The sequence below is a fragment of the Bacteriovorax sp. BAL6_X genome, from assembly GCF_000443995.1.
Lineage (GTDB): Bacteria > Bdellovibrionota > Bacteriovoracia > Bacteriovoracales > Bacteriovoracaceae > Halobacteriovorax_A.
In genome coordinates this window covers 806212-863882 of sequence record NZ_AUMC01000010.1, presented here as the reverse complement: position 1 = coordinate 863882, position 57671 = coordinate 806212, and the positions used below count along the sequence as shown (strand labels likewise).

The following is a 57671-nucleotide window of genomic DNA, read 5'->3' as shown; positions in this document are numbered from 1 at the left end:
ATTTCTACCTCTCACCTACTATATGGGTGGCCGCAGAAGAACAAGGACTAAAGACTGCAACACTATTTTGGCCAGGCTCTGAAGCTGATATTTCAGGAGTTAGGCCTTCTTATTGGTATGACTATATTCACTCAATGCCACACAAAGATCGAGTCGACCAAGTTCTAAAATGGTTAAAACTACCTCCAAAGCAAAGGCCATATTTTATGACTCTCTACTTTCCAGACATAGACTCCGCTGGCCATCATCACGGTACAAAGTCTAAGGAAGTCAAAGAGGCCATCACTAAAGTTGATGAAACATTAGAAAAATTTATTACTCAAGCAACAGAGCTTACGCCAAATTTAAATATTATCATTGTCTCTGACCATGGAATGAAGAATGTCGATGAGAAGAAGAAAGAAATCATCTTAAAGAATGATGACCTGATGCAGATAAAAGAAGATTATAGAATTTATGGTGCAGGCCCTATTACTCAATTCTACCTAAAGGCCAAGGGAAGAGATGTCGAAAAAGATATCGTAGCGCTAAATGCTAAGGCCGAAAATTTTAAATGTTACAATAAGGACAATACTCCAAAAAGACTAAACTTTAGAGGAAATGTACGAGTTGGCTCAATTGCTTGTATAGCTAAATCGGGCTGGTGGATTGCTGCTACAGACTTAAACTCTCCTAAAGCAAGTCACGGTTGGGATCAGTTTAGTGATATGGATATGCATGGAATTTTCTATGCTCAGGGACCTGATTTTAAGAAGAATTATATAGCTGAGTCAAAAGAGAATATTCACATCTTCCCTCTTGTTCTGAGACTTTTAGGGCTCGATAATCATTATCAAATCGATGGAAAGATCGAAGCAATTCAAGACATCATCAATCAATAGAAATAAAAAAGGCAGGTATAAAACCTGCCTTTCATTTATCGGTAATTTGAATTAATTACATTGTCTTTGGCTTATACCAACATAGTGGTCTAATACCAGTTTCGTAATCATCAACTCTGTTACAAGTACCAGCTAGAGCATCCGTTTTAGATACATCATCATTTAGGTCTTTGTCACATAGTGCACCTTGGAAGTAAGTATCTAAACGACACTGACCAGCTGGGTGCTTGTCATCAGTTTTTCTAACAACTGACATATCTGGAGTTGTAAAAGATACTGAACGACCTGAATTAAGAAGTGTCGCTAGACCTTTTGCAGCTTGAGCCATTCTCTTACATAGAGCATTTTCGTTTGAATCAGACCATACAGCATTACACTTTGACTCAACTTGTGGATCGATATCCATTTTTGATACGATACGTGCGTTGTCATCATCTTGAAAGATTCTTCTGAAACACTTAAGTGATGCCCAGTAATCAGATTGACCTTCGTTTGATGCCCATGATGGAATCCAAAATCTTTTGATTTTTGGAGCACCAGCTAGGTGGTGACCTAGTTCGTGACATACAACAAGAGCAAATCCATCTGGAGATACTAGCTCGTGACGAGCAAGACCACCAAACATGTGAACATTCCAAACACCTCCACCTTGGTTAGCGTAAGCATTTACTGTTCCATCTTCCCATTTACGGTGAAACTTAAGTCTTGCACCTTCAGTTTCAACAACTGGAGCGTAAACTTCGTTTGCACGATCGATAATGATATTGAATAACTCTTCAGTCATTCCATTGCCCGTTAGTGCATCAACACCACGATATAGATCATTTTCTGGCATGATTCCTGTTTTTCCGTGAATATCACATGAATAAGATTGAATTGAAAAGATTGCAGCTACTAATGCAATCATTAGAGTAGATTTTCTCATCTCTTTCCTCCCTGAAAGTACATAATTAAATATAAACAAGTCATTATAGAAATTAAAAAAACACTCTGTGAAGAAAAAAATTAACTTGCCAGAATTAATTAGAAAGTATTTTAGTCAACTATTTAAATTTCTTAACGATTTGTGCTGAATAGATTGTCTCTTTACCCGAAGCGATCTGTCCGATAACCATGGCAATAAAGAGATAAGGTAGTAACTCATGGCCAAAGATCTCGGCGCCCATGGCAATACACGCAAGAGGTGTATTAGAAGCACTACCAAAGACAACACAAAATCCAAGGGCCGCTAGAAAATTAGGATTAATTGAAACAATAGACGACATCCATGAGCCCATTGTTGTTCCTATATAAACAAGCGGTGTGAATTCACCTCCTTTGATTCCTGAGACGAGAGAAATTACTGTAAGTATAAATTTTAAAATGAAATCTTTAATCGATACTATTTCTGTTAGGGCCTGTTGAATAACTTCAATCCCTAGCCCAGTGTAACGCTGTTTATAGAAATCATTAAGTACATAGTAAAAAAATAGCAAAATAAGACAGCCCAGAAACGTTATAAGTAGTGGCCGACCAAGGGATTTAATTCTATCTTTCGACTTCTCAACAGAAAGAACAAATAGTCTTGCAACTAGGCCAAAGCCGGCACCTGCAATAAGTGCATAAAAGACGAGCTTCCATGAAAACTCTAATTGAGTAATTCGTATATATACCGAGTGAGGTGTATAGAGTAAATGAGTCGTGTAAAAACCAATATAAGAAGCAATTAAGCATTCAAGAAAAGTAGATATCTTGATCCTAGCATTTAAGTAGATTGCTTCAATCCCAAAGATAGCACCAGCAAAAGGAGCACCGATTGCAGTACCAAACCCGGCCCCACATCCGGCCATTAAAAGAACCGCTCTCTTTCTTTTTGAATATTTAAATAATTTTGCTAAATAGTTCCCAATTGCTCCCCCCATCTGCACGGCACTTCCTTCTCGTCCAACACTTGCACCAAATAGATGAGAAACTAATGTGGAAAAAAGAATTAGAGGTATCATAACTAGCGGAATATCTCTTTTAGGGTGATGAACTTCATCAATAATAAGATTATTTCCCTTCTCACTAATTGGAGACCATTTCTTATAGCAGAAGTTAACTGCAACCATAGCAATTGGTAAAAAATAAATGAGATAACTATATTTGAATCTAATGGTTGTTACTAGTTTTAACAGATGTAAAAAAACAGAGGAAGAAATCCCTGTAAGGACACCTAATACGATAAAAGAAAAATAATATTTTAGATTGCGACTATCATTAGTAATATCTGCTGCCATATTTCCATTCTAAGTTAGAAATATAGCAGCGTCTATCATTATGAATTTTACCAAGAGCCTGTATTTTCCATATCCTTCCAAGGAGTGGCAGGAGAAAGAGGCTCACCTTTTTGAAGTAGCTCAATAGAGATATCATCAGGTGATTTTAAGAAGGCCATATAACCATCTCTTGGTGGACGGTTGATAGTCACACCTTGATCCATAAGCTTCTGACAAGTCTCATAGATGTCATCGACACGAAATGCTAAATGGCCCCAGTTACGACTACTAACAGGCAACTTCTCAGTGTTGCCATTATCATCAGGCCAATTATAAGTAAGCTCAACCAGTGGAGCTTGTTCTACTTTTGCTTTCTCTTCATCTTCGGGTGCACTTAAATACACAAGAGAGAACTTCCCTGCTTCACTTTCAATACGATGAACTTCTTTGAGTCCAAGTTTATTGCAATAGAAATCCATACTTTCATCTAGGTTACTTACACGAACCATTGTGTGGAGAAACTTCATTTCAACCTCCATAATTAGTTGTCAAATTTAGTACTACTTTAACAAGATTTATCCATATAAAGTACTAAAATTTCGTTAGCTTTTGGTCAATTTTTAATATCATTTATAATTTCTGCATAATTTTAAAGAGGGCCAAATATGAATCATTTAAGGTTACTTATCGTTACTTTATCACTTAAACTATCTGCTTTTGTCTTCGCTGGAGAGATTGATCGAAATACGACTGCTTCAATGATTGACCAAATGGTTGCAAGAGGAATTATAGGAAAGCACGAAGCAGAACAGGCCAAGTCAAAACTTACGGCCATGCCAGATCAAGAGTGGGGCCAATTAAGTGAATTAGGCAGAAAGCTGGCCTCTCAACAAATCGCAAATGGCAATGTAGACCTAAGCGTTGATAGTGCTGCTCACAATATCGATTTCAATTCAAAACAGTTTAAAGATATTCAATCGAAAGTGAAGAGTATTATGCAAGCTCCCTGATATTTAACAAGATTCCATTATTTTTTTCATATATGCTTAATGACAATTGACCGATTAAAACAAAATTCATATAAGCTCCTTAAAATCACTTTGAGGAGCCCTTATGAATTCACTAATTAAACTATTACTAGTTTCTGTTATTACACTTTCAAGCACATATGCTTCATGTCGCCTTGAAGTAGAACTTCAATCAATGGACATCCTAGCTCAAGAGCTAGCAGTAACTTATGATGAAGTTTATAACGAGTACCAAACAAATATTTCATTTGTAGGAATTAATGAAGATGGGCAAGACCTTTACTCTGCCTATTTCAATACTTATTCAGGAGCATTTAAACTGGATACAGTGATTGATGAAAGATGTGATGTAGTAAGTTTCGAACTTTCGCTTATGTAATAAAAAAGGCTACTTTAAGTAGCCTTTTTTTTTAACGTTCTCTTGTTTCTGTCTGAAGTACCTCTTGGTAATCCTGGATGTCATCAAAACTTCTCTTGTAATTCTTTCTCTGATGACTTTTTTTTCCATTTGCATAATTGCTTAATTCATTCACTTTACTCTTTGGCGCATTATAGTCTTCCGAACTATTAATTCTTCGATCGTTAGCTGCAAAAGAAAGTGGAGAAGTTAAGAAAATAGCAAGAATAAATAAACGTTTCATCCTATACTCCTAATTTTCTTAAACCATGTAAACGAATTATTCGTTTTACTATTCTATTGTAATCCACTTCTATAGCGGGCGAAAGGGCCCGGCAATTACTTATTCAAAAATTAACATACTTAACAAAAACATAACAATTTGCTAAAGGTATCTTGATTTTACGCAACTTTCTTTTCAACTCCCCCACCCATGGCCTTACTAATTTCTCTTACGATATCTTCTTCTGAAAATGGCTTATATAAAAAACCATCAACCATAGATGAAGCTTGTCTATCTTCACCCTCGAGATTTATATTTACACAGCCTGTAGTAATAAGAATTCGAGGCTGTTTAATTAGTTTATTACTTCTAATACTCTTAATTAGCTTAGGTCCATTCATCACAGGCATCTTCATATCAGTAATAATTAAATCATAACTGTCAGGACTTGCAACATACATCTCATAAGCAATCTTGCCATTCTCAGCTAAGGAAACAGTAATCCCGATATCTTGTAAAATCTCTTCGAGAAGGTCTCTAATTCCTTCTTCATCATCAACAACAATCGCACGAAACTTCATCTTAAAATCACTTAAGCTTAGCATCTTACTCTCCTGTCTAGAAGATAACTCTTCACCATAATGAATTGGTAGCGATACTTTAAATACTGTTCCTATCCCTACTACACTCTTCATTGCCATCTTTCCGTTAAACTCATCTTTAATGAAACCATGGGCAATAGAAAGCCCCATCCCCGTCCCCTTACCGATATCCTTGGTGGTATAAAATAAGTCAAACACTCTTGAACGATCCTCTTCACTAATACCGTGTCCGTTATCCTCAACCTTGAAGGTTATACGTTCATTGCTTTCCTTGACAATAATATTGATCTTTCCATCAACCTTACCTTCTACTGCATCTCGAGCATTAGAAATAAGGTTAATTAATACCTGTTGAAACTTTCCTCTTTCGCCTTTGATTAATGCCTTTTCACTAACATTCATATAAAGACTTAAATGAATATTATCCTTGTCATAAAAGTCCTTTAGCATAGACACAGTATCTTTAAAAATATTTACGACACTAAAGTCCCTAGGCTCTTCGTCTTGGGCCTGTCTTGAAAATTTTCTTAGTCCAGATACAATTTTCTCTATTCGTTGGGCCGCAGCCTCAGACTTCTCCACTTTCTCTAATAACTCTTTACTATTTGCCTCTCCAATTCTTTTCTTAAGTGACTTTAAATGGCCTAGAATAATTGTTAATGGATTATTTATTTCATGACCAATACCTGCGGCCAATATTCCTATAGATGCCAATCTTTCATTTTGACTAACAAGTTTCTTTTGCCGCCCTAATTCTTCATACTGCTTTTTTATCGCCCTTTCTTGTCTTTTAACTTTCTTAGAAATGAGATATTCTCTTCTTCTTCCAGCTTCGATGATATAAACCGTTAACACGACAATGAATAAAAAAAGTGCAAGGTTAACAATATAATCAAAAGAGACCGTAAGAGTTGACTGAATTCTTGGTCCAGAAACTGTCAGATAATAATTAGTACTTCCATCCGTAGCAAATGGTTCCTCGTGTCGGTAAAAGTTATAACTCTTTTCACCGGCCCCGTAACCAATATCAAGATTCACTCGATAATTTGAATTATCATCACTTTTTAATTTTTTAGGTAATAAAGAGGAGAACGAGAATATCATATAGGCCCTCCCCTTTGTTCCATCAACAGAGCTTACAAATTCTTGTAAGATAATATCTGATGTTGCAGTATCAAAGATGACCTTATTATTTTTTCCAAACTTTCCACAAGTCTTTCCTTTAGACTGTAGCGTTTCATAAAGTGTTCCATTTTCTCCACTATAACAAATGGCAGAAATATTTAAATTTTTCAAAGTTGGTTTTGTAAAATTATTAAACTCCCACTGATTGACATTTAAAGATGAAGCAAAGAAGTGTGAGATCGCAACTAAGGCCTCTCCGCGAACACCTCGATTCGCATGGATTGTTGAAATAATTTCTTGAGCACTACTTTTAAATTCTTCTTCGTACTTTTCTCTTAAAAATTGCTCTCTTTGATAATAGAGAAGAGAGAGGAACGATATTCCTAGGATTAGAATTGTTAATGAGATTTTTGACAGGCCAAGTTTCACAGCAAACAAATCGTCCTTGTTTGCTGTGAACTTAACTTAAGATTCTGACGTACTAATCAGTACTACAATTTACCAATATTTACTTGTAACAAGAAATATCTGTAACGGCACTAACTTGAGGGTAAGAACCATCAATAGCTTCAACTCTTCCTTGAATTGGATATTTAAAAACATTTCTTAAAGTTAAATTGATTTCTGTTCGGCCAATATGTGCATTATCTAACTCCCCACACTTTTCAGTAGCGGCTTCAAAGATCTTTTCTTTTAATTCAGCTTCCATATTTGAAAATGAGCCTACGTATAAACTTATCGAATTTTGTGGAATTATAACTTCTTGCGCATATACCGAACTAGAGAAACTTAATACCGCTGTAACACCTAAAATTACTTTTTTCATAATACTCTCCTTAACCAGGCCAAAACTATTTTGGTTTAAGAGACTTTAGTTAATTCAATTTAATAAAAAAAATGAATAAACTCGATCACTAGGATAAGATTATTTTATGGCGCAAAGCAAACCCATTAGTGCTTCGTAAGTAAATATCCACATTAGACTCAGCTAATTTTAATCATTAGACATTTTAATAACGTTCAACTATAACAATTTTACACACACAAAAAAAAGACTTGGAGAATTGAATGTTTAAACTTCTAATTGTATCCCTGCTATGCCTTTGCGCATACTCTTCGACTAAGCTCGAGAAGGCCGTGGCAATCCTAGCAAGCTCAAATACTTCTATTGGCGTTCGCTATGACCTTCAAAGACTAACAACTAAGGGACACACAAGAAACTCTTATAAAACAGCAAGAAAGCACCTATTTGGAACTCTTCACCTTGAAAGGGACAACAGCAATGGAGCTTATATTCGCGATGTCTATTGTGATGAAGTTTACACAAATTCAACTCCTCGCATTGGAAAAATTGGTAAAGGAAGAATTCCTAACCATGAAGTTGTGAACTGCGAACACACTTGGCCACAATCAAAATTTGATCGTGGTGGCCTATCAAAATACCAAGTTGGTGATCTTCACCACCTATACCCTTCTCAAAACAGAGCAAATAGCACTCGTGGGAATTATAACTTTGGAAAAGTAGATGCTAAAAATTCAAGACTAGACTACTGTCCTGCTTCTAAATTTGATGGAAATACATACGAGCCACCAACTTACCACAAAGGAAATGTTGCAAGAGCGATGTTCTACTTTGCCGTTCGTTATGATCGAAAAATCAATTCACAAATGGAAGAAACTCTTCGTAAGTGGCATGAACTTGACCCAGTTGATGAAGATGAACGCTTAAGAAACGATAGAATTGAAAATATCCAGGGAAATAGAAACCCATTTATTGATGCTCCAGATCTAGTTTCAAGAATTACAGACTTCTAAAGTAATTTAAATATAAAAGAGAGTTAAGGGGCACTGTTTAGGTGCCCTTTTTTATTTAAAGATAGAATTTGAGGCTCAACTTTAGGTAGGCCAGAGTCAATATCAAAGAATGAATTAGGCCTTGTTAATCTTAATATAGACCCGATAGAAATGAGTTTTAAAAGAATTAAACCTGCCATCTTTGAGAATTTCTGAAAGCCATTTTTTGGCCAACTTTTGCGACCAACTGATGAGTACTTCATCATATTATAAGATTGGATATTACCTAACTTAGACTTTCCTCCATCACTGACAAAAGCACAAACGAGGCCATTAAACGGAATCTTTGCATCAAGAGTATTTACCATTGGAAAGTTACAACAACCTGCATACCAACGATAGAGACCTTTTGGGCTTAATCTTAGGCATGATATATGCTCATGACCTTTCGTAATCTTTATATAATGTGGTGCTGTTTGAAAAAGCTCTGTGCCATCATACTTATCTAATAAATCTCTACGACCAAGATATTGTGTATAAGTCTGACAATCATCACAGCAACAAACAACATGATTACTCAAATTCTTATTAACTACTAGCTCACCTTCAACTGAGCCACATTCACACTTTAATAAAACAATTTCTTTACTCACCTTACCGCCCCTTCTTACTTAATAAATACTTTTACAGGAAGCAGAGCAATCTTCAAAATTTTGAATATCAACTCGTTGACTTAAGCGAAGGCCATTAATATTGGCCAAAAGATCACGCCACTGTGCATGTCCTCCACCAAATAAATCATAAATCTCTTTTGCGACACCAATAATAGCAGAAGAACTGAGACCACACTCAATACCGACGATACAAGACACTGTACAATGCTTATACTTATCAACTTCTAAGTTTTGAGACTCTAGGACCCTTTTATAGTAAGTTGCTGACTCAACTGCACAAAGAAGCTCATCATAACTCTTATTATAATTATTAGAAGCGTACGAATAACTCGTAACGAAAATGGCCCAAAGAGCCAACGCACAACGCATATATCATCCCTTTATAATTATACGACCACAGTGGCCACTCAAGTAAAGTACATGATTAAAAGAATAAACAAAAATTAAAGATATAAATAGTTTTATTTTTAGATATAATATAAACAAAAACTACCTAATACCAAAAAGGAGCATTGATTATGTGGGGAACTAATAATAATGATTGGTGGCCAAAGCGCCTCAAGCTTAACATCTTAAGACAACACTCAGAACTGACTAATCCTATGGATAAAGACTTTAACTATGCAAAGGAGTTTAGCTCCCTAGATCTAAATGAAGTAAAAAAAGATCTATTTGATATAATGACAGATTCACAACCGTGGTGGCCCGCAGACTATGGACATTACGGACCTTTATTCATTCGAATGACCTGGCATGCTGCTGGTACATATAGAACATCAGATGGACGAGGCGGAGCAAACACAGGCAACCAACGATTTGCACCTCTTAATAGCTGGCCAGATAATGGAAACCTCGATAAGGCACGTAGGCTCTTATGGCCAGTAAAACAAAAATATGGAAACAAGATTTCATGGGCCGACCTTCTTGTTCTTGCAGGAAACTGCGCTCTAGAATCAATGGGTTTTAAAACATACGGATTCGCAGGTGGACGACAGGATATCTATCAGCCAGAAGAAGATGTTTACTGGGGAGCAGAAGCCGAGTGGCTTGGAGATAAAAGATACACTGGAGACCGAGAGCTTGAAAAACCTTTGGCCGCAGTTCAAATGGGACTAATCTACGTAAACCCAGAGGGGCCAAATGCCAAGCCAGATCCGGTTGCTTCAGGTATTGATGTACGAGAAACATTTGCACGAATGGCCATGAATGATGAAGAGACAGTGGCCCTAGTGGCCGGAGGTCACACTTTTGGAAAGTGTCACGGAGCAGCTCCAGACTCAAACCTTGGACCAGAACCAGAAGCGGCTCCAATCGAACAAATGGGACTTGGATGGAAAAGTAGCTATGCCACTGGAAAGGCCGGCGATACAATTACAAGTGGAATCGAAGGAGCATGGAAGCCAAATCCTACAAAGTGGGATAATGGATACCTAACAATGCTATTTAAATATGAATGGGAAAAAGTGAAGTCTCCTGCTGGAGCATGGCAATGGCTTGCAAAAGATGTAGCCGATGAAGATATGATTGAGGATGCGCACGATAAAACAAAAAAACATCGCCCAATGATGACAACCGCTGACCTTTCACTACGCTTTGACCCAGCATATGAAAAAATTGCGAGACGTTACAAAGATAATCCTGAAGAGTTTAGAGAGAGCTTCGCAAAAGCATGGTACAAGCTTACTCATAGAGATATGGGCCCGAAAGCACGCTATCTTGGAAAAGAAGTACCTAATCAAGAACATCTTTGGCAGGATCCTATCCCAGCACTAAACCATGAACTAATAAATGAAATCGACATAGCAGAACTAAAGAATCAAATTCTTAACTCAACACTAAGTATTTCTCAGATGGTAAGAACAGCTTGGGCAGCAGCTTCTAGCTTTAGAGGATCAGATATGCGTGGAGGAGTAAATGGTGCACGTATTCGCTTAGCTCCACAAAAGAACTGGGCGGTAAATATGCCATCAGAGCTAAGTGAAGTTTTAGTAGAACTTGAGAGAATACAAAAAGGTTTTGATAAAACAGTCTCACTTTCTGATATTATTGTACTTGCAGGCTGTGCAGGAGTAGAAAAGGCCGCTAATGATGCAGGCGTAAAGATTGAAGTTCCATTTAAGCCTGGCCGAATGGATACAACACAAGAGCTTACAGATATTGAATCTTTTTCAGCTCTTGAGCCAGAAGCTGATGGGTTTAGAAACTATTTAAGAACAAAGTTCACAGTTGCAGCGGAAGAGCTTCTAATTGACAAGGCACAACTACTAACGCTAACAGCTCCAGAAATGACTGTTCTAGTTGGAGGACTTCGTGTACTCGGAGCAAACTATAACAATTCAAATCATGGAGTATTCACTAATAGAGTTGGTGTTTTATCTAATGACTTTTTTACGAACCTTCTCGATATGAAGTACGAATGGAAGGCCAAAGATAATGATAAAGATATTTTTGAAGCAACAGAAAAGTCTTCAAATAAGCCGATTTGGACAGCGACACGTGTTGATTTAATTTTTGGTTCTAACTCTGAGTTAAGAGCAATATCAGAAGTTTACGGACAAAGCGATTCAAAAGAGAAATTTGTAAATGACTTTGTAAAAGCTTGGGATAAGGTTATGAATCTCGATAGGTTTGAATAAAAGTAATTATACTTAAATATAAAGGTCTATCTAAATGATAGACCTTTTATTTTAGAACACATTCTAACTTGGCAATGACTACTTTATTAATGTAGGCGTGCACCATTTGGTACATCTTTATCAAGATTAAACAAAACAATATCGTTATTTGAGTCCGAGAAACCCATAACTAGAACTTCAGACATGAACTTTCCTATTTGTCTTGGAGGAAAGTTAACAACTGCCAAGACTTTCTTACCGATAAGCTCTTCTTTATTATAATGAACTGTGATTTGAGCACTAGATTTCTTCACACCTACGCCTTCTCCAAAGTCGACCTTAAGTTTATAGCTAGGTTTTTTCGCCTCTGGAAAGTCTTGAACTTCGACCACTTCACCGATTCTCATATCGACTTCTAAAAATTTGCTAAAATCTATATCTTCAAGAGATGGAGCACTCGGCTCAAAATCTAAATGCATAAATATCCTTTATCGTTTCTAAAATTATAAAAGAAAAATGTTTGATCAACAATTAGTTAATGACCACACAAAATAAAACAATATACAGTCTTTAGTTAAGCTTAATGACCGCACTATTAAAGTAGAGCTACTATTTTAAATATTTTAGTAAATCTTTAGGATCGGCCCTTTTCGTATAATCAGCATCTGCAAAAGCATAGATAATCTTTCCATCTTTATTAACGATATAAGTTCCAGGTAAAGGAAGCTCATATTTTTCACTATTTTGATTTTTTTGAATATCGATACCAAATTTCGCATAAACTTCTTTTAGTCTTTCCTCCAGCTTAAATGCGAGTCCAAATTTTTTTGCAATTTGATTATCAACATCCGAGAAAATAGGAAATTCTAATTTATGATTTCTTTTTGTTTTTGCAATTTCTTTCTTAGTATCAGGAGCAAGGACGATGAGCTTTGCACCTTTCTTTTGAATTTCACGATAGTATTTTTGATACTCTTTTAATTGGATCATACAGTAAGGGCACCAACTTCCACGGTAGAAACTTATAATAATACTTCCATCCTTGTAATATTCGCTAATATCCTTACCACCAATATTAAAACTAGGGACTTTAGTTCCCTTCTTTATACTCTCCTCTACAATGCCTGAGTCTTTAAGATGCTGAAGAGCTTCATCCATAACCTTTGTTACTTCAGCAGTTCTTTTCTTATTCGCATTCTCTCTTCTTTCATCAAGTCGATCTTGAAGAGCGCTGTTCGCAAAAGATGAGAACGACAGCGCGAATAAGCTTAATATTGTAATTTTTTTCACTAAGATTCCTTTATAAAGTTAAAATTTATAATAGGGTATCCCTAGGAGAGAAATTAATTGTCAGGAGTTTGTTAAAGTTGTGTAACTATAAGCTTCTTTCTAGAATTAGCTGTTTTATTTGATTTTCCTTGATTCTCGTATCTATTAATCTAAAACCAAACTTTTCATTGAGTTCAATCATTTCTGGATAACGAGCATCTGTATGGGTTCGAACCTTAAAAAAACCTTGCTCCTTGGCCCACGCATGTTGTCTTTCCATCAGTTTTGTCGCCAATTTCTGGCCACGATAAAATGGGACAACACCTCCGACCCAGCTGTAGAAGTAGTCTCCACAATCATAGCCAACTTTAAAAGCAATAGGCAGGCTTCCATCAAAATAAAATTGGGCAAGGAATTTAGAGCAGTCTTTTGTTTTTGAGTACATTCTATCAATACAATACGGCGTACTAAAGATCTGCGAATTCGTCTGTGAAACGATCTCAAAGACCTCATCTGAGATTTGTGAATATTCTTTATACTCGTAATGATCCATAAGGACGCAGAATATATCATAAAATTTTAAAACGTACATCCTTTGTGTTTTAAGTTTCAATACTTTACAATCAAAACTCTCTAGGCCCTTATAAGTAAATATTATCTACCCCTCTTTGCACAGCACGTCATTCTCGCTATATAAATGAAAAATAAGTTTCACAGGGAGTAACAAATGAAAGGTCTTAAATCTTTTCTACTATTTATATTACTATCAACAGCTGTTTCAGCTCAAACTGATTTCTTATCTAAATCAGAGGCAAAAGAGATCAATAAGTATATGGACGATATCTGTATGGACACATACTGTGGTGGTGAAATCAATTGGTATACACAGGGTATGAATTGTAGCGGCGATAAATGCACAATCTCGTATAAAGCATATACTTGGAATAATGCAGCTGATTCGTTTGATGCAGACCTTCTTAAAGCGCTAAGTGGTAAGCCTAAACAATTTCGTAGTCTAAACTCGTCACTTAAGTTCGAAAATTATCAATTAGAAAGTAAGCAAAGAGCTTCTGTGAATATTACATGTACACTTTTTGGCCTTAATAATGAAGCACTTGCAGAGTACGATAATGATAAACAAGAATATCTATATACAACAATTCTTGAGTCATGTATTGACCCTGTTGAATCACTCATTCTAGATTACTAAAAAATGCAAAGGTCCTTGTCAGACACAGGGGCCAAATTTCAAATCTATGTTTCGCCACTCCTAATCTTACGTGCGACATTCTCAATACACATGTCAATAACTTAGGCACTTAACAGCATATAAACTACCGAAATTACTCAAAAAAACTGGCATAGATCATGCTGATATAATATCGATGTGTAAATCTATCTTTCTTCTATTCATCCTAAACCTCTCGGTCTGGTCAGCAGATCTTCATCTGTTTAATGCAGATGAAAGCTTTAATGACAACTTTGCACAGAGTATTTTATCGGGAGATCTTAAAGCTAATGAAGTAATCCATTTAAAAGATAAGAATGTTATCTTCAAAGAAATACTTGGAAGTGGAAATACAACAATCATTTTAAAAGTCTATGACGAAGAATTACAAAGAGAGCTTGCTCTAAGACTACCTCATGGCAATCAAGAAAAACGCTACACGATCTTTGATGGCAAAAAATTCATTGATTACTCCTACCAAGGCTTTGAAGAATTAGATGAATCAAAGCTTTCAATTCCAAAGATTCACGATTATGAAAAGAGTGCCTACCTTCTCGTCGATCTCATTGAGAATGACTATGATCTAAAAGAGTATCTTTCAAAAAGTAGTTCAATGACTAATATTGAAAAAACTGAAGTTGAGGATGCCTTAATTGACTTTGCAAAGAAGAGTGCTATTTATCAGTCAATCGGAGACTTTCATAGTGAACAAATCGTATACTCAAAAGCATTAAAGAAGTGGTACCTACTTGATTGGTCATCGGGACACACTCTTGCAAGACTGCCCTCTTCACCGACATTATTTTCTGATCATTTCTTTACCAATAGTGAACGCTCTACTACTGAATATGAAAGAGATCTCATGAATCGCTTAAATGAAGCAGTAAGCGAACAGAGAGCAAAACAAGTTGAGCTTGATAATATTGAACTTGAAAAGATAAAGCAAAAGCTAAGTGAAATAGCAGACTATAAGAAGATCATCGAAGTCTACAGTGAACTTAGAACGAATCATATGATGTCATTTTACACACAGTTGCAAAAAGATTTCATTACAAATCACTTAACAAAATTTCCTGCAGGAGAAATAAAGAAGCAAGAACTAGAGCTCTTAATGAACCACCTAGGAAAGTTCTCACCATTTTACTTTTCTCAATTTGCTGAAAAAGTTATGGCCAATATTTATGACCTTGAGTCCTTTATGTTTATTTATAATAAGATGAATGAAATAGGCCTTGATGAAGAGCTTGAAGATGATATCTCTGATATTATTGCAAATCATATAAAAAGAATCATCTCTAATACGATAGATTCACCACAGACATCAAAAGATATTGAAAAGCTATTACAAAGCTACGGACTCATCGGCTACCTTTCAAAGCAAGTTCTTGAAAATGCTAGCGAGTACTTAAGGCCTGCGCAAAGCTGCCAAGAAGTCCTATCAAATATTCTAAACTCTTAATAATTTATCGAATATTTGAAATTAGCCACTGTGTGAAGTCATCCACTTCACCGTGATGATCTTGAAATTCATCCTTCAACTTAGTAAGAGTTTCTTCCACGGCCTTAGCGTCATATTGAACACCTTTTAAAGTTTCCGCAAAAGATTCGATTAAAGGCGGATGAAGGCAGTCACTAAAGATTGTCACCTCTTCCATTATCCCTTTATTAGAATTGATATGAACTTCAACTCCTCCCCAAGTAAAGCGCTCTTCAAATTGATGATTAAATTTCGGCGTCTTTCCGTAGAGCCAATTCCAGTCTTTTAATTCATCATAGTATTCATTAACTTTAGGAACAGACTTTAGGAAGTCGTAATTTAAAACCTCGACTTGCGCTTGTGCATCATAGAAACGACAGAATTCTTCAATAATCGCACCTGAGAGAGTCTCATGAGTGATTTTAGAATTAATTTCAGCAAGATTGATTACACGAGCGCGTGCTGACTTAATCCCCTTTGATTCTAATTTCTTCTTATTAGGGTTTAAGTAGTTTGCAAGCTTACTAAGATCTGCATTTATAAGTAGCGTTCCGTGATGAAAACTTCGGTCTCTTTTCACTTTAAAGGCCGAACCAGAAATCTTTCTTGATCCTTCTTCATTCTCTATTTTTACTTCAATATCATTTCTTCCATTAGCAAAGGCATCAACACCAAACGCTTTTAAAGCATTTGTGATGATCTTATTATTTGCGTCTTTGTCATATGAATCTTTTGAAGACATAAAAGTAAAATTGGTATTTCCCAAGTCATGGAAAACGGCTCCACCGCCACTTTGACGCCTGGCAAGTTTCACTCCGTCTTCTTCCATCTTGCTTGTGATACATTCTGTCCATGGGTTTTGGTGCTTTCCAATGACAACAGTTTCATCATTTTGCCAAAGAAAGAGAACATGTGAATCTGTGTCCATATCATTAAAAATCCAATTCTCTGTGGCGAGGTTAAAATATGGATCGTACTGCTCAGCTACAAAAATTTTTACTTTCTTACTCATAATATTCCTACTTATAAAATCGATCTTTCAAATCGCAATCCATTACAATCATCGTAATAGTCTTCAACAACTTCGACTTGATGAAAACCCAACTTTTTATAGAGGGCGATAGCACTACGATTATCCTCTCTAACAGTCAGTCCAATTGTCATCATACCTTGCGCACTAACACAGTGTTCAAGTAGTTTTAAACCTAGTCCTCTACCTTGATAATCTTTCTTAACTGCAATATCAACGAGCTCAACATAATCATCTTCTTCAATAGTACAATAAAAGCCTAAGACATCTTCATCAACTAAAGTTATAAGTTGATAGCCTGGATAATCCTCAGGGAATTCTACTAATGCTTGAAAAGTTTCCATCTCTGTTGATTCGTCTGCCCCGTAGTTTTCCAACTCGATTTGAAATAGCTGCTCAACTTCTGACAACTTAGGTTTTCTTAATTCCATAATATTCTCTTTCTTTAGTCTTCCTAATAAGATAGGACATATCTACTTGCTGGGCCTTTCCATCTTTCCAAGTCTCTCTATGAAATACATATTTATCACCCATCGTATAAAGCCTAAACCTAAATTCAACATCTTTGTGATTACCTTTTAAATAATAAACATTGCCTTCAACGCTACCTTTTGCAGAAAAATCACCTTGGCTCATTGTGATTTGGCCATCGCTAATCTCTAGATTCATATCCCTAGTTAGATCTTTACCTTCTTTATATCCATGTGCAGTGATAGTAATAACATGCTTACTTTTACCAATCATAGTCTCCGGATAAGACTCCCTCTTAATAGGCTTTCCATCTGACACTTCAAAACTCACATTATCCCATTTACCTATTAAGAAGTTTATAAGTGAATTGTAAGTATCTTTTGATTCCATATTGAATACTCCTAACAAGACATAAAAAAATTGATAAAGACAACCGCCCCTATTAAATATACTATCAAACTAAAATAAGAACCCCAAAAGAATTTTATAGAGGTCAGTGTGCCAAAAGCAGAAAAAATTTCAATTTTAGATAAAATAAATTCCACTATTTTTTTTCCAAACAGAAAACCAGATACTCCACCTGAAGAAATGAACGAAACTTTTTGTACACTATCTGAATACAGAAATGGTGGTATCTATGCCGGCCAATATGCCGGTAACTCGGAATGGGAAAGACACCCTCACGGCGATGAAATCGTTATGGTCGTTGATGGAATGGCAAACTTAATTCTACTTATAGATGGGCACGAAAAAAGAATTGAACTTAACAGTTTAGAGTTTGCAGTTGTTCCCGAAAATATCTGGCACCGTTTTGAAGTCCCTGAAGGTGTAAAGATTATGGTGGTAACTCCACAACCAACTGATCATCAAATAGAGAAACCAATTTCTTAAACTATTTCTGGCTCCTCATTACTCTTCAATAAAATCTACTACTTGCGTTATATAGTTAAAAGAAGACAATAAAAAACACTCAGTTAAGTAATATAATGAAAATAAAGAAAACACTTAGATTAGTGTGACGATTAGCGTATATTGGTTACTATGACAAATAATATACCATTTAAAGACTTTAATTTAAGCCCCGCACTTCTTGATTCCATTGAAAAATGTGGTTTCACAACAGCAAGCGCCATCCAAGAACTAACAATAGATCCAATTCTAGAAGGTAAAGATATCCTTGCCCTAGCAGAAACAGGATCTGGAAAGACTGCGTCATTTGCCATCCCAATCATCGAGCATATCATCCATGATGATCTTGTTAAAGTTGATGAGGTTCACTACGTTGTCCTATCTCCCACAAGAGAGTTGGCCCAACAAACAGAAAAGGTCTTCAATGATCTTGGTAAAGACTCAGGAATAAAAACAGTTTGCGTTATCGGTGGTGAAAGCCTCGAAAGGCAAAAAGAACAAATAAGTAAAGGCGCACATATCATTGTTGCAACTCCTGGGCGCTTAGTAGATCTACTTAAGCAAAAGGCCGTCCTTATTGATCGTACTTATGGAATCGTGTTTGATGAAGCAGACCGATTATTTGATATGGGCTTCCAAAAAGATGTCGAATACACTCTTGGCCAAATGCCAGATGACAGACAATTAATCATGGTTTCAGCTACGACTAATATGGCAGTTTTAAATACGGCCTATAAGTTCAATTCAACCCCAATCGAACTTAAGTTGAACGAAGATAATATGGTTGTTGATCATATCGATCATAAACTAGCGATGATTAATGCAAACGAAAAAATGGGCCTTCTCGTAAGTACCATCCGAAATCATGAAGATGCATACGCTCTAGTCTTCTGTAATACAAAATTTCAAACGCACTTAGTTGCTGAATGGCTGATCGCAATGAACTTCAAAGCGAAAGCAATCTCAGGTGGCCTCTCTCAGAGTAAGAGAACCAAATTAATTAAAGATTTTAGATCTAAAGAGACGACAATCCTTGTCTGTACGGATGTTGCGGCACGAGGTCTCGATATTAAAGATGTTAATCTTGTTATCAACTATGATCTTCCACAAGATGCTGCTAACTATGTTCACCGAATAGGTCGAACAGGGCGAGCAGGCTCAGAAGGTGAAGCAATAAGTTTTTGTTCATTTGATGACTGTGAATACTTAGACCCAATCCAAGAATTTATTGGTGATAAAATTCCAAAATTAGAAATTGCTCCAGAAGATATTTCAAAGCAACTATCAAAGAAGCCATTCATTGATCGCAAAACTTTTAAAGTAGTCGATCGAGCGACAGGTAAGCCTCTAACTCAAGAGGAAAAAGATAAGCGTAAGAAACCTCAGAGGAAACCTAAGAAGAAAGCTCAAAAAAGAGTAGATACAAATACTGTAACTGAAAAATCGATAAGCAAACCAGTTGCAAAAATTGAAAAGAAACCAAGTACACCAACCTTTACGATTCAAACAGATTCTCAAGAAAGTGCTAAAAAAGCCGCTCTTGCATTCTTTAAAATAAAGCATGATTCTCAACTAAACCTTGATGAATCGACTCTGGGACGTAAGAAGTACTTCCTATTTGGCAAGAGGCTTACTAAGTTCACTTATAGTCTTCGACCAACTTATAAAAAGATCGTGATGCCATTTATTATCGCTCTTATTAAAAAGACAGGCTTGAAGCTATTTGCCAAGTTCTCGTTCAATGGAAAGAATATTAAAGTCTTCTTTTCGGGAGCAGATGAGAAAATGTTAACTAAAGACAATAATGAACTTCTTCAAGCGCTTGAGCACCTAACAAGGCTGCACCTATACAACAGTGTTAAAGTTCCTAGAGAAGTTAGACTAAATTTCAAGTGTAAGGGCCTTAAGAACCAAGAAGACTCTCTTATTAAAATGGTAGAACGTGAGACTGCAAAAGTTCTAGACTCTCGCGAGCCGGTGACACTAAAAGCACTAAATGCTTCTGATCGTAGGCTTGTTCATCAACATCTTGATAAGCACAAAGAAGTTAAAACAGTCTCAATCGGTGAAGGCCGAATGAAGAAAATCCAAATTACATTAGCATAAATACTGATTAAAGATGTATTCTTTGAAGTGCCGATTTGGCACTTCAAAGACTGCATACATTAAGTTTTTTTCTGTATTGTTATATCGCAAATAAACAAATGAAACAGATTTTATATTTCTACTTTGAAACAATATTAATAATCTGATCCATAAACCAATTGTATCTCTTACCAAAGACTTTATTCTTCTTATGAATAAGAAAATAAGGGTCGTAGATAGGCTTCTTGCTTGTAAAGATTGAAACCTTTGAACGTAAAGATATGGACTCAACATACTTTCTAGGCATAACAGTAAAACCAAGACCCATCGATACAGGAATGAGTATTTGATTTATTTGATTAATATAAGTAACTGATTGAATCTCTTTAATATTACCTGTAACATCCAAGTTTTCATTTAAAAATCTCTCCAAATAAAACTTACCATCAGGATGATCAATGAAGCCCAGTTTCGCTAAAGAATCATATAAAGAACTATGTGTAAGACGTAATCCTTTTGGATAAACTATGCACAACTCTTCTGCACCGATTTTTCTTTCTTCAAGTAAATGTGAATTGAATGCAGATGTCGATATTCCAATATCAACTTCATTATTCATCACTTTACTTTTTACCAAATAATTTGGGACGGCCTCAACACTAATTTTTAAATTTGGATATTTGATTTGTCGTTCTAAGAATAATGGATAGATCAACATGGCCAATGATCCTGAACATGCAATTTTAATACTTCCAGAATATTCGTCTTCAGAGTCTAGCCTATCAAACATTCCCGCTTCAAGTTCGATCTTCTCCAAAGCATAGTCGTATAAAATCTGGCCTTCACGAGTAAGCTCAAGGCCCTTACCTACTTTATTTAATAGCTTATATCCAATGGACTCTTCAAGCTTTTGTAGATGCTGACTGACCCCTGGCTGAGTCATGTTCAACTTATGTGCAGTCTTAGTAAAATGACCTTGTTCAACTAGGGTCGTAAATGTCTGTAACCACTGACTATTAACCATGCAACACTATAACATATAATTATCAAAACAATAACAAATAATAATTTTATATTATCACTACTTGAAAATATAATGGAAGAAAAATGGAGGTCATTATGACAAATAAAACTTACCCTAGAACATTTTCTCATATTGGAATATCGGTCCCAGACTTAGAGAAGGCAGTCGAATTCTACACAGAAGTCCTAGGTTGGTATTTAATTATGAAGCCAACAGTAATAAAAGAAGAAAAGTCTCCAATTGGAGAGATGTGTACCGATGTATTTGGTTCAGGATGGGAAAGCTTTAAAATTGCACACCTATCAACAGGTGACCGAATTGGTGTTGAAATCTTTGAATTTAAAAATCAAGAAAACCCAGAAGATAATTTTGAATACTGGAAAACAGGCGTCTTTCACTTTTGTGTACAAGATCCGAATCTTGAAGAGCTTGCAGAAAAAATCGTCGTAGCTGGCGGAAAGAAAAGAATGGAAAAACCACGTTACTATTATCCAGGAGAAAAGCCATACCGTATGATTTATATGGAAGACCCTTTTGGTAACATTCTAGAAATCTATAGTCATAGTTACGAATTAACTTACTCAGATGGTGCATACTAAACCTATCAACAGTAGGAATTATGAATAGAAACAATGATTGTCACAATGGTACGTTGTTACTAAAAGTAATTTAAGTCAGTAATACAAAATATTTACAAAGAAAATCTTGCATCATTCAGATGCAAGATTTCTAGAAACTGACTTAATGACTTTAGGCGGTGACCATTTTCCATCTAAAGCAGAAACCTCAGGGTTATACAAGCGTAGTGTAACACCCATAACACCTTTCTTTGCAGATGGAAGCCAATTTCCAACCTTATCTTCACTTGGTCTCTCCGCTTGAATGTAAATATTTAAAGAACCATCTTCATTAAATTTCAAATCATCACGAGAGCCAATCACGTATCGGTCAAGTTCATTATCAACAGCAAAGCCCTCTTCATCGTACATTGTAATTGACCAAAACGCCTTGGCCGGTGGTAACTCTCCTTTTTCAAATTTTATTATATAATCGTTGCTAGCTTGCAAAATATCACCGTTAGAGTCCATAAAATTGAGTGGATAGATTGCATCTTGAGCAGGTAATGCCCCTAGGCCAATAAAACAAACTAGAGCACGTTTTAAATAAAAGTTACCGTAAGTCCCCATGCTTGTTGTATTCATCTGCCAGCCATTTACAATATTTGCAAGTTTAGGCTTTGCCTCCTTCATAAAAGCTTGTGCAACTTCGCGTGAGCTAGATAAAGCAGACTGTATGTTTGACGGGAGATTATCAATATTTAATTTTTCATTAATATTTAATCCGATTCTTTTCATTCTCAAAATGATATCAGTATCAGTTAAATGAGGAGCATGTAGTTTCAAAAGGTCCATGCCATACTTAAAGTATGTAATTGAATCCATTTCATTTACAATTTTAAGTGGTGATCGTTCAATATCAACATCTGGAAATTTTAGTTTTTGAGATAGTTGCTCAATTGTTAAATGATCCTCACTCAACACACTCGTTATCTTCATACCATTTTGAAAACTACGGACAGCTTTATAATCCTTTGCTCCATTAGTTTGTGTTCTACCTATAACCCAAGTCATAAAAGTTGGAGACTTAACTAGCGTATACCCCTCAGGTACCTCACCGTTAAAATTAGGGCCCACAACAAATACATCTTGTTTTTCATGTCCCGTTGTACGGCTTCCTAACACCGCGTATGAATCTGTAAACATATCGTAAAATGGCATCAAGAAAAACCGACCTTCTGAACTGGGTATCGAAATCTTAACTGGCCCAGCTGTTAAATCAAGCCAGGCGATAGAATAAAGTGTATCAAAATTAGGTCTTACTACATCTCTAAAACTAGAATCAGGGTATTCTCTCATATGATGAAAGTTATTAATAGGGCCTGCTCCAGGTCGAGACCCTTTTGGAGATAATGTCTGCTGCCTTCTAGTTAAATCCATTGTGATCAATGGATAGAGATATATATAGGCCTCGGTCGCAATTCTCTGTGCCTCTTCATCACTGATTTCATAATTTCGATTAATGTCTGTTTCTTTAATTTTATCAATACGACTATTCAAAGTTGATATAGTAGACACTTTATTTTTATTTGTATCTTGAAAATATACTATAACAAGGCCAAGAATAATTACACCTAAAACACCATAGATTAATTTATGAACTTTAGTCTCTTGTGGTTGACTCATACTTATCTCCTTTTCACTTAGAACATAAAAAATATTATTAACTTCTTGAATTTAGAACAACTTAAAATGAGTCAATTTAAGACTAATAAGTATTAATTTGTAACAAGTGTATAATGGTGCCTAAACCATTAAGGGGGGAGGGCCATAAAAAGTAGATGATTTTTATGGTGCCCCTTAATAGACGAATTTCGAAAAATAGGATTTTGCCTCTTCAACTAATTCTAAAATATTTTTTGTTTTTGCATCAGAGTATTCATTTCGAGGTACATCAAGAGACTTCTTAACGGTTTCATATCTAAGCGCAGCATCAAAGTTCTGCTGTAAATAATCTTTAAATAAGACATGATTAAAAAGCTCACTACTGCCAGACTTAAAAATATGTAAGTGAGAATATCCAATTGTTTTATCCTCATTGTAAAGAACTGAGTATCTTCGCCCCTCAATCCCATACTCGCCTTTATACTCATATCCAATAGCGACAAGTGCATTCTTCTTTTTATCTAATTCATCCAGATTTTTAACCTCTCCAACAATATCTAAAATTGGCTTCGCTACAATTCCAGTTATGGCCGTACTTCCACAATGGTACAGTTTAAGAGAATCAAGATTTAAAGCATTTAAAATTCTTTTAGACTCAACATCAAAGACTTTTGACCAGTTTGGATTGTGTTCTACTAAACGTACTCTATTATCTCTAAGTAGACCTAATCCATTTTCTTCAAATATAGAAAATGAACTCATAGTAACCTCTAATTTGACTCGACCGCCAAGGGTATTAAAATTAAGTAAATATTCGAACTAATATAAGTATCTGAAAGAAATAAAAAAAGCCAGTACCAAGACCGGCTTTTTAAGCGATTCTAAAAGATGGTGCCCCCGACGCGGATTAACCAATCATCCAGAAAATTCCCTTGTATAAAGTTCACCGCATCCTGCTCGTTGGACACCTCCGCCCATCGTGGGCTACGGCCTGCCCGAACTCGCACTAACATTGACTGTCTTTTTACTTATTACTTAAGAAGTAAAAACGTGCGCTTTGGGCACGTTTTTTCGGTCAGGTTGCTCAAACGAGCAAAGTCCTGAAAATCCTTTTTGGATTTGTAGTGTGCGATGTTTGGGTGGAAAAAAGGCAAAAAAAAAGCTACTTCAAAGAAGTAGCTTTTTTATGGTGCCCCGACGCGGATTCGAACCACGGACACAAGGATTTTCAGTCCTTTGCTCTACCAACTGAGCTATCAGGGCATAAATGATTTGGTTCCATTAAATTAATGGTTTATCTCTCCTTCGTCAATAGAAAATTAAAAAGTTTTTTAATTTTAATTTGAGATATCTTTAATTATGATATCCGCTATGAATGAAAAGTTTTTAAGTATCGATAAAATTATTTTAACTCAAGGGCAAACAACAGTTAACGCCCTCCTCTTTAGACCACCAAGCACAAAGCTTAAAGATACGGGATACGCCATTTTTACTCATGGTTACACGTCTCACAAGATAAGTATCTTCTCTTGGGCACAGAAACTTTGTGATGATGGAGTCCCTACTTTAATTTTTGACCAACCAGGTCATTTTACCGGGTCATTTCATGATGTGGCATCTTTCGAAGACTTTAAAAATGATGCACCTAATTTGTTTATTCAGGCTCTAACTAAATTAAAAGAAGCTTACCCTAACCAAAGTAACAAAGTTTTAGTTGGTGGCCACTCTCTAGGGGCCCTCACTTCACTTCTTGCGGTTCAAAACGGAATCTTTGATGGTTATGAAACATTCCACTGCGGTGTTGGCTTCGGTGTTCCACCAGAAGGTGTCACACATGTCTTTGATACTCCATTTTATCAAGCAACAGTAAGAGCACGCGCAGAACTTGTCTCAACTCACCTAGCTCCTGATACAATGTTTCCATGGATCAAAGAGCAAAAGCACAATATGAGTTTAAGCGGTCACAACATTCACCTTATCTCAGGTGAAGATGATGTAGTTGTTGGAAAAGAAGGCATGGAAAACTTCGCAAAACTTTTAGAAGATCTTGTCAATATCGTAACGATAGAGAAACCAAAGAAGCTTGGCCACCACCTACCAGATATGGCCGGAAGTTTTATTAAAAAGTATGCGAAGAAGATAGGTCTAATCTAGATAATACTTAAGATTTTTAAGCATCCCCACACGTCCAGTACGCTCTAGTGGGGTGCCTTTAAATTGGCGACGATACTCACGGTTACTCATGGCCTCTAATTCTTCAATGATTACACTTACAGGCCTTGTTAAAAAGAAGTCGATAAATTGCTTACCACTTTCTTTAAACGCTTCAGAATCTGTTTCAAGCTTTCTCTCTAAGCGCATATTCCAAGGACAAACATCCTGGCAAATATCACAGCCAAAGATCTCACCATGTGCCTTATCAAAACCAACAGGTGCTTCAATCTCTTTAAAGTGTTCGATAGTGAAAGTTGAGATGCACTTATCAGCAATAATTGTACGCTTTTCTAAATCAATGGCATCTGTTGGGCATGCATCCGCACAACGTGTGCACTTACCACAGTGATCTGTTTCAAATTTATCATTTGGGGCCTCAACTTCTTTATTAAGTAAGAGAGAGCCAATGATAAAGTAGCTACCAATGTGGCGATTAATAAGCATTGAGTTCTTGCCATACCAGCCTAGTCCTGACTGATAAGCAAAGTCACGCTCTAGAATTGGTTGTGTATCAAGAGAGAATTTAAACTCTAACTCAGGGTCGAGTTTTTGTAACTCCTCTCCTATTACCTGTAATTTATCTCTCACTTCATAGTGATAGTCGCGTCCTTGAAAACCGACGACGTAGTTAGCGATTTTTAGACCATTACTCTCTCCACTATCATAGAACTTCTTAGCACTACGAGCGATATGAGAGTAATCAAAAGCGATAACAAGTGTGGATTTAATATCGGGGTAGTAGTTTTTTAGATCTTCTCTTTTGATAGCCCGATCATCGGCAAGGTAGCTTAGAGCACCATGAAGGCCATCTTTAATCCAAGTTTTGAAGCGTTCTAAGGACTTCGGTTTAGATTCAGCGACGACACCCCATACTTCAAGCCCTTGGGTACTTAAAATATTTTGAATGTCGTCTTTTTTGATCATGATTTATCAATAATCTCAATCGCACCTGTTGGACATACTCTTATACATTCATAGTCTAGCGTACAGTGCTTAATTTGATCCTGATTTAGTTTTGTAAGTTTTGTCTTCTTATCTGCAACCCAAATTTCATGAGGACAAATAGAAACACAATTTTGACAAGTCGAACATATATTATGGTCTAGAAGAATTCTTTTTTTTTTATCTTCCCCTACTTCAAAAGTCTCTTCACCGGCTTCTTCGTGGTGACGAGCTTCCTTAATAATCTCAACCTTCACAGAGTTAGAATAACCTTTAGAAAAGATCTTTCCATCCCCTAACGTCACAACAATTTTATCACCGTTGTATAGGCCCATCTTTTCTTTAGCATGAGAAACAATATACTTTACGTAAGATCCAGTATCCTGCACTTCCTCATCAACAAGATATGGGTAGACTCCCCAGTAAAGACAAATACGCCTTGCTGTTCTAAGATTATGAGTTACTCCAGCAACTGGAGTTTGTGGCCTAAACATCGAAACCTTACGACAAGAGTTTCCCCCTTCCGTTACAGCAAGAATTCGTTTCGCTTCAACTTTTTCAGCAATCATTGAAGCAGCAACCATGACAGACGAGTTAACAGATGAAAGGTCTATATTTCTAAGCAGTGGCCTTTCTTTTGGTGTCTTCTCTGCTTCATAAATAATGTCATTCATCATTTGAACGGCCTCAACTGGATAGGCCCCGGAAGCAGATTCACCAGATAACATAACAGCATCAGTTCCATCCCAAATAGCATTGGCAACATCACTTGCTTCTGCTCTTGTAGGAGTTGGCGCATCAGTCATACTCTCAAGCATTTGCGTTGCAGTAATAACAGGAATCATACGATCATTACACTTTTGAATGAGCTCTTTTTGAATTGAAGGAACGAGGTGATTTCCTACTTCAACTCCCATATCACCACGTGCAACCATAATAACGTCTGTAACATCTAAAATTTCTTCGATATTATCAAGGGCCTGTGGCTTTTCAATTTTAGAAATAATTGGAACCCTAACTTTCAATTTATGAAGTAGGGCCTTAACCGATATAATATCCTCTTTCTTACGTACAAAAGAAAGAGCGATATAATCAATATTATGTTTAAGCGCAAACATTAAGTCTGCTTCATCTTTATCTGTAAATGCAGGTGCTGAAACTTCACAGTCCGGAAGGTTAATTCCTTTATTCGACTTTAACTCTCCCCCAACAAGAACTTCAATTTTATAGACATCACGATCCCTTGTTATTGCCTTTGCAATTAACTTTCCATCGTCAAATAGAATTCTTGCACCGTCATGACAGTCATCAACAAGTTTTTCGTAAATCGTTGGGATATAACAATCTTTATATTCTGGATAATCTGCTTGCTTCGAACTTGGACCGATAACCCATGTCTGACCATTTTCTAATTGTAGGCCATTAGGTAATTTATCAGTACGAATCTTTGGCCCTTGTAAGTCAATCAGAATGGCAACTTCTCTGCCGATATTTTTAGATGCTTGGCGAATATTAGAGATGAGTTGGGCATGTGACTCATGAGTTCCGTGACTCATATTAACACGTGTTACGTTAACACCGGCCATGATGAGTTTTTCAATCATTTCAACTGTATTAGAAGATGGCCCTAAAGTCGCAACAATTTTAGCGCGACGGACTTTGCCCATTCCCATTATCTCTCCCTGAATTCTTTTATGCTATGTCTGTACTTTATGCTTTTCGAGAATCTTGTTGATCAGAGAACATACCACTTCTAATCTCGCTAGACCTCTCTTCTAAAGCCTCAGCATTTGCCGCTCGAATTTCTTCCATGCGATTCTCATACTGATTAATTAGATTCGATCTTTCAAGTTTTGAGTTTTCATAAAGAGTATTGTATTGATTCTCAAGTTCAGTAACTTTTGAAACATACTTTCTTTGAGACTCGTCTCTTTCTCGAGTAATCATATCTTCATAGTACTCTACCATTCTTTTTACTTGAATGTCTGCTCTTTGTTTAACTTGAGAAAGTCTCTTATCAAATTCACCTCGTAAGTTAGATAGATTACTGTGATTTTCACGATCTTTCAATGCAATTGCATTTCTCGTCACTTCCTTAAGTTGATTAGACTCTAGTCCATGAGTCATACGTATTCTTTCTATCTCTTTAGCATTTGCTTTTTTAAGTCGATTTAACTTTGATTCATAAGAAGAAATTAACTTTTCGTTTGTCTCTTCTAATTGTTCAATTTTTTGGGACAATGACTTAGCAAGTTTATCTTTACTCTCTATAAAATGCTCTTTAGCTTCTTGCATTTCTTGCGAATGCTTCATATGTGTATCTTGAATAAATTTCTTTGACTCATCTGCAAAATCAGCTTGCATTTGAGAAACAGCTTCAGTGTTGCGATCACTCATTTTCTGAACGGTTTCCCCAAATTGAGCTCTTTGTCTTTCTAGAATTTTTTTAGATTGTTCTTTATCATTATACGCTTCAAGCTCTTTGTCTCTTATTTGGCGTTTAAAGCTTCCTTGTAATTCTTCAACATCTTTATTTAGCTCAATATTGATATCACTTAGAGTATCACTCTTAAACTTTGACATATCTTTTTCAAGCTCGGCAATATACTCAGATGACTTTTGTTTTTGTGAACTAAGAGCTTCTTTAGTTGACTGAGCACGACGTCTTTCTTGGATATCAGCATTAAAACGGTCCGTATCAATTTGATCACGTATATTTTTAATTCGAGTCTCATATCCTCTTTGAGTTTGCTCCAGTTTGTCATTGAAAACGTCTTCACGGCTTCCACCAGATAACTTCTGATTCATCTCACGTCTTGCACGATATAACTCTTTTGCATGACGGTTCTCAAGGTCCTTTGCATTTTGAGAGAAATCTCTTTGTTCAACTTGTCGCTTTCTAGAGTTTCTATCATTTATTTCTTCAATTGAATTCTTAAAGCTTTTTTGATTATCAGAAAGTTGCTTATCTTTTTGAGCAGTCATATCTGAAATTCGTTGCTCTTGATAATCCTTAAGAGACTCCTCTCTTCCTTTATGCGTTCGTCTTAATCCATCAACATCATCATTAAATTTCTCATATAAACGAGCACGTTTTTCACCACTTTCTTTTAGTTGATCTCTCATTTCATTTTCATAACTTGAAATAAGTTCACGGCGATTCTTCTTCGTTTCCAACTCATGCGAATGGGCCTTATCTCGCGAATCGCGGTAAACCTTATCAATAGTTTCATTGAAGTGGTCGTTCATCTTTCCCATTGTCGAGTCAAATCTTCTTTGTTGCGAAGAAAGACGGTGATCCATATTAGAGCGATCGGCCATCCCTTTTGTCTCATAAGCTTCACGAATATTTTTAAAACGTGTATCAAACTGATCCTTAATATCCTTACGATCACGTTCAAACTCACGCTTATTCCCATCTATTTTACTTAGATATTCTTTTTGCTGCTCTTCTATTCTTCTCTTTGTATCAGCACTAGCTGTTTCTCGAAATTGATCTTGTCTCTCTTCAATTTTACCAAGAGAGTTATCATAGGCTTGACGCTGCTTATTTAAACGATATTCTTGAGTATCTTTTAATTCACCTACCTCACGATTATGGTTCTTTCGCTGCTCATCAATAGTGTTCTGAAAATTTTCGCGGTGTTGTGAAAGTCTCTTTGAATAATCTCTAACGTCCATATTTTTCTTCCGATTTAGATGCAATAAGATATTATATACCCCCTCTATTCTATCAATTATGCCCAATATAAAAAGGCCGGGAATAAATGCCCCGGCCTTAGTATTTTCAGTCTTTCAGACTATTTTAGTAGTGTATTTCTAAACTATTTTCCTAATTCAGAATCGATAAGCTCTTTGAATACTTCAAATGGTTGTGCACCATTAATTAGCATACCGTTCACATAGAATGTTGGAGTTGATTTAACACCTACATCAACACCTTCTTTAACAGTAGCATCAACCTCTGGTTTCATACGTCCAGAATCAAGACATTCATCAAATTTCTTCTGATCTAGGCCAACAGCTTTCGCTTTTGCCTTAAGTGCAGATACTGATAATCCCGCTTGGTCAGCAAACATTGAATCGTGAAGCTTCCAAAACTTTTCACTCGCTTGCTCATTTGCACAAAGTGCAGCTTCCGCAGCTTTTGCTGCGTCTTTATGGAAGTTTAGTGGGAAATTTTTGAAAACGATCTTAACTTTATTTCCATAAGTTTTCTTGATCTCATTCATAATCTCAACACCCTTAGCGCAGTATGGACACTGAAAGTCAGAGTATTCAGCAATAACAACGGCCGCATCTTTTCCACCAAACATTGGCTCTTTACCTGTTACAGGAATTTCAAAACGAGGTCTCTTTGGTTTTTCAAGATAAACTTCAACCGGGCTATTCTTAGTTTTTTGTGTTAAGTAAGCTTCAATCGCATCACGTTTTTTTGTGTTCTTTAAGAAATCAACAATTCTCGCCTTCAGCTGAGGGTTTAGGTCAGGAATATTTCTTTCCTTAGCAAAATCATTAATTTCCTTATCTGAAACCTTTACATCTTTAGCAACAACAACATCAATAAATTGCTCCATAGACATTGAACTTCTTGCAGGATCTTCGTTTTTAAAATTCTCTAAAAGATAGGCCTTAACCTTTCCTAGTTTCATTTCATAAACTTTTAATTGGGCCTCATATAATTCTGCTTCAGAACCTTTAAAAAGTTCATCGTGACTAACTTCTTTTCCATTGAACTTAATCACAGCAGTGGCATTTGGAGCCTTTTTAAATAAGAAATTTGGTTTTGAATTTACATCGCTCGTACACGCCATCATTCCAATTGCAGAAATAGCAACTAGGCCAAGAGCTAGCTTGGATTTTTTAAACATAATGATCTCCTTACATCAATTTAAACTAATTATATGTAAAAAAAAGAAATAATGCATTAGTGTTCACGTCATTTTTTTGTCAATTCGACAATTGCTTCACAAATAGATCATACTGCGGCGAAATATTTTTAAGCTCTTCATGGACTCCCTTAGCAATTACTCTGCCACCTTCCATAACAATTATCTGCTGAGCATCAAGTATTGTTTCTACTCGATGGGCCACAATAATTGTTACTGCCTGCTTTTGAACAAAGAGAATCATTTTACGAAGAGCTTCTTCAAGATCGCTATCTAAGGAAGAAGATATTTCATCAAAAAGAACAATTGGCTTCTTTAGATAACATGAGCGAATCGCCGATATAAGCTGCTTTTGACCAAGTGAGATTTCGTTTTGATCAAGTACAGTATCTGGCTTAATCCCCCATTTTGAAAGATAAGAGATCTGTTCACAAACATCACTCCAGAAAGCATCAAAGTTTCCAAAGCCCGCTTGCCCCATTGTAATATTAAACTCAACAGTCTCAGAAAATATATGTGAGTCCTGCGATACAATTCCAATTAATTCGCGGTATTCGTTAAAGTCATCAATATAATCAAAGTTATATTCTTTCTTAACTCCACTGTGATTTTCAACAAATACCTTTCCTTCATCAGGAATAATATTTGCCGCCATAATATTTAAAAGAGTCGACTTTCCACTTCCCGACAATCCCACAATACCAATGAGATCACCTTGGCGACAGTCAAAAGAAATATCTTCTAATGTAAATGGTGTCGAATTCTCTCCTTTTGCAGGATAAGTAAACTTTTGAATTTCAATATGCATTTTTTCAACATCATATTGACGTCTCTTTGCATTAATATCTGAAGACTTCTCTTTATCAAGGTCAACAAGGAATTCGTTTATACGTCCAACACCAGTCGCAGCTCTTTGAATATTAGCAACTTTAGATGAAACATCTTTAATCGGATTGATTGAACGTTGAATTAAATCGATAAGAGCAAAGATTAATGCAACTTGAGTAATCCCACTATTTGGAATGATAAAGATGGCACAGGCCAAGAATACCGGAAAGAGAGACTCAGCAAATGAATAGTAAGAAGCATCCCAAACATTTGAAGAAAGGATCTTCTTAAGAAATTCATCAAAAACAAATAAAGACTTTTTCGACGTATATTGATCTGCCGGGTTATAGTAATTCTCTCTCACGCCACCAATCAGGTCTGCAACAACGCGGTAAAGTTTAGCTCGTGAATTTCTCACACTTAAGAAAACAGCACGCATATACTTAGAGCACCAAATTAGTACAAAGCAGGCCCCAAATTGAATTGCAGCAAGATATATTCCAGCAACGGCATTAAGACTCACAAAACTAATTAGCGAAGCAACGACAAAGAAGATATCAATAATGATTCCAAATGTACCTGAAGTCACAAGCTCTCTCAAACTTTCCGTATCACTCATAATACGGGCAAGAACTTCCCCTTGAGGGTAGCGATCATTACGGTTCTCTTTTGATGTTTGAAGTTCAACACTAGAAAGCCACTTGCCATAACAATGAGTTCTAACAAATTGAACTAGGCCCACAACATATCGATTGATGATTAAATTATAGACAGCACGATTCAAAGCTGTTGCCAAAAAGATAAACGTCATGACTACAAGAGTCTGACGATAAACTTCTTCAATTTCATAATTTGCAGTAAGCTTTGTAATTAATTGTGGAAGTGCAGCACCAAGCGCACTTGAGATAATAAGGCATACCACCATGCTTATTAAGTACTTCCCGCTACCTTTATATAATAGGAATTTAGATGAGTTGTTTTCTAAAGTGCTCATAAATTCCTCCTTCTTGTTTTTGTGTAAAGTCGATAACTTTTGACTCTTCTCTTAGCCCTTCACTTTCGCAAATTAAACTTAAGTGATCACATTGCACTGCTGTTGTATATCTATGAGTGGACATAATGAGAGTTCGGCCTTCGAAAATCTTCATTGCATTTAATTGACTTAAGATTTCTCTTTCTAGAACAACATCAACTGAAGAAAAAGGATCATCCCAAATAATAAACTCACTTTCAAAAAGCAGCGATTTGATTAAAGATACACGTTTAATTTGACCACCAGATAGTCTCTTCCCGTTTTCTCCAACAACAAGATTAAACAAACTCTTGCGATCGGATGCTAGATAATCAAGGCCAAAGATTTTTAGTAGCTCATATGCTTTAGAAAGTTGCTCTTCATTGAAGTCTCTTCCTAGGGCCAAGTTTTCTAAAATAGTTCCATTATAAAGATATGGATCTTGAGCAACGTAGCTTGTACTACGATCTTGCATCTTTAAGACTTCTGAAATTTTGACGAGTAGTTCAGACTTTCCACAACCAGTTTTTCCAACGATTGCATTTTTTTCATCTTTCCAGATCTTTAGATTAATATCGTTATCCCAAAATGGTAGTTGTAATTCAAACGACTCACTCTTCTCTTTAAAAGAAAATTCTCTTTTAAGCATTGTCTCAAGCTCGCTTTCTTTATCTAAGACAGCAACTAGCTCTCTTACTCGTGCCCACGCTCCTGCCGAACGAGTAAAGACAACTCCAATCCAGGCTAGAAACATAATTGGTTCTAAGAATAAATAAACAAAACCTGAAAATAAAATTAGCGAAGATGCCCCTAATTGTTCAGTAAAAATAATATAGGCTCCCCAAATCAGAGATAGGCCAACACCTGTAGGCATTAGAGGAATTGAAATTCCAACACGCTTACCGGCTTCATAAAAGTTATCAAGTTCTTCCAAGGACTTCTTTGCAAAGAGATCAATGAAGGCCTTCTCCGCGTGAAAATTTTTAATAGTCTTCTTTCCAGCGTAAGTTTCAATAATAATATTTTGAACTTCACCTTGAAGATCTTGAGTTTGACGATAGAATTTTCGATTTGTTGAAACAATCGCGCTAAAAATAATAAATGCTACAAACATTGGAAGAAGTGCAATAAAGAGCTCTTTATTAAAGTTTAGGAGTTTAGGAACAAGAATTGAAAGTGCGATAATAATATTTGCAATTTGTAAAAGAGCAAAGCCAATCAGTGCTCTTACATGCTCTAAGTCACCACCAATGATTTGGAAGATTTGTCCCTTTGGATAATCTTTATAACGAGAAGGACTCACCTTCTCTAGTTTCTTCATTAAATCAAAACGTAGAATCTTTTGTAGTACTCTTGCAGGATAAAAGAATAAAAGTCTCGATGAAGTTCTAAATACAATAATTCCCAAGGCCAATAAGAATAAGTGCCCAACAGGAATAGAAATTCCTTTAGAGATTTTCTCGGCCAAATCCTTTGCTATAAAAGGTAATTCACTTTGGATATTGTGAGTAAGGTAGAGGCAAATAAAGGCCCCAATATAGAAATACCAGTAATGGACAAACTGCGTCACCACCAGTGATGTTAACTTTTTATTAAGATAGTCTTTCATTCCAGCAAGTCTACTTGAATTACACCCATCAGTCACCCTTCTGTTTCCTGTAGGGACAATTGAAATGTGAAAATACATTCTTAATTTAAGTTAAATTTACCTTCTCAAACTTGGTTATAGGAATAAAGCTAGCTAAAATCCTACAAAATTAATTGGTTTCAGAAAAACTATGCTTAAGGAAAGAAAGTGATCTATCTCGTAAGTTTACTAACAATTTTAATTATCTGTTCAATTATGGTCATCACACATCAAGCGATCAAAATTAAACAGCTTGAAGTTGAAGGCCGAGACCTCTCGCGAAAACTAGAAGAAAAGCAACATTTACTCTCCGTTTTATTCCATGACTTATCCAATTCCACGACCCTTCTTTCATTACTCAGCGACTCGTCCTTATTGGCCATGAAAGACAAAGATGGTATATTACAAAATCTTGGCCGCGTTAGTGGAGTCATTGAGAACATGGCCGAGCTTATTCAACATATTCGTAAAATCCAATCAATTGAATCCGGTAAATCAAATATAAAATTAGAACCAGTCCCATTGAAAGAGTCCATTGAAAATTCGATACAGCTCATTAGAAAAAGGATTGAAAAAAAGAGTCAGCATATTCGTGTTGAGTTTGAAGAGCAAGATGCTCAGGTCATGGCGGAGCCATCGTCACTTTGTCATAGTGTCTTTAGCAATCTTCTTACCAATGCTTCTAAATTCTCACCAGAAGGCTCAGAGATTTTTGTAAGAGTTACTGAACGAAACTCTGTTATCCGAGTTGATATTACCGACCAGGGAATTGGCATTCCTGAAACAATGATAAAAAGTCTCTTCTCTTTTACTAATGAAACCCATCGCGAAGGGACTCACGGAGAAGAAGGCTCAGGGTTTGGTCTACCGGTTGTAAAAAAATATATGAAATTCTATGGAGGAAATATCAAAGCATTTAATAATATTGATGGCATAGGCTCAACTTTCACAATGACATTCGTTAACGCAGCATTAAATAATCAAAATACCATTGAGAAATCAAAAACCGATCCTAAACAAAAGAGAAAACCTTTGCGCGAGGTAAATCAATAAGCAATGTATAAGGAAAAACAAAGATGGTAGTTACAACCTGCGATCAAAAGATGCCCAAAGGCATGTTTTGGCGCTGAGTTGATATCGGTATCAGCAAACTAAATCAATAAGCAATATATAAGGAAAAACAAAGATGGTAGGACTATGCAGATTCGAACTGCAGACCTCTACCATGTCAAGGTAGCGCTCTAACCAACTGAGCTATAGTCCTACAAGTGTCTTAAAGTAGGAAAATAATATTCTAATTCACTAAACTCGTCAAAAGATAAAATTGACGCACAAACCTAAGCAACATCGTTGCAATTTTGCTAGTATAACTAAAAATCATGGAGGAATAATGAAAAATATTATTATGATATTAATTCTATCTAGTTGTGCTGTTTCTAAAACAAAACTGACTCCAGCTGGAGAAAAGTTAAAAGTAACATATCAAAAGCCACGTCATAAAAACTGTAAGCCTTTTACAAATGTTGTTGGTGAAAATGAGAACGGAATTAAGGACCTTGCCGTTAACCATGCTATTAACCAAGTTGCAGATGAAGGTGGAGACACAATCTGGATAAAAGAATCTGTAAACGAAGGAAATATCTGGAAGGTCTTTGGACTTGGTTACCACTGTAAATAAAAATAAGGATTTTTAATGATAATTTTAGATAGTGCAAAGAAAGCAATCGAAAATTTCACAATGCCTGACCACGTAGGATTTGGAAAAGTACTACTTCCAATCATGGCAACATGTGAATACAAACGTGGAGAATGGGGAGAACTTGAAATTAAGCCTTATGGCAAATTGGAGCTGGATCCAACATGCAAGGTTCTACACTACGGACAAGAAATATTTGAAGGAATGAAGGCCTATAACTTTAAAGGTAATGGACCAAATCTTTTTAGGCCTCTTGAAAATTACAGACGTTTCAATCACTCAGCAAAACGAATGGCAATGCCAGAAGTTCCAAAAGATATTTTTACAGCTGCTGTAAATACAATCACTAAAATGGGTGAAAATTATATCCCTAAGCGTGGTGGTGAATCTCTGTATATTAGGCCATTTATGATTGCCACAGAAAATAATTTAGGTATTAAGCCTAGTGAGGAATTTCTTTTCATGGTTATTGCCTCACCTGTTGAATCATACTTCTCAGGTGGAAGCTATAAGCTTCTAATTGAAAGAAATATGATTCGTGCATGTGCAGGAGGTATGGGAACGGCAAAAACTGGTGGTAATTATGCTGGTGCTCTTAACGCTGGAGTTAGAACTCTAAAACTAGGATTACATCAAACTCTTTGGCTCTCTGCAAGTGATCGTAAGTCGATTGAGGAATTAAGCGGAATGAACTTCTTTGCAGTTATTGACGGAGAAATTCACACTCCTGAACTAACAGAAACAATTCTTGATGGAATCACTCGTCGTTCACTTATCGATATTGCTCGCCACAAAGGGTATAAAGTCGTTGAAAGAAAGATTAGCATTGATGAACTAATTGAAGATATCAAGTCAAAGAAATGTACAGAATGCTTCTCTTGTGGAACTGCTGCTATTATCACGCCGATTTGTTCTTTACATGAAGAGTCTGGTGAATTCTATAATATTCAAGAAGAGTTTGGGCCGGTTTCAAAGGAGCTACGTGAGACCCTACTCGGTATTCAAGAAAAAACAATTGAAGACCCGTTTAACTGGGTTGTAGATCTATAAGTATTTTTAAAATAAAAAAGGCCCTCAATTGAGGGCCTTTGTATTTTTACTTCGCTAGATTTGGAAGAATTTGAAACATAACCATTGCAAGGATTGTTGGGAAAAGTGCTCCAAGCAGAAGCTTTCCAGGATTAATCCCCTCTTTTCCAAATGTTCCTTTAAGGATACCAAATCCCGCAGGGTTTGGAGCGTTAGCAATAACAGTTAAACCACCACCAGCAACAGCACCAGCAACAAGGTTGTACTTAGCTGAATCAGTTAGATCAACCAGAGTCCCTAAATAAGTAAGAGCTGCGTTATCTGTAATAGCAGTAAGTGAAGTTGCACCTACGAAAAGAACAAAGTCACCAAGCTTAGATAAAATTGGTTGTAGCCACCAACCTTGTTGTCCACCTAGAGTTACTAGACCAGCAAGGAAGAAACCAACAAGAAGTGATTCTTTTAGCTTGATTTCGTCTTGGTACTCTTTTGTAACAGTCGTGAAACCTAAGAAGAATAGGAAAAGTGCAAGGAAGAAAACCATGTGGTGAGCAGAGAAAACAACAAGCCCCATAAAGATAATGTGAACTAGAGTCATCCACCAAGTTGGTGCCATCCAATTTTCATGCTTTTGTTTAATTTCAAGCTTTCCTTGAAGTTCATTTTTAAACATGAATGCAATAATTAAAGTTCCAATGATAATTGAAATTGTTGCCTTATAACCAAAGTTTGTAATCATGTGAACAAATCCCCAGTGCCACTTTGAAGCAACCATAAGTACAGGAGGTGCAGCAAAGTGAGAAAGTGTTCCACCGATTGATACGTTTACAAAAAGTAGACCAATCGTTGCATACTTAAACTTAAGACTCATTTTCTCATCAGAGAAGAAGTAATCTAAAAGAATTAGAGCAGTAACCGTCATAGCAGCTGGCTCAGTAATAAAAGACCCTAGTATCGGACCAACAATAAGGGCCGAAATATAGAACGCCATTTTTCCTGGAAACGGAAGAAGCTTTGCAATCATACCAATGATTTTTTCAGCAAGCATAATGATTGGCCTCGTCCCTGCCATACACATAATAACGAAAACGAATGCTGCTTCAGTGTAGTTTACATCTTGCTCAAGATATTTCAGTGCCCCACCAATAACTTGGTGTGCATTATCATAAACTGCAAAACCTTGAGTGGCGCTATAGTAAACAATAAAGGCCGCGGCCCACATACCGAATACTGCTTCGACTTCACCTAAGAAGTGAAGAAGATTTTCCATCATCGATCCTTCCGGATACTTGTGAGCTAAGTGTTGAATTTTTGAAACTAAAAATGTGTGCAAAATAGCACATGCGAATAGAATCGTCCCTACAAGCTGTAGATTTGTTGGATTCATGATACTTCCTTTGTAAATTGTGATCCTCTTTATTTTATTCTTGTCGGCAAAGGTGCGCAAGTACTGAAATTTCCACACACTTAAAATAATTTACTATTTTTGTAAACTTTTTCTAAACCAGCTCCGATAAGAATTTGTGCTAATAAAAAAATTCTCTATCACCATTCTTGCATTTTCAGTTGTAGTCAATGCAATGGCCATTGAGCCAAGTTTCTTCAAAGAAGAAATTGACGTTAATGGAAGGCAGATAAAGGCCAAAGACTTAGTAAAAGATATTGTCAGAATTACAAAATCTAAATCTCCTAAATATATTCCGATTAGTCGTGAAAAAGAACTTACTGACGATATTCCAAGGCATAACACCGCTAGCGCAGAAATTTGTATTCAATGTCGAGATATGGCCGAGCTAGCTTCCAATATTTCAGATATCGTCACTAAGGCCAACGAGAATAATCCAAAGCCTAGTATTAAAGTCAAACAAAAGGCCTTAAAACTTAAGGCCGTTGCCACCTATATTGAAGCGGTTGATAAATTAGGAGAAGTGACTTGTCTAAAAAGTGACTTTGATAGCGGTAAAGAGCGTTATAACACAAGAGATTTTGATGACTTCGAATTAGTTTTTACCTCTGAAATCGCAATTAGTGAATTCTCATCACTGAGTCTTGCTTCTAGTACTCAAACAAAGACTAGAATTACTTGGTTTCGCTCCACTGATGAAGTTGGTGAAGATATCTTTATAAAAGTAGTTTTTATAAAAGACAAAGAGCCATATTTTCAGATCTACTACCCACATGACACTTATGTTGATCCAACAAAGCCAACAGATATAGAAAGAAGTATTCCAGAAGGTGTAACCCTAGAGACAAGTAATGAATCTGAAATGGCCCTTATAAAAGATCAAGAATACGATACTTTTATTGGGAAAGTAAAAATCAATAAGGCCCTCCTATTAGAACAAAGCTACTATATCCCTACTTCTCTAACTTTATTGGAAATGGAAACAGAAAGTAGCCTCGGAGAAAGCACAACACTTACTAGTAAAGTTGAAATTAATGATAAGAAACAAAGAATTAATGTCGACCTAAACAGTCAACTAACTGAAGACACAACTCTAGATGGCCACCTCGACATCAGGCCAAATAATCAAAATCTAAATCTTAAGTTATCCAATCGTTATAGCGAGGAAATCACAATTGATAGCAATGCAGATATCTCTACGGACAAGCAGCAACTTGACTTAAACTTAGCACACCAAGGGAAATCCACGGCCAGGGCCGTAGCAAGAGCAGACGGTTACTTTCTTGCTGGAGTTACTGTTGCGACTCCAGAGTTTCAAAACTTTGATATTGAAACAGATATGAGTTACGACACAAATCAGACAACGACAATTGCAAACGATTTTAGATTCCAAGGAACAACTATTATTAAAACTGGTACAGTGATTAACTCCCAAGGAGAAGTTGATTTCAGAGCACAAAGGTCATTTGAAGTATTTGATGATGCTAATATCACAATGGAAGTTCAGCATTCGACGAAAGACAGAGGCGTCAATGTTGACCGTACCTCTGCCTACATTTCTTTTGATATGAAATTCTAGTCAAGAATTAACCGTCATTTCCAATAGAAGCAACTGGACAAGCATCCATCTGCTCTTGACATAACTCTTCTTCTTCAGGAGTTGAAGGTTGCTTAGCGATATACGCATTCCCATCTTCATCTTCAGCGAAAAATTCAGGAGCACCTGTATAACACACGTTACATGCAATGCATCCTTCTCCGTTATCGTCGTCTGGATCTGTACAATACCACTTTCCAGCAACATTATCTTTGTGCTTCATTTCTTTATTTGCCATGTTAACTCCTTGATTTTATTAACACACAACACAATATTTCATTGATTATATTTTGCCTAAGTCTACTAGATTTGAGAATATAGCACAAGATACTCAATCATAAATTTCACAGGAGATTTTTAAAATGACGACGAGCCTTGAAAAAGCTAATGCTTGGGCCAATAACCCATATTTTGATGAAGAGTCACGCGCAGAGATCCAAAGATTAATTGACGCAGATGACATGAAAGAGATCGAAGAAAGATTTTATAAAGATATAGAATTTGGAACAGGTGGGCTACGCTCTATCCTTGGCGCTGGAAATAATCGTATTAACAAGTATACAGTACGTAGAGCAACACAGGCCCTTGCTGGTGAAATTCTAGATCACAGTAATAAATCAGGAGTAACTAACCCATCGATCGCAGTAAGTTATGATTCTCGTAAATTCTCTTTTGAATTTGCTAAGGAAGTCTGCAGTGTCATGGCCGCCAATGGAATTAAGTCTTATATCTACAAGAGGCTAAATCCAGTGCCAATGCTTTCTTACTCAGTAAGATACCACAAGGCCCAGGCCGGAGTAATGGTGACAGCTTCTCACAATCCTCCTGAGTATAATGGTTACAAAGTATACTGGAATGATGGTGCACAAGTTACTCCACCAAATGACAAAAATATTATCAATCGTTACTACGATATTACTTCGTACGATGCAGTTAAATTCATGGACTTCGCTCAAGCTGAAAAAGATGGATTCATTAGCTGGGTTGGTGAAGATGTAGAACAAAGCTTCTATAACGACATCCTGTCTAAAACAGTAAATCCTGAAATGTGTAAGCAAGATGGAAAAGACCTTAAGATCGTTTATACACCAATTCACGGTACAGGGCTTATTCCATGTACAACAGCACTTGCTCAACTTGGATTTACAAATGTTGAAGTTGTTAAAGAGCAAGCACAACCTGACTCAGCCTTCCCAACAGTAAGCTCCCCTAACCCAGAGAATCCTTCTGCAATGAAAATGGCCGTTGATCTTATGAAGAATACTGGTGCAGATATTGCATTTGGCTCTGACCCAGATACAGATAGACTTGGAGTAGCTTTTGAACATGAAGGAGAGACTCAATATATCAATGGAAACCAAATCGGAATCCTGATGCTCTACTACATGCTTCACAATCTTAAAGAAAATGGAACAATGCCAGCTAATCCATACTTTGTGAAAACAGTTGTAACAACTCCGCTTCAGGAGCTTATTGCAGATAAGTACGGAGTTAAGTCTTACTCAACTTTAACAGGTTTCAAGTGGATCTGTGGGCTTATGAATAAAATTGAAAAAGAAGATCCTTCTGCTAACTTCCTATTTGGTACCGAAGAGTCTTTTGGTTATCTACCACACGAGTTTGTACGTGATAAGGACGGTGTTGCCTCAATCACATTCATGTCTGAAGTTACTCTTTACTTCAAAAAACAAGGCCTAAATCTTATCCAGGCCCTTGATAAAATCTACGAAGAATTTGGCTTTAGCCAAGAGTCTCTCCTAAATCTTGTTTACCAAGGTAAAGAAGGGGCCGAAAAAATTACACGAATAATGAGTCATTTTAGAGACTTAGCTCCCACAAGCTTGTGCGGACAGGATATTCGCGTTATAGAAGATTACCAAACAGGTATTGTAAAAGACCTTGAATCAGGTGATGAGTCAAAATTGGACTATCCAGTCAGTAATGTAATTGGTTACCACTTTAAAAATGGAAACCGCCTGTATCTTCGCCCATCAGGAACTGAACCAAAAATTAAGTTCTACATTATGATTCAAGAAAAAGAAGGCGTACTTTCAGAGAAGAAAGCTAAGGCTTCAAAAGTAACCGAAGAGTTCCTAGCGTTCATTAATGAAACAGCTGAAGGACTATAAGGTTAAGGAGTAATAATTTTGAAAAGTGATAAACTTGCAGTTGTTCTAGTTAGTGGTGGTATGGATTCGTTGGTTTGTGCTGCAATTGCAAATGAGAAGCATAAGAATCTTGCGTTTCTTCATCTTAACTACGGACAAAAAACTGAAGAACGCGAATTAGATTGTTTCCAAAAAATCGCAGATTATTACGGAGTCGACAAATCACTTCGTAAAGTAATTGACGTATCTTTTCTTAAACAGATTGGTGGGAGCTCACTAACTGATGATGGAATTGATGTTAAACAATACAAAGGTGAATCAGAAGAGATCCCTGATAGCTACGTACCATTTAGAAATACTCACATCATTGCGATGGCCGTATCTTGGTCAGAAGTAGTTGGTGCAAAAAATATTTACATTGGCGCAGTTAATGAAGACTCATCAGGGTATCCAGACTGTCGTCCTAGCTACTATGCAGCTTATAATGAGCTAATCAAGCAAGGAACAAAAGATGGAGATATTGAAATCATCACACCAGTTATTGATATGGCAAAGAATGAAATTGTTCAAAAAGCAGTAGACCTAGGTGCACCACTTAAATTTTCTTATTCTTGTTATGCTCGTGGAGATAAGGCCTGTGGTGTTTGTGATTCGTGCGCTCTAAGGCTTAGAGGCTTTCAAAAAGCCGGAATTGAAGATCCAATTGAATACGATCAAAGACCAAACTATCTTTCTTAAGATAACAAATAAATAAAAAGCTCCCTTATAGGGAGCTATCTTAATTTTTCTGCTCTTTTAACATCAAATTTTTCAACATTTTCATCAAAGAATGCTAAGAAGTGCTTAACATGCTCAGTTTCCATATGGGCCTTCCAGTGTGCCTCTGTTTCCCATATTTCATACAACCAAAAACTCGACGGATCTTCTTCTTCCTGATGTGGGTCGAATTTGGTACATCCAACTTCTTTATAAGTTTCTTCTACTAGTTTTAATAATTCAGTTTTAATCAATTCTGTTTTTTCAGGCTTGGCCTTAATATTAACGATAAGAACTAGCATAAAGTACTCCCTATTAAAAAGTTGTAAGAAAAGGCCCTAGCATGGGGCCACTTCTATTATTAATTTTTAAATTAGTTATTCAGCAGCAGTTTCTGTTTCTTCTTCAACAGCTGGTGCTTCTACTTTTGCAACTGGAGCAGTTATAAGTCCTGCATCAGTTAAAATTTTAACTTTTTCTTCTTTGTTAACGAACTTACCGTTTGCATCTTTAACAGCAAAACGACCAGATCTCTTTTTAACGATAGTGTACTCACCAGATTTTTTAACAACTTCCATGACTTCTCCTATAGTAATTCTTTGCGTTTATTATCTTTTAAGTGTTGAACAATTTCTTTTACTCGTTGTGAGTCATCTTTTGGCACTATCATTACGGCCTTATCATTAGAAACGACAACAAGATCTTGAACATTAATTAAAGAAACATGCTTATCAGGAGCATAAATTATATTCCCAGTCGCATCCTTTAAAAAAGTTCCATTACTATCAATTATAGTGTTTCCTTCCACACGGTCAACCACTTGTTCAAGTGCCTCCCATGAACCAAGATCATTCCAATCAAACTCAGCTTTAACTAAACTGATGCGACTTGATTTCTCCATAATAGCGTAGTCAATCGAGTCCTTTGGTATCTTATTATAAACTTCTTCAAGCTTGGCCTCGTCGTCAAGACTAGCCTTCAATTCTTCATAGAAAGAAAACATTTCCGCTGAATGGGCCGCAAACTCTTCTTTAAAAACACCAAGTGGCGCCATAAACATCCCGGCGTTCCAAACATATCTCCCTGTTGATAGGTATTCCTTGGCCTTCTCAAAATTTGGCTTTTCAACAAATTCATCAACCTTGAATCCATCACCAACGGCCTCACTTGTTTTGATATAACCATAACCAGTGTGTGGGAAGTGAGGAGGAATCCCAATCGTTGTAATCGTTTGCGTATCACTTGAAAGCTTTACGGCCTTCTCAAAGCTCGCCTTAAAGCCAGACTTATTTAAAATGACATGATCTGAAGGCATTACAGCGATAATATCATCCGAATTTGCGCCAGCGGCCTCTATGGCAGCAAGAGATAGAAGAATACAAGGTGCCGTATTTCGACCAGCAGGTTCATAAATAATATGTTCTTCAAGAATTTGATCTTTAGAGCAAGAAATAGCTAACTCAGATTGATCACGAGTAGTAATGATAAATCGATTCTTTAAGTCTACACTTTTTTCAAAACGATCAAGTGTTTGACCTAGTAGAGTTTCATTTCCAACAAGAGATAGATACTGCTTTGGTTTTGATTCTGTCGACTCTGGCCATAGGCGTGTTCCCTTCCCACCGGCCATAATAAGTGTGTAAATATTCATAAAAAATGCCCTTAAATAGTATAAGGGCATCGTATCATAAAAAATGTAAATGTTCTAAATGGTCAATTAATCGAATTTTGTAAAGAAATAATCACGCCCTGCAAAAAGAGATGGATGCTTCTTAACATATTGCTTCGCTTCAATACTTCTTTCAAATGCTCCAAGACTAACACGGAAACGATTACCTTTTCCAGGCACATCCTTTTCATTAACGATTGGACTAAAGCCTAAAACTCTAAAACCTTCTGCAAATTCCTTAGCATCATCAATTGACTCAAATGAGCCGACAACAATAGTGTATTTACCAGTATACTCATCAGTTTTTGAAACCGATTCCTCAATACTACTACTCTCGACTACTTGCTGCTGAACAGGTTCTGTAGCTCTTTCTTCAACAACTTCATTTACTGGTGCATCTTGAATACCAACATCATTGAAGTCTTTATTCTCATTTGAAAACTCATTAACCATCTTTTGCTTTAATGACTCTTCAATTCTCTTATTTAATTCTTCTTTTGAAACTTTCTTTGTCTCTTTGTCTTGAACTATTTCTTTAACCTTCTCCTCTTCAGGAGATGTTAGCTCAATCTTTTGCTTCTCATCCATTGGCTCAACAATAGCTTTTTCCTCTTTATTACTTAGTCCGGCCTTTTCAAAAGCATAATTAGATCCTATCTTAAGGCCAAAAAAGAATGAAGTGATTGCAACCAGGATGACAAAGATGACAACCAATAGGATTTCTTTTTTCTCAAATACGTAGAAGTTACTTTTATCGTTCATAAGGATATTTTAATCTCTCCACAATTATTAGCAACTTGCTGAAAATACTAGGAAAAATAATCCTTTATTTCATAATTGAAATATATCCCGACATTGAGGCTCAGGATAAAGACTCTCCTAACTTTCTATTTTATAACCCGTAAAGTTTTATGAACTTTGCCAAATGGGAGAAAGAAAATGAAAAAGATTTTAAAGAATAATAAAGGACAAGGTGTTATGGAATATATGATTATCACAAGCCTTGTCGGTATCATTTGTATTACTGCTGTAAAAACCCTTGGAACAAGAGTTCAAAAAAGACTAGAGGATGCATCTGATAAGATTACAAAGAGTATCAAAGTAAATTAATACACAAATATGAAAATACTTTCTTACACTCTATCTATAACTCTAATTGTCTTTGTCTTCCTCACAAGCTCAGCTGTTAGCGAAAAGTATCGTTGTAAAAATAGTATTGTCTTTCAAGCTTATGTGCACTCTTTAATAAAATCACATAATAATAAAAAATCATCAAAAACATTCTCTTGTAAAAGCCTCCTCTCACTTGAGAGGTGGTTTGATTCAAAAACACGGATTAAGTTTGTAAAAAATAAAAATGGAAAATACCTGAAGTATCGAAAAGAGAAGCATCACTTAGGATTTTCAAATGGCCTTAGATGAAAGAGGTAGTACTTCCCTAATAGCGGTCTTATTTTTTATGGCATTCATTGCCATTATCTTTTCAAATATGGCCCGCTCCTACGAAGAGCTCCAAATTATAAAGTATTACAATAAATCTTATATCTGCTCAAAGAAAGCAATTGTTGAGTACAAGTCCTTCTACAAAAAAATTTCTTATATTAATGTCGGCCTAAAAAGCCTTTTTTACGCTCAATTCTTTCCTTTAGCAGCGTGGCTAAAACCATTTATGAAGTATGGGGCCAAAGGACTTATGTATCTACAAAGTGCGCTTCGCTACTTTCTACGCTACAAGCTCTTAACAATAGCGGAGTGTGATGCAACTAATATACTAGGACTTCTTAAAACGGATCCGTTAGGAAAGAAAATATGGAAAATCAAAAGAAGGCTCGATACTTCAGCTGTCTTTGAAAAAAAATGGAAGGCCTTTATGCCCTTTCACTATACCGGGAGTAACCTATCAGAAAATCACTCATTCGTTATTACCTTAAAGTTCAAACTCGAAGAGGGAAAAATCTTAGACGATTTCACTCTCAACTCAAAGCACATGGCACCCAAGGGCATTCAACAATTGAAGGACTACTATGGACTTCAATTTTTGTAAGTACATTAATTCTTATGATTAACCTGGAGATTAAAATTGAAAATTCTAAACAACGAGAAATCCAAAACTTCATCAAAACCTGGAACTCAATCAAATAGCAACTCCCCTTCCTCACCACTTCTCTTTAATAAAGAGAAGGAAGAAAAGATGAAGAAGGCCCTCTATCTTAGGTTCTGGGTTGCATTGGTTCTTACTAATATCTTCACATATATCCTTTCAATTCCTTCACCACAGGCACTTCCGAAAGAGCACATTACAGTGGCAAAAGATGAGAGGCTTCTTAAGCTTAAAATAAATGAAATGACCAATCTTGTGGGAAGTGAAGAGTATGTGTCTTTATATGCAGGCCCTACACACATCACAAATAAGGCCAAGATCGTGAAAAAACTAAACGAAGAAGAAGTCCCTATTTATCTCGTAAAAATTTCCATTTCAGATTTGAATAGAATTGCTCCTTACAAGACTTTAGAGCTAGATTCCTATCCAGTTACAGATCTACCTAAATCCAGAGGAGGAGCTTATGAAATTGAAATTTAGCCTTATTACTATCCTATTATGTACAAGCATTCATGCACGAGAGGTCATTGTTTATACATACGACTCTGATAAAAACCACATGTTTGAAGTACTTAGCGAGTTAATGGCAAAGAATGGAATCAAGAAAGAAGATTTTCGATTTATAAAGAAAAAGAACCCATGTGAAGATATCTATAAAAGCGCCCTACTTCACATATGCTTTAGAGGTGAAGAAGCCGAGCCTTTAGTTGTTAGACAAGATAAGCGAGTGCTTCAAAACACATTTGGGCAATAAAAAAGGGCCAACGTCTTGGCCCTCTTTATATATCTGAAAAATAATTAAATATTAATCTAGATGAATTTTAAACTTAGGAGTAGTTCCCTTGTTTCTGTTATGCGCTTTTCTTTTAGCACCCATTTTTGTTTTTTTAGCATTACGCTTGTTTCTTGTAATACGAGTTCTTGATACCATGATAAATCTCCTCAATATATTTAAATCTAAATTAAAAACAGTTTTCGAGTATAGCTTTTTACTAAGTTTCCTGCCTTTTGTCAAAGTCATTAGCTTAATATGTATCGTAAATTTCAATATTTACGCAACTGGCTCAAATCAAATTACTCTGGCCATTGGCCAAGTTACTGAAATTTCATTATCAGGGATATCAAACTTCAGTATTTCCAATAAAGAAGTTTTATCGAGCAAAGCAATTCAAGCTCAGAACAAACTCTTTATTAAAGGAAAAATGCAGGGCCAATCGATTGTTACACTTTGGACCAGTTCAGGCAAGAAGAAGATACATGAAGTTTATGTCCTCTCAAAATCAGGTCAATTTAAAGTACTTGAAGTGTTAAACAACTTACGTCACTTTGGTATTAATGGAGAAGTTAAAGGCGATAAACTAATCATCTCCCAAGATATAACGACACTTGATCAGTACCTAGTTCTTAGGCCACTTCTCAATAAGAATAAAAGTATTATCTTTAAGGGCGAACTTAAAGAGAAAGTCGCAAAGAAAATTATTAGCGAAATTCATCACAGTTTTTTTCAAAATTACTACGATGATATTCGCTGTGAAAAATCAAAAATTGATATCCACTGCTTTACTAACGAAGAGATCTTAAAGGATAAGAAGTTCTTAGCGCCACTACAAAGTAAGCTTATGGTTAAGTTCTTTCTCTCTCAAAGGTTTGAAAATCTGGTCAACCATAAACTCGAAATGAGAATTATACAAATTGAAAGAATGGATGGAAAAGAGATTAATTTTGGTCTTGATCAAGTCGACGTCGGTCTTTCTGACTTACTCGATGAGGGGGCATCAGCACTCGCCAAAAGTCAGAGTATTGTTTTTAGAAATACTGATTATAATGTATCGACACTAGCAACTCAAAAAATCCTTTTACGTACAAATAACAAATCAACAGTACAAATGGGTTCCGATATCCCCTTTACAACTACAACAAACAACAACGGCAATAATACTCAATGGCGATTTGCTGGACTAAAAATTGAGATGCTTCTTGAAAAAGTAAATAACAGATACAAAGTAAAATATAGCACAAAGCTAACGAGACCGATGGGACAGACAAATGGTGATACCTATATAAACGGGAGTGCACAAGAGTCAAGTTTTCTAATCGAAAAAGGTATTCCTATCCAAATGTTTGAAATCGATTTAACAACTGATGACAATACCGGCAGAAGACTTCCCATTTTTGGTCAGATCCCCATTCTTGGAAAGTTATTTTCATCATCTGCTAAATTTAAAACGTACAAAAGAATTATTGCTATCGCAAAATTAAAATAGGAAAGATATATGTCACAAATTAATCATTACTTCTTCAATGAATTTAAAACTCTTCTAACAGAAAAGTCGAAAAAGACTATTCATTTAAATTTTGAGGAAATTATTCAAGAGACATTAGAAAGAAATAATTTACAAGACAATGACATTTCAAATTTAGAAGAGATTAAAGATTGGTTTAATAAGGTTTATCATCAAAGTTATATTGACGACCTTATAAAACTATATGAAGCAAATGAGTTCATTATTCACTCACCTAGTGATATCGAAGTTCACAAACAAGATAATCTAAATCTTAAAGTTGAATTTCTAAGTAATGAAGATTTTGTTCTAAGCCTTGTGTTTCTAACACAAAAGCTTAGTGTCGACTGGAACTTTAATTCACCATTTGCATCATTTAAAAATACACGAGTAATTGGTGGCACTGAAGTTGATCTTCGTGTCAGCCTTACACACCCATGTCTTTCGCCTAAGTCACAAGCAAAAGCATTTCTGCGAGTTCACTCAAAAGAGGTTTTTAAAATTTCAAACTTCACAACAGATATAAATGCACAAAAGCTAATGAATCAACTTATTGAAGACCACAAGAATATTGTCATTGCTGGTTCCACGGCCAGTGGTAAAACAAGTTTTCTAAGGGTTTGCAAATCATTGTGCCAAGAAGGCGAACATCATGTCATCATAGAAGATGTTGCAGAAATAGATGGTGATATCTCTCACTCAACCCACCTCTTATCACACCCAAGCGAAGGAAAAAGTCTAAAGGATTATTGTAGCTATGCCCTAAGGATGTCTCCCAAGAGAATCATTCTAGGTGAAATTAGATCGAGTGAAGTTATTCCATTCTTACTCGCCATGAATACTGGACACAAAGGAATGATGAGTACAATTCACGCCAATAGTGCAAAGGATACACTCCTGAGATTAACAACGTTGTTTTCAATTTTCTCAGAAAGCAAGAATGGAATAGACTTCGATCAAATTCTTAGGCTTATTTGTCAAAGTGTTGATCATGTTGTTTTTATTGAAAATAAAGAAATAAAGGAGATTATCGAAGTTCACGGAAGTGAAGCAGATCGTCCAATTTATTCGACACTTTATTTATTAACTAAGAAAATAACTGATCACCAAAAAGGTCTATCCACTCACGAAGATCTTGGCGATCAACTTCTAGCGTAAAGTAATCGTCATTATTCTCGTCTAATAGGAAAGTCTTATCGAGTAAGCTGGCCTCTTCAAGAGCAAGCCCGAAAACAGTGATAAAGTTTCGAGAGGCTTCATCTACTTCAGTAGAAATTGCACAGAAGTGATCTTCCTTGGCATCACTAATACAGCTACCTGCCTCGTTTGGATAAAATACACTCTTTACGATAAGCGGAAGATTAGCTTCAATCAAAGGATTCATCGTTCTGTGAAAAAGTATCTTCGCTCCTTTATTAGTTAGGAGCTTTGTTTGGCGATAACTAAGGTTATGAATGAGCGGAGCATTACTGAGAACCTTAGGGTCATGTCCATAAACCCCTTTTACATCCTTCCAAATCACAAGTTCTTGTACATCATCTAGTGCCCAAGCAAAGATTGCAGCAGAGTAATCAGATCCTTCACGGCCAAGAGTTGACGTCTGGCCATCAGTTGTTCGTGCAACAAATCCTTGAGTAATGATTAGAGCATGCTTATTTAACTCTTTGCAATTTGCCTTCGTGTTCTTAAAGAGAACCTTGGCCTCGTTAAAGTTTCGATTTGTGACAATATAATCACGAGCATCAGCATGAAAGATCTCTCTTCCCTGTTGTTCAAGATAGCTTGCAAGAATCGAGGTAGAGATTCTTTCTCCTATACTGTAGATAGAGTCAAGTGTGGCACTTGATTTGGGAAGTGCAAGATAACCTATTAATTCTTTTTTAAAGCTAGAGAGATCAACGGAAAGCTCTAGTTCGTCAACGATTACTCTATGCTTTTGAAAAAAAGCTTCAACTAATGAAGCGGGGTTTTCATTAAAATAAATTGATTCTAGTTCGTTAGTTGAATTATAGGTCGCAGATAGTACAACGAGTGCATCATTTGGACATACTAGGATTAAGTCTGCAATCTGCTTAATGGCAGCAGCACTTTTAATAGAGCTGCCACCAAATTTATATACACTTCTCAAGTTTCTAGTCTCTTGTTAACTTCTTGTATGTATAACGTTTAGGATTAAGAGCGGCATCACCAAGACGCTTTCTCTTATCTTCTTCATATTCATCAAAGTTACCTTCAAACCACACAACTTTACCATCACCTTCAAAGGCAAGGATATGCGTAGCAAGACGATCTAAGAAGAAACGGTCGTGGGAAATAATAACGGCACAACCAGCATAATCAACGAGGGCCTTTTCAAGGGCCTGTAGCGTATTTACATCAAGGTCGTTTGTCGGCTCATCTAAAAGGAGAACATTCCCACCTTCTTTAAGAACCTTTGCAAGGTGAACACGGTTTCTCTCACCACCTGAAAGCTCAGAAACTTTCTTCTTCTGGTCTTCACCAGAGAAGTTGAATTTAGCGATATAGGCACGAGAGTTTACTTCTTGCCCACCAACATTGATGAACTCAGTTCCATCGGCAACAACATCATATATTGTCTTATCTGGATCCAGATCACGTCCTTGATCAACGTAGGCAAGTTTAACAGTATCACCCACATCAAAAGTTCCTGAAGTTGGCTGCTCTTGACCAGTAATCATTTTAAATAATGTTGTCTTACCAGCACCGTTTGGACCGATAATACCAACGATCCCACCAGGAGGTAGAGAGAATTCTAAGTTCTCATAAAGTAATTTATCATCAAATGCTTTTGAAACACCATGTGCTTCGATTACCTTATTACCAAGACGAGGTCCTGCAGGAATGAAAAGATCATTCGTTTCATTTCTCTTCTCACTTGAGATCTTTGCTCTTTCCTCATAATTTTTGATACGAGCTTTTGACTTCGCCTGACGAGCCTTAGGGTTGGAGCGAATCCACTCAAGCTCTTCATTCATGGCCTTTTGTCGCTTTGACTCAGTCTTTTCTTCTTGAGCTAAACGCTTTGCTTTTGTTTCTAGCCAACCAGTGTAATTTCCTTCAAAAGGAATTCCTTGTCCACGGTCAAGTTCTAGAATCCATCCTGCAACATTATCTAGGAAATAGCGGTCGTGTGTTACAGCAATTACCGTTCCCTTATATTGTTGTAGGTGTCTTTCTAACCACCATACAGTCTCTGCATCAAGGTGGTTTGTCGGCTCATCTAGTAATAGAATATCTGGTTTTTGAAGAAGTAAACGACATAGTGCTACCCTTCTCTTTTCCCCACCTGAAAGGTTTCCACACTTAGCTTCTGATGGAGGACAATTTAAAGCTTCCATTGCAAGGTCAAGTTGATTATCAAGCGTCCAAGCATCAGCTGCATCAAGTTTATCTTGAAGCTTGGCCTGCTTATCTAATAAGTCATTCATTTCGTCATCTGACATAGGTTCTGCAAATTTTGCAGAAATCTCATCAAATTTTGCAAGAAGATCAACTGTCTCTTGGCAACCCTGTTGCACGACTTCTCTAACAGTTAACTCTGGATCTAGTTTTGGCTCCTGCTCAAGGTATCCAACTGAATAGTTCTTTGCTAAGTGAGTTTCACCTAAGTGGTCTTGATCGAGCCCTGCCATAATCTTTAGAAGTGTTGACTTACCAGCACCGTTAAGACCTAGGACACCGATCTTAGCTCCATAGAAATAAGAAAGTGAGATATTTTTTAGAACGTGCTTTTGTTTATAAACTTTTCCAACACGATTCATTGAATAAATAATTTGCTTATCATTTTGATAGGCCATCAGCTGACTCCATTTGTTTTTTTATTACCCAAATAAAGTACCTACAAAACGATAGAATATCAATTATAACTGCTCATAAGCTTAAAGATTTAAATGACTTATTAAGCGGAAAAAGTTTGCGACATAAGGCACAAAGAAGAAGATCACAAGCCACGCAAATTTGAATATCTTTAATCGTTGTAAAAATACTTCATTTTCACTTCGGTAATCATCCCACAAGTTAATTTCAATTGACTCAAGGTCTTCACAAATATCTGCTCCCTGATGCTTTTTCATCTCAATGAGGGCCGAGAGTCTTCGAAATAAATCCTTTGCCAAGTTTTGGTTCATCTCAACAATTGAGTTGATTGATGAACGGTGGATAAGTTGATTGATGGGAGTCCCAACGTCGTACATTAGCTTAAAGACAAGGTAGGAGTTTAAGATCTTACTTATTGGTGCGAGGAATTTATGTTTTAGTTTTTTGATCAACAAAATGAAGCTAATTACACCAATCATATTATAGAGGAAGGCCAAGGCCAGAAAGAAGTAATCAGTCTTTAGCCCAAGTATATTAGTTGCAAAAATATTGAGAGCAAATGTAAGTCCCATGGCCATAAGAAACTGAAATAGGGTTTCATTGATCGTTCCTGAGACCTTTTTCTCTATTTGTAAATCATTTGAAAGAGCATGGCGCATTTTTGCAAGCGTACGACTTGTTGCAGCGCCAAATTCTTTTGCAATCTGAGCAATTTCACAAACTAGTGAGTCATAGAATTTATATTTTGAAAGTTGTGATAAATCTCCCATCAGATTAAGCTGGGATACTTCAATTAATAAGTCCTTACCTCTTTGGTACTCTGAACGCATTTGAAATTTCAATAAGTTAAACCTTTCAATTATTCTTTCAGCAGGGATGAAAAGAGCGATAAGTGAGATGGATATAAAAGATAAAATTGCCAAAATAGACCTCCTATCTTGACGTAACGCTATGTATCTGAAATAACAATATTCCATGGAAAATAAAGAAGAGTTATTTCACATTCGAAATGAAAAGCATGCTATCAAACAGCAATCAGAAGATATTAATCATCCTGACTTCTATCTCAATGATGAGCTGCTAGAAGAGCTACAACTCTTTTGCCAAAATTTTGATCCATACCGTGATATGGACCTTGAAACGAAATTTCGCTTACAAGAATTTGGCGTTCTTGAACTCTCAAATCCTTTTGAGATTACAAATAAACTTCTTCTCTTGCTAGAGAACAACCTTCAGTATCGTATTAAGATAGAAAAAGAAAAGTAACAATGAACAAGAAAACCGCAGGTCGTCCACGCATTCGCACACCTAGGGTAGAACTACACCCTGCTAGTGTTAAATATATTTTCAAAGGCCATCCTTGGATTACAAAAGATAAGTATTCTCTAAAGTTTCCAAAAGGATCTCCTTTTATTACAGCTAAGCTTGATGAAGTTAAGAACGATGATGCGAAATTTGTTGTAATGCTTAATGATCCTACTCACGATAGTGTTCTTGCTAGAATTTGGAGGATTGGTGAAGGCTCTTCACACCTAGGGCCAAAAGAGTTTTACTTTGAATTACGTGAGCGTATGCAAGCAAGTTTTGAGGCCCGTGGAAATATCGACAACCGAGAAAACTACTACCTAGCTTTTGGTGAGTCGGATTACTTACCAGGATTATTTATTATACGTTTGAAGGATAGAATCTTAATTCAATTTTATGCAAACTTTTGGAACCACTTTGAAAGTGATGTTCTAAAAATTGTCAAAGACTTCTACCCTAAAGATACGATTTGGGTTCAAAAAAGAAACCTTAAGCGCAAGAAAGAATTCTATTGTGCTACTAATAAACAATTAAAAGAAGATAATTTCATTATAGAAGAGTTTGGCGTTAAGTATCAGATAAAGCTTAATCAATTCTATGATATTGGTATATACACTGACATGGCCGCCATTAGAGACCGTGTAAAAGACAACTTTGATGAAAAAAGTGTTTTAAACCTTTATAGCTATACTGGAGCTTACTCTCTCTTTGCCCTTAAGCAAGGCGCTACAAACGTAACAAGTGTAGATCTTTCACAAAAGTACCTTGATTGGTTACAGGAAAATTTAGTGCTTAATGAAATGAGTGAGGATCATGAGTCACTTTGTATGCCGACAATTAAAGCACTTGAAAAGTTCAAATCAGAAGGTCGTAAGTTTGATTTAATTATTTGTGACCCTCCAAGTGCATCAAGTGATGGAAAGAAAGTTTCCAAAGCTATTGATGCGTATAAAGATATGATTCCTCTATTTGATATGATTCTAAATAAGGGTGGAAAGGCACATATCTTTTTAAATACTCATTCAATTACAAGAAAGAAGTTTGAAAATAAAATCAAAGAATATATTGGCAACCGTAAGATTAGTATCACAGGATCTCTAAAACTTACTGGTGATTGTCCATCTCTCAAGGGCTTTATTGAAGGCGACTACCTTAAGGGATTAACACTTTTAAAGAAATAAAGGATAAGAGTAGATGACAAGTAACCTAGCGATAATCGTTCCCCTATTTATTGGTTGTATTGGGATTCTTCAGGGTGCCCTCAATCGATTAATGACAAATGATATTGGCCTTACATGGATGGCCCTTCTTGGAAATTTTGTTACTCTTGTTGTATGTACTGGCTTCTTCTTTTTCGTTAAGCACAACCCTGAACTCTTTCCTGAGTTTGTTCGCTTAAAAGAGTTCCAATTTAAGTGGTGGTATGTCATCCCTGGCTTCTTTGGATTCTTATTCGTTGTTGGACTGCCTCTTGGAATCTATGAGCTTGGTGCCGTTAAAACAACAGTAGGCCTAATTGCGGCCCAAATGGTGACAAGTGTCCTATGGGATATATTTGTTGAAAATATCTCGTTAACTGTGCCAAAGGGACTTGGAATTCTTATGGCAATTGGCTCTGTTCTATTAATCACACTGTTTTAACAGTTACTTATAAATAGCGTTAATACACTTTAATTTTATAGTCTGACACAGATAATTCCTATGCTATAAAGTAGAAATGCTTTTAATGTATTTTCGTCTATTCACAGCAGGATTATTCTTAGTTATTGGAACTTTAATCTGGATTCCAATCTGTATGTTGCGTCCGGCGAATCGAGGAAATACTTATCTTATCGCCAACTATTACTCGTGGCTAACTCGTTTATTTTTACATCTTAAAATTGATGCAAGGGTAAAGAAAGACCACAAAGACGTTAGAAATTCAGTAATTATTTCTAACCATCAATCCAACCTCGATATCTTCTTTGTTGGGCCGGCACTACCAAGACGAACAGTTTCATTAGGAAAACAGTCTCTAGTATGGATTCCTATCTTTGGCCAAATGTATTACTTGGCAGGCAATATTTTAATTAATCGTACCAACCGAAAGAAGGCCTGGAGAGCGATGGCGGAGGTGGCCCGTACAATTAAAGAAGATAATTGTAATGTATGGATTATGCCAGAAGGAACTCGCTCTAAAGGACGTGGACTTCTACCATTTAAAAAGGGCCCATTTGTTGTTGCCATCCAAGGACAGCTCCCAATTTATCCTGTCGTATTTTCTGAATATGAAAAGTCATTTGACCTAAGAAAACTTAAGCCTGGAAAAGTTATCATTGAAGCTCTTGAGCCGATTTCAACTGAGGGATTGACGATGGATGATATTGGGGATCTCATGTACAAGACTCGTGAAAGAATGCTTGCCCATATTAATAAACTTGCTGAAGAACTATCTTAACCTTTATTCGTATTAGAAGATATTTACTCTTGTCATGTAATCAACTTTTCTAGCGTCTGCTCTTCTTAGTGGCCCTTGCGTACCTGGCGCAGTTGTTCTTCTTCCATCATTTATAGCAGCATTACTTGTTGGACACTCCATTCCTAGGCCGCAAAGATCTTTTCTATTTAAGAAAAGCGCCGCCTCAATAAAGCTATATTTTTTACCATTATAGATAATCTCTAAATCTTCAATCTTACCTGTTTTATTAGGAAGGATAACGAAATCACCCTTTTCTAGAATATCAAATAGGAACTCCTTGTACTGTGCATATTCTTTTGTAATTTTAAAAAGAACATCATTATAATCTCTACTATTTGGATCTTTTGAATAAGCACTTACAGTATCACCGAAAACTCTAATTGATCTAATATCTTGATCACCATAGTACTTAGTTCTAATTTTTAAATCACCAGAAGTTGCAAAGATTTGCTGGTAAGCAAATGAGTTAAGTGCAACAAATAGAACTAAAATTGATTTGATAAGTGTTTTCATATTTTCCCCTCTATACCTATAGAGATGCACTTTGTGTGCCAATTATCTAATGTATTTCTGGGGAGTTAGCTCGTATATATCTTAAACAGTGTCTATTTGGGGAACATTTTGG

Annotated in this window: 61 protein-coding genes, 2 tRNA genes and 1 pseudogene (1 of these 64 running past the window's edge); 28 read left to right on the top strand and 36 right to left on the bottom strand. The window is 36.3% G+C overall.

The features are described 5' to 3' along the window. Window positions 1-881, top strand: partial view of an ectonucleotide pyrophosphatase/phosphodiesterase gene (locus tag M902_RS14860; RefSeq protein ID WP_021268554.1) — the 3' portion only. The gene continues 409 nt to the left of window position 1, outside the view; the window shows 881 of its 1290 coding nt (coding positions 410-1290); its start codon lies off the left edge, out of view; it ends in the stop codon at window positions 879-881. 55 nt (window positions 882-936) lie between these two features. Here M902_RS14860 and M902_RS14855 read toward each other — a convergent pair whose 3' ends face one another. The 3 genes from M902_RS14855 to M902_RS14845 all read right to left on the bottom strand — a co-directional run bounded on the left by M902_RS14855 (window position 937) and on the right by M902_RS14845 (window position 3645). After that, window positions 937-1806, bottom strand: coding sequence for a hypothetical protein (locus M902_RS14855; protein WP_021268676.1), 870 nt, complete (start codon window positions 1804-1806; stop codon window positions 937-939). Window positions 1807-1924: 118 nt separating this feature from the next. Next, on the bottom strand, window positions 1925-3139 hold the full coding sequence (locus M902_RS14850) for a chloride channel protein (RefSeq protein WP_021268238.1): 1215 nt from the start codon (window positions 3137-3139) through the stop codon (window positions 1925-1927). 47 nt (window positions 3140-3186) lie between these two features. Beyond that, window positions 3187-3645, bottom strand: a complete 459-nt coding sequence (locus tag M902_RS14845; protein WP_021267832.1) for a VOC family protein — start codon at window positions 3643-3645, stop codon at window positions 3187-3189. Between the two features lie 138 nt (window positions 3646-3783). On the opposite strand from M902_RS14845, the gene M902_RS14840 reads away from it, so the two are divergent. After that, window positions 3784-4128 carry a hypothetical protein gene (locus tag M902_RS14840; protein ID WP_021268043.1) on the top strand — a complete coding sequence of 115 codons (345 nt, stop codon included), beginning with the start codon at window positions 3784-3786 and terminating at the stop codon, window positions 4126-4128. Window positions 4129-4231: 103 nt separating this feature from the next. Beyond that, window positions 4232-4525, top strand: a complete 294-nt coding sequence (locus tag M902_RS14835; protein ID WP_021268162.1) for a hypothetical protein — start codon at window positions 4232-4234, stop codon at window positions 4523-4525. Between the two features lie 31 nt (window positions 4526-4556). On the opposite strand, the gene M902_RS14830 is transcribed toward M902_RS14835, so the two are convergent. From M902_RS14830 to M902_RS14820, 3 genes are all read right to left on the bottom strand, one after another. Next, window positions 4557-4787, bottom strand: a complete 231-nt coding sequence (locus M902_RS14830) for a hypothetical protein (protein WP_021267948.1) — start codon at window positions 4785-4787, stop codon at window positions 4557-4559. A gap of 158 nt (window positions 4788-4945) precedes the next feature. Next, window positions 4946-6922: a hybrid sensor histidine kinase/response regulator gene (locus tag M902_RS14825; protein WP_021268611.1), complete on the bottom strand. Its 1977-nt coding sequence runs from the start codon at window positions 6920-6922 to the stop codon at window positions 4946-4948. 79 nt (window positions 6923-7001) lie between these two features. Continuing rightward, window positions 7002-7319, bottom strand: coding sequence for a hypothetical protein (locus M902_RS14820; protein ID WP_021268376.1), 318 nt, complete (start codon window positions 7317-7319; stop codon window positions 7002-7004). A gap of 242 nt (window positions 7320-7561) precedes the next feature. Between M902_RS14820 and M902_RS14815 the strand changes: the two genes are divergently transcribed. Next, window positions 7562-8308, top strand: coding sequence for an endonuclease I family protein (locus M902_RS14815; protein ID WP_021268292.1), 747 nt, complete (start codon window positions 7562-7564; stop codon window positions 8306-8308). Between the two features lie 23 nt (window positions 8309-8331). Here the strand turns inward: M902_RS14815 and M902_RS16235 are convergent, their stop codons facing one another. Next, entirely contained in the window at window positions 8332-8940 is a 609-nt protein-coding gene (locus tag M902_RS16235; RefSeq protein ID WP_021268408.1) for a DUF6151 family protein, read from the bottom strand. A gap of 18 nt (window positions 8941-8958) precedes the next feature. Beyond that, window positions 8959-9330, bottom strand: coding sequence for a hypothetical protein (locus tag M902_RS14805; RefSeq protein ID WP_021268050.1), 372 nt, complete (start codon window positions 9328-9330; stop codon window positions 8959-8961). A gap of 149 nt (window positions 9331-9479) precedes the next feature. Here M902_RS14805 and katG point away from each other — a divergent pair, with 149 nt between their 5' ends. Continuing rightward, a complete protein-coding gene (gene katG, locus M902_RS14800; RefSeq protein WP_021268187.1) occupies window positions 9480-11597 on the top strand; it encodes a catalase/peroxidase HPI in 2118 nt (705 codons plus the stop codon). An 86-nt stretch (window positions 11598-11683) separates the two neighbouring features. On the opposite strand, the gene M902_RS14795 is transcribed toward katG, so the two are convergent. The 3 genes from M902_RS14795 to M902_RS16230 all read right to left on the bottom strand — a co-directional run bounded on the left by M902_RS14795 (window position 11684) and on the right by M902_RS16230 (window position 13398). Beyond that, window positions 11684-12055, bottom strand: a complete 372-nt coding sequence (locus tag M902_RS14795) for a tRNA-binding protein (RefSeq protein ID WP_021268117.1) — start codon at window positions 12053-12055, stop codon at window positions 11684-11686. A 130-nt stretch (window positions 12056-12185) separates the two neighbouring features. After that, the gene (locus tag M902_RS14790; protein WP_021267791.1) at window positions 12186-12866 is read right to left on the bottom strand and encodes a peroxiredoxin family protein; all 681 of its coding nucleotides are present in this window, start codon (window positions 12864-12866) and stop codon (window positions 12186-12188) included. Between the two features lie 85 nt (window positions 12867-12951). Beyond that, window positions 12952-13398 (bottom strand): N-acetyltransferase, encoded by a 447-nt coding sequence (locus M902_RS16230; RefSeq protein ID WP_021267898.1) that lies wholly within the window; start codon window positions 13396-13398, stop codon window positions 12952-12954. Window positions 13399-13572: 174 nt separating this feature from the next. On the opposite strand from M902_RS16230, the gene M902_RS14780 reads away from it, so the two are divergent. Both M902_RS14780 and M902_RS14775 read left to right on the top strand, forming a co-directional pair. Then, window positions 13573-14055 carry a hypothetical protein gene (locus tag M902_RS14780; RefSeq protein ID WP_021268006.1) on the top strand — a complete coding sequence of 161 codons (483 nt, stop codon included), beginning with the start codon at window positions 13573-13575 and terminating at the stop codon, window positions 14053-14055. Between the two features lie 175 nt (window positions 14056-14230). Beyond that, window positions 14231-15532 (top strand): hypothetical protein, encoded by a 1302-nt coding sequence (locus M902_RS14775; RefSeq protein WP_021268459.1) that lies wholly within the window; start codon window positions 14231-14233, stop codon window positions 15530-15532. Between the two features lie 4 nt (window positions 15533-15536). On the opposite strand, the gene M902_RS14770 is transcribed toward M902_RS14775, so the two are convergent. The 3 genes from M902_RS14770 to M902_RS14760 are packed head-to-tail and all read right to left on the bottom strand — an operon-like array spanning window position 15537 to window position 17441. Beyond that, window positions 15537-16562, bottom strand: coding sequence for a lipoate--protein ligase (locus M902_RS14770; protein WP_021268331.1), 1026 nt, complete (start codon window positions 16560-16562; stop codon window positions 15537-15539). Between the two features lie 11 nt (window positions 16563-16573). After that, window positions 16574-17011 carry an N-acetyltransferase gene (locus M902_RS14765; protein ID WP_021268200.1) on the bottom strand — a complete coding sequence of 146 codons (438 nt, stop codon included), beginning with the start codon at window positions 17009-17011 and terminating at the stop codon, window positions 16574-16576. Then, window positions 16992-17441, bottom strand: a complete 450-nt coding sequence (locus M902_RS14760; protein ID WP_021268322.1) for a hypothetical protein — start codon at window positions 17439-17441, stop codon at window positions 16992-16994. The genes M902_RS14765 and M902_RS14760 overlap by 20 nt, the downstream gene beginning before the upstream one ends. Before the next feature lie 108 nt (window positions 17442-17549). Here M902_RS14760 and M902_RS14755 point away from each other — a divergent pair, with 108 nt between their 5' ends. Next, entirely contained in the window at window positions 17550-17942 is a 393-nt protein-coding gene (locus M902_RS14755; RefSeq protein ID WP_021267940.1) for a cupin domain-containing protein, read from the top strand. Window positions 17943-18092: 150 nt separating this feature from the next. Then, window positions 18093-20066 carry a DEAD/DEAH box helicase gene (locus tag M902_RS16225; protein WP_021268698.1) on the top strand — a complete coding sequence of 658 codons (1974 nt, stop codon included), beginning with the start codon at window positions 18093-18095 and terminating at the stop codon, window positions 20064-20066. Between the two features lie 118 nt (window positions 20067-20184). On the opposite strand, the gene M902_RS14745 is transcribed toward M902_RS16225, so the two are convergent. After that, entirely contained in the window at window positions 20185-21069 is an 885-nt protein-coding gene (locus M902_RS14745) for a LysR family transcriptional regulator (protein WP_021268281.1), read from the bottom strand. 95 nt (window positions 21070-21164) lie between these two features. Between M902_RS14745 and M902_RS14740 the strand changes: the two genes are divergently transcribed. After that, the gene (locus M902_RS14740; protein ID WP_021268418.1) at window positions 21165-21668 is read left to right on the top strand and encodes a lactoylglutathione lyase family protein; all 504 of its coding nucleotides are present in this window, start codon (window positions 21165-21167) and stop codon (window positions 21666-21668) included. A 111-nt stretch (window positions 21669-21779) separates the two neighbouring features. On the opposite strand, the gene M902_RS14735 is transcribed toward M902_RS14740, so the two are convergent. The 3 genes from M902_RS14735 to M902_RS14725 all read right to left on the bottom strand — a co-directional run bounded on the left by M902_RS14735 (window position 21780) and on the right by M902_RS14725 (window position 24554). Continuing rightward, a complete protein-coding gene (locus tag M902_RS14735) occupies window positions 21780-23312 on the bottom strand; it encodes a DUF1254 domain-containing protein (protein WP_021268148.1) in 1533 nt (510 codons plus the stop codon). A gap of 174 nt (window positions 23313-23486) precedes the next feature. Further along, entirely contained in the window at window positions 23487-24053 is a 567-nt protein-coding gene (locus M902_RS14730) for a GrpB family protein (protein WP_021268027.1), read from the bottom strand. Window positions 24054-24478: 425 nt separating this feature from the next. After that, a tRNA-Phe gene (locus M902_RS14725) sits at window positions 24479-24554 on the bottom strand. A 108-nt stretch (window positions 24555-24662) separates the two neighbouring features. On the opposite strand from M902_RS14725, the gene M902_RS14720 reads away from it, so the two are divergent. Next, window positions 24663-25445, top strand: a complete 783-nt coding sequence (locus tag M902_RS14720; protein WP_021267792.1) for an alpha/beta hydrolase — start codon at window positions 24663-24665, stop codon at window positions 25443-25445. Here M902_RS14720 and queG read toward each other — a convergent pair. The 7 genes and pseudogenes from queG to M902_RS14690 form a co-directional block, all read right to left on the bottom strand. Further along, window positions 25437-26429 carry a tRNA epoxyqueuosine(34) reductase QueG gene (gene queG / locus M902_RS14715; protein ID WP_021268651.1) on the bottom strand — a complete coding sequence of 331 codons (993 nt, stop codon included), beginning with the start codon at window positions 26427-26429 and terminating at the stop codon, window positions 25437-25439. The two genes, M902_RS14720 and queG, sit on opposite strands and share 9 nt — an antisense overlap. Beyond that, window positions 26426-28120: a pyruvate kinase gene (gene pyk / locus M902_RS14710; RefSeq protein ID WP_021268388.1), complete on the bottom strand. Its 1695-nt coding sequence runs from the start codon at window positions 28118-28120 to the stop codon at window positions 26426-26428. Before pyk ends, queG begins: the two co-directional genes overlap by 4 nt. A gap of 37 nt (window positions 28121-28157) precedes the next feature. Next, window positions 28158-30128 (bottom strand): hypothetical protein, encoded by a 1971-nt coding sequence (locus tag M902_RS14705; RefSeq protein ID WP_040314893.1) that lies wholly within the window; start codon window positions 30126-30128, stop codon window positions 28158-28160. A gap of 143 nt (window positions 30129-30271) precedes the next feature. Further along, on the bottom strand, window positions 30272-31318 hold the full coding sequence (locus tag M902_RS14700) for a thioredoxin domain-containing protein (protein ID WP_021268634.1): 1047 nt from the start codon (window positions 31316-31318) through the stop codon (window positions 30272-30274). A 79-nt stretch (window positions 31319-31397) separates the two neighbouring features. Then, window positions 31398-32144 carry an ATP-binding cassette domain-containing protein gene (locus tag M902_RS16855; RefSeq protein WP_369793852.1) on the bottom strand — a complete coding sequence of 249 codons (747 nt, stop codon included), beginning with the start codon at window positions 32142-32144 and terminating at the stop codon, window positions 31398-31400. A gap of 228 nt (window positions 32145-32372) precedes the next feature. Further along, window positions 32373-33089: pseudogene (locus tag M902_RS16850) on the bottom strand (ABC transporter transmembrane domain-containing protein); the annotation flags it as partial. A 40-nt stretch (window positions 33090-33129) separates the two neighbouring features. Then, a complete protein-coding gene (locus M902_RS14690) occupies window positions 33130-34821 on the bottom strand; it encodes an ABC transporter ATP-binding protein (protein WP_040314891.1) in 1692 nt (563 codons plus the stop codon). A gap of 150 nt (window positions 34822-34971) precedes the next feature. On the opposite strand from M902_RS14690, the gene M902_RS14685 reads away from it, so the two are divergent. Further along, window positions 34972-35856: a sensor histidine kinase KdpD gene (locus M902_RS14685; RefSeq protein ID WP_021268736.1), complete on the top strand. Its 885-nt coding sequence runs from the start codon at window positions 34972-34974 to the stop codon at window positions 35854-35856. Window positions 35857-35990: 134 nt separating this feature from the next. On the opposite strand, the gene M902_RS14680 is transcribed toward M902_RS14685, so the two are convergent. Beyond that, window positions 35991-36067, bottom strand: a tRNA-Val gene (locus tag M902_RS14680). 126 nt (window positions 36068-36193) lie between these two features. Between M902_RS14680 and M902_RS14675 the strand changes: the two genes are divergently transcribed. Beyond that, on the top strand, window positions 36194-36481 hold the full coding sequence (locus tag M902_RS14675) for a hypothetical protein (RefSeq protein ID WP_021268080.1): 288 nt from the start codon (window positions 36194-36196) through the stop codon (window positions 36479-36481). A 15-nt stretch (window positions 36482-36496) separates the two neighbouring features. Next, window positions 36497-37549: a branched-chain amino acid aminotransferase gene (locus M902_RS14670; RefSeq protein WP_021268025.1), complete on the top strand. Its 1053-nt coding sequence runs from the start codon at window positions 36497-36499 to the stop codon at window positions 37547-37549. Between the two features lie 46 nt (window positions 37550-37595). Here the strand turns inward: M902_RS14670 and M902_RS14665 are convergent, their stop codons facing one another. Then, window positions 37596-38915 (bottom strand): putative Na+/H+ antiporter, encoded by a 1320-nt coding sequence (locus M902_RS14665; RefSeq protein WP_021268164.1) that lies wholly within the window; start codon window positions 38913-38915, stop codon window positions 37596-37598. Window positions 38916-39051: 136 nt separating this feature from the next. Between M902_RS14665 and M902_RS14660 the strand changes: the two genes are divergently transcribed. Next, on the top strand, window positions 39052-40512 hold the full coding sequence (locus M902_RS14660) for a hypothetical protein (protein ID WP_021268102.1): 1461 nt from the start codon (window positions 39052-39054) through the stop codon (window positions 40510-40512). Between the two features lie 7 nt (window positions 40513-40519). Here M902_RS14660 and M902_RS14655 read toward each other — a convergent pair whose 3' ends face one another. After that, window positions 40520-40768, bottom strand: a complete 249-nt coding sequence (locus M902_RS14655) for a ferredoxin (protein WP_021267936.1) — start codon at window positions 40766-40768, stop codon at window positions 40520-40522. A 124-nt stretch (window positions 40769-40892) separates the two neighbouring features. On the opposite strand from M902_RS14655, the gene M902_RS14650 reads away from it, so the two are divergent. Next, window positions 40893-42659 (top strand): phospho-sugar mutase, encoded by a 1767-nt coding sequence (locus M902_RS14650; RefSeq protein WP_021268665.1) that lies wholly within the window; start codon window positions 40893-40895, stop codon window positions 42657-42659. 18 nt (window positions 42660-42677) lie between these two features. After that, complete coding sequence (queC, locus tag M902_RS14645) at window positions 42678-43376, top strand: 7-cyano-7-deazaguanine synthase QueC (protein WP_021268533.1); 699 nt, start codon at window positions 42678-42680, stop codon at window positions 43374-43376. A 35-nt stretch (window positions 43377-43411) separates the two neighbouring features. Here queC and M902_RS14640 read toward each other — a convergent pair whose 3' ends face one another. From M902_RS14640 to M902_RS14625, 4 genes are all read right to left on the bottom strand, one after another. Continuing rightward, complete coding sequence (locus M902_RS14640; protein WP_021268441.1) at window positions 43412-43696, bottom strand: putative quinol monooxygenase; 285 nt, start codon at window positions 43694-43696, stop codon at window positions 43412-43414. Window positions 43697-43771: 75 nt separating this feature from the next. After that, the gene (locus M902_RS14635; protein WP_021268204.1) at window positions 43772-43972 is read right to left on the bottom strand and encodes a hypothetical protein; all 201 of its coding nucleotides are present in this window, start codon (window positions 43970-43972) and stop codon (window positions 43772-43774) included. 8 nt (window positions 43973-43980) lie between these two features. After that, window positions 43981-45045 carry a mannose-1-phosphate guanylyltransferase gene (locus M902_RS14630; protein ID WP_021268345.1) on the bottom strand — a complete coding sequence of 355 codons (1065 nt, stop codon included), beginning with the start codon at window positions 45043-45045 and terminating at the stop codon, window positions 43981-43983. Between the two features lie 66 nt (window positions 45046-45111). Continuing rightward, a complete protein-coding gene (locus M902_RS14625; RefSeq protein ID WP_021268506.1) occupies window positions 45112-45825 on the bottom strand; it encodes an SPOR domain-containing protein in 714 nt (237 codons plus the stop codon). A 177-nt stretch (window positions 45826-46002) separates the two neighbouring features. Here M902_RS14625 and M902_RS16650 point away from each other — a divergent pair, with 177 nt between their 5' ends. The 7 genes from M902_RS16650 (at window position 46003) to M902_RS16220 (ending at window position 50604) form a co-directional block, all read left to right on the top strand. Then, on the top strand, window positions 46003-46173 hold the full coding sequence (locus tag M902_RS16650; RefSeq protein ID WP_021268293.1) for a Flp family type IVb pilin: 171 nt from the start codon (window positions 46003-46005) through the stop codon (window positions 46171-46173). A 9-nt stretch (window positions 46174-46182) separates the two neighbouring features. Further along, complete coding sequence (locus M902_RS14620) at window positions 46183-46485, top strand: hypothetical protein (protein ID WP_021268413.1); 303 nt, start codon at window positions 46183-46185, stop codon at window positions 46483-46485. Further along, window positions 46472-47107 carry a hypothetical protein gene (locus tag M902_RS14615; RefSeq protein ID WP_021268717.1) on the top strand — a complete coding sequence of 212 codons (636 nt, stop codon included), beginning with the start codon at window positions 46472-46474 and terminating at the stop codon, window positions 47105-47107. The genes M902_RS14620 and M902_RS14615 overlap by 14 nt, the downstream gene beginning before the upstream one ends. A gap of 36 nt (window positions 47108-47143) precedes the next feature. Beyond that, window positions 47144-47644 (top strand): hypothetical protein, encoded by a 501-nt coding sequence (locus tag M902_RS14610; RefSeq protein ID WP_021267917.1) that lies wholly within the window; start codon window positions 47144-47146, stop codon window positions 47642-47644. Continuing rightward, window positions 47628-47918 carry a hypothetical protein gene (locus M902_RS14605; RefSeq protein ID WP_040314888.1) on the top strand — a complete coding sequence of 97 codons (291 nt, stop codon included), beginning with the start codon at window positions 47628-47630 and terminating at the stop codon, window positions 47916-47918. Before M902_RS14610 ends, M902_RS14605 begins: the two co-directional genes overlap by 17 nt. A gap of 175 nt (window positions 47919-48093) precedes the next feature. Further along, window positions 48094-49428: a pilus assembly protein N-terminal domain-containing protein gene (locus M902_RS14600; RefSeq protein ID WP_021268111.1), complete on the top strand. Its 1335-nt coding sequence runs from the start codon at window positions 48094-48096 to the stop codon at window positions 49426-49428. Between the two features lie 9 nt (window positions 49429-49437). Further along, the gene (locus M902_RS16220) at window positions 49438-50604 is read left to right on the top strand and encodes a CpaF/VirB11 family protein (RefSeq protein ID WP_021268269.1); all 1167 of its coding nucleotides are present in this window, start codon (window positions 49438-49440) and stop codon (window positions 50602-50604) included. On the opposite strand, the gene M902_RS14590 is transcribed toward M902_RS16220, so the two are convergent. From M902_RS14590 to M902_RS14580, 3 genes are all read right to left on the bottom strand, one after another. Then, entirely contained in the window at window positions 50534-51574 is a 1041-nt protein-coding gene (locus M902_RS14590; RefSeq protein ID WP_040314887.1) for an aspartate kinase, read from the bottom strand. The genes M902_RS16220 and M902_RS14590 overlap by 71 nt on opposite strands. Window positions 51575-51578: 4 nt before the next feature. After that, the gene (gene ettA, locus M902_RS14585) at window positions 51579-53264 is read right to left on the bottom strand and encodes an energy-dependent translational throttle protein EttA (RefSeq protein WP_021268576.1); all 1686 of its coding nucleotides are present in this window, start codon (window positions 53262-53264) and stop codon (window positions 51579-51581) included. An 81-nt stretch (window positions 53265-53345) separates the two neighbouring features. After that, window positions 53346-54206, bottom strand: coding sequence for a hypothetical protein (locus M902_RS14580; protein ID WP_021268669.1), 861 nt, complete (start codon window positions 54204-54206; stop codon window positions 53346-53348). Between the two features lie 52 nt (window positions 54207-54258). Between M902_RS14580 and M902_RS14575 the strand changes: the two genes are divergently transcribed. The 4 genes from M902_RS14575 to M902_RS14560 all read left to right on the top strand — a co-directional run bounded on the left by M902_RS14575 (window position 54259) and on the right by M902_RS14560 (window position 57025). Further along, window positions 54259-54549 (top strand): hypothetical protein, encoded by a 291-nt coding sequence (locus M902_RS14575; protein WP_040314886.1) that lies wholly within the window; start codon window positions 54259-54261, stop codon window positions 54547-54549. Window positions 54550-54551: 2 nt separating this feature from the next. Further along, window positions 54552-55769: a class I SAM-dependent rRNA methyltransferase gene (locus M902_RS14570; RefSeq protein ID WP_021267849.1), complete on the top strand. Its 1218-nt coding sequence runs from the start codon at window positions 54552-54554 to the stop codon at window positions 55767-55769. Between the two features lie 13 nt (window positions 55770-55782). Continuing rightward, window positions 55783-56229 carry a DMT family transporter gene (locus M902_RS14565; RefSeq protein WP_021268090.1) on the top strand — a complete coding sequence of 149 codons (447 nt, stop codon included), beginning with the start codon at window positions 55783-55785 and terminating at the stop codon, window positions 56227-56229. Between the two features lie 76 nt (window positions 56230-56305). Further along, window positions 56306-57025 (top strand): 1-acyl-sn-glycerol-3-phosphate acyltransferase, encoded by a 720-nt coding sequence (locus M902_RS14560; RefSeq protein ID WP_021268243.1) that lies wholly within the window; start codon window positions 56306-56308, stop codon window positions 57023-57025. A 12-nt stretch (window positions 57026-57037) separates the two neighbouring features. Here the strand turns inward: M902_RS14560 and M902_RS14555 are convergent, their stop codons facing one another. Further along, a complete protein-coding gene (locus M902_RS14555) occupies window positions 57038-57559 on the bottom strand; it encodes a hypothetical protein (RefSeq protein ID WP_021268621.1) in 522 nt (173 codons plus the stop codon). Window positions 57560-57671: the final 112 nt, after the last annotated feature.

What these genes read in the sequence shown, in the direction of transcription:
- M902_RS14820 (WP_021268376.1), bottom strand. Translation starts at nt 7,319, where the DNA reads ATGAAAAAAGTAATTTTAGGTGTTACAGCGGTATTAAGTTTCTCTAGT.
- M902_RS14555 (WP_021268621.1), bottom strand. Translation starts at nt 57,559, where the DNA reads ATGAAAACACTTATCAAATCAATTTTAGTTCTATTTGTTGCACTTAAC.
- M902_RS14770 (WP_021268331.1), bottom strand. Translation starts at nt 16,562, where the DNA reads ATGAGTAAGAAAGTAAAAATTTTTGTAGCTGAGCAGTACGATCCATAT.
- M902_RS14815 (WP_021268292.1), top strand. Translation starts at nt 7,562, where the DNA reads ATGTTTAAACTTCTAATTGTATCCCTGCTATGCCTTTGCGCATACTCT.
- M902_RS14855 (WP_021268676.1), bottom strand. Translation starts at nt 1,806, where the DNA reads ATGAGAAAATCTACTCTAATGATTGCATTAGTAGCTGCAATCTTTTCA.
- M902_RS14795 (WP_021268117.1), bottom strand. Translation starts at nt 12,055, where the DNA reads ATGCATTTAGATTTTGAGCCGAGTGCTCCATCTCTTGAAGATATAGAT.
- queG (WP_021268651.1), bottom strand. Translation starts at nt 26,429, where the DNA reads ATGATCAAAAAAGACGACATTCAAAATATTTTAAGTACCCAAGGGCTT.
- M902_RS14730 (WP_021268027.1), bottom strand. Translation starts at nt 24,053, where the DNA reads ATGAGTTCATTTTCTATATTTGAAGAAAATGGATTAGGTCTACTTAGA.
- M902_RS16220 (WP_021268269.1), top strand. Translation starts at nt 49,438, where the DNA reads ATGTCACAAATTAATCATTACTTCTTCAATGAATTTAAAACTCTTCTA.
- M902_RS14605 (WP_040314888.1), top strand. Translation starts at nt 47,628, where the DNA reads ATGAAATTGAAATTTAGCCTTATTACTATCCTATTATGTACAAGCATT.
- M902_RS16230 (WP_021267898.1), bottom strand. Translation starts at nt 13,398, where the DNA reads ATGGATCATTACGAGTATAAAGAATATTCACAAATCTCAGATGAGGTC.
- M902_RS14700 (WP_021268634.1), bottom strand. Translation starts at nt 31,318, where the DNA reads ATGTTTAAAAAATCCAAGCTAGCTCTTGGCCTAGTTGCTATTTCTGCA.
- M902_RS14630 (WP_021268345.1), bottom strand. Translation starts at nt 45,045, where the DNA reads ATGAATATTTACACACTTATTATGGCCGGTGGGAAGGGAACACGCCTA.
- M902_RS14845 (WP_021267832.1), bottom strand. Translation starts at nt 3,645, where the DNA reads ATGAAGTTTCTCCACACAATGGTTCGTGTAAGTAACCTAGATGAAAGT.
- M902_RS14565 (WP_021268090.1), top strand. Translation starts at nt 55,783, where the DNA reads ATGACAAGTAACCTAGCGATAATCGTTCCCCTATTTATTGGTTGTATT.
- M902_RS14625 (WP_021268506.1), bottom strand. Translation starts at nt 45,825, where the DNA reads ATGAACGATAAAAGTAACTTCTACGTATTTGAGAAAAAAGAAATCCTA.
- M902_RS14570 (WP_021267849.1), top strand. Translation starts at nt 54,552, where the DNA reads ATGAACAAGAAAACCGCAGGTCGTCCACGCATTCGCACACCTAGGGTA.
- M902_RS14775 (WP_021268459.1), top strand. Translation starts at nt 14,231, where the DNA reads ATGTGTAAATCTATCTTTCTTCTATTCATCCTAAACCTCTCGGTCTGG.
- M902_RS14830 (WP_021267948.1), bottom strand. Translation starts at nt 4,787, where the DNA reads ATGAAACGTTTATTTATTCTTGCTATTTTCTTAACTTCTCCACTTTCT.
- M902_RS14560 (WP_021268243.1), top strand. Translation starts at nt 56,306, where the DNA reads ATGCTTTTAATGTATTTTCGTCTATTCACAGCAGGATTATTCTTAGTT.
- M902_RS14670 (WP_021268025.1), top strand. Translation starts at nt 36,497, where the DNA reads ATGATAATTTTAGATAGTGCAAAGAAAGCAATCGAAAATTTCACAATG.
- M902_RS14835 (WP_021268162.1), top strand. Translation starts at nt 4,232, where the DNA reads ATGAATTCACTAATTAAACTATTACTAGTTTCTGTTATTACACTTTCA.
- M902_RS14850 (WP_021268238.1), bottom strand. Translation starts at nt 3,139, where the DNA reads ATGGCAGCAGATATTACTAATGATAGTCGCAATCTAAAATATTATTTT.
- M902_RS14705 (WP_040314893.1), bottom strand. Translation starts at nt 30,128, where the DNA reads ATGGACGTTAGAGATTATTCAAAGAGACTTTCACAACACCGCGAAAAT.
- M902_RS14720 (WP_021267792.1), top strand. Translation starts at nt 24,663, where the DNA reads ATGAATGAAAAGTTTTTAAGTATCGATAAAATTATTTTAACTCAAGGG.
- M902_RS14655 (WP_021267936.1), bottom strand. Translation starts at nt 40,768, where the DNA reads ATGGCAAATAAAGAAATGAAGCACAAAGATAATGTTGCTGGAAAGTGG.
- M902_RS14745 (WP_021268281.1), bottom strand. Translation starts at nt 21,069, where the DNA reads ATGGTTAATAGTCAGTGGTTACAGACATTTACGACCCTAGTTGAACAA.
- katG (WP_021268187.1), top strand. Translation starts at nt 9,480, where the DNA reads ATGTGGGGAACTAATAATAATGATTGGTGGCCAAAGCGCCTCAAGCTT.
- M902_RS14760 (WP_021268322.1), bottom strand. Translation starts at nt 17,441, where the DNA reads ATGGAATCAAAAGATACTTACAATTCACTTATAAACTTCTTAATAGGT.
- M902_RS14620 (WP_021268413.1), top strand. Translation starts at nt 46,183, where the DNA reads ATGAAAATACTTTCTTACACTCTATCTATAACTCTAATTGTCTTTGTC.
- M902_RS16225 (WP_021268698.1), top strand. Translation starts at nt 18,093, where the DNA reads ATGACAAATAATATACCATTTAAAGACTTTAATTTAAGCCCCGCACTT.
- pyk (WP_021268388.1), bottom strand. Translation starts at nt 28,120, where the DNA reads ATGGGAATGGGCAAAGTCCGTCGCGCTAAAATTGTTGCGACTTTAGGG.
- M902_RS14675 (WP_021268080.1), top strand. Translation starts at nt 36,194, where the DNA reads ATGAAAAATATTATTATGATATTAATTCTATCTAGTTGTGCTGTTTCT.
- M902_RS14615 (WP_021268717.1), top strand. Translation starts at nt 46,472, where the DNA reads ATGGCCTTAGATGAAAGAGGTAGTACTTCCCTAATAGCGGTCTTATTT.
- M902_RS16650 (WP_021268293.1), top strand. Translation starts at nt 46,003, where the DNA reads ATGAAAAAGATTTTAAAGAATAATAAAGGACAAGGTGTTATGGAATAT.
- M902_RS14740 (WP_021268418.1), top strand. Translation starts at nt 21,165, where the DNA reads ATGACAAATAAAACTTACCCTAGAACATTTTCTCATATTGGAATATCG.
- M902_RS14575 (WP_040314886.1), top strand. Translation starts at nt 54,259, where the DNA reads ATGGAAAATAAAGAAGAGTTATTTCACATTCGAAATGAAAAGCATGCT.
- M902_RS14665 (WP_021268164.1), bottom strand. Translation starts at nt 38,915, where the DNA reads ATGAATCCAACAAATCTACAGCTTGTAGGGACGATTCTATTCGCATGT.
- M902_RS14650 (WP_021268665.1), top strand. Translation starts at nt 40,893, where the DNA reads ATGACGACGAGCCTTGAAAAAGCTAATGCTTGGGCCAATAACCCATAT.
- M902_RS14635 (WP_021268204.1), bottom strand. Translation starts at nt 43,972, where the DNA reads ATGGAAGTTGTTAAAAAATCTGGTGAGTACACTATCGTTAAAAAGAGA.
- ettA (WP_021268576.1), bottom strand. Translation starts at nt 53,264, where the DNA reads ATGGCCTATCAAAATGATAAGCAAATTATTTATTCAATGAATCGTGTT.
- M902_RS16855 (WP_369793852.1), bottom strand. Translation starts at nt 32,144, where the DNA reads ATGCATATTGAAATTCAAAAGTTTACTTATCCTGCAAAAGGAGAGAAT.
- M902_RS14765 (WP_021268200.1), bottom strand. Translation starts at nt 17,011, where the DNA reads ATGGAATTAAGAAAACCTAAGTTGTCAGAAGTTGAGCAGCTATTTCAA.
- M902_RS14735 (WP_021268148.1), bottom strand. Translation starts at nt 23,312, where the DNA reads ATGAGTCAACCACAAGAGACTAAAGTTCATAAATTAATCTATGGTGTT.
- M902_RS14640 (WP_021268441.1), bottom strand. Translation starts at nt 43,696, where the DNA reads ATGCTAGTTCTTATCGTTAATATTAAGGCCAAGCCTGAAAAAACAGAA.
- M902_RS14840 (WP_021268043.1), top strand. Translation starts at nt 3,784, where the DNA reads ATGAATCATTTAAGGTTACTTATCGTTACTTTATCACTTAAACTATCT.
- M902_RS14805 (WP_021268050.1), bottom strand. Translation starts at nt 9,330, where the DNA reads ATGCGTTGTGCGTTGGCTCTTTGGGCCATTTTCGTTACGAGTTATTCG.
- M902_RS14600 (WP_021268111.1), top strand. Translation starts at nt 48,094, where the DNA reads ATGATAAATCTCCTCAATATATTTAAATCTAAATTAAAAACAGTTTTC.
- M902_RS14780 (WP_021268006.1), top strand. Translation starts at nt 13,573, where the DNA reads ATGAAAGGTCTTAAATCTTTTCTACTATTTATATTACTATCAACAGCT.